This is a genomic window from Allobosea sp. P4_C6, from assembly GCF_056402015.1.
Window position 1 is genome coordinate 1 of sequence record NZ_JBFUIF010000017.1, and the last position, 56861, is coordinate 56861.

Genomic DNA, 56861 nt, shown 5'->3' on the forward strand with positions numbered 1-56861 from the left:
GACGAATCTCTCCGCGAGGGGCCGCCTGGCTCTTAGCTGCGATACCAGGCCGCGAGGTTCCAGGTATCGACGTCCCAGCCGGAATGGTCGTGGGAAAGGTTGTTCAGCGATGCGGCCACGCGGGTGCGGGACAGCAGCGGCAGGATGATGTTGGCCTCGCAGAAGATCTCGTTGACCTTGATCAGCAGCGCGGCGCGCTTGGCCGGGTCGAGCTCCTTCTGAGCGGCCTTGTAGGCCTCGTCGGCAGCCGGATCGGTGTAGCGCGAGACGTTGCGGCCGAGCCACTTGTTCTCCTTGGTCGCGACCTCCCAGGAGACGAACTGGTTGAGGAAGCGCTCCGGATCGGGCTGGGGCTGGGTCGTCGTGTACATCTCCATGTCGACATAGAGCTTGGTGTAGGTGTCGGGATTGGCGACGTCCGACGAGAAGAACACCGAGGCCGTGACCGACTTGAGCTCGAGATCGATGCCGGCGCGCTGGCAGGCCTGCTTGATGATGGCCTGGGTCTTCTGGCGCGGGGCGTTGATCGAGGTCTGGTAGACGTATTTGAGCTTCTTGCCGTCCTTCTCGCGGATGCCGTCGGCACCCTTCTTCCAGCCGGCGTCGTCGAGGATCTTGTTGGCCTTGTCGACGCTGAACTCGTATTTCAGCTTCTGCGACTTGAACTGCTTGGGCTCGTTGACGAAGCTCGCCGTCGCGATGCCGCCGCGGCCATAGATGAACTTCTGGATCGAGTCGCGATCGATCAGGAGGTTGATCGCCTCACGCACCTTCGGATCCGACAGCGTCGGGTGCTTGGTCTTGATGCTCGAGCGCTCGCCGTCGACTTCCGTCCACGGATCGGTCGGGTTCAGGATGATGAACTCGATGTCGCCCGAGGCGACCGCGCTGATCTTGCCGCGACCGCCGGTCTCCATGCGCTTGAGGACCTCGTCCTCGACCTGCAGGTTCCAGGCATAGTCATATTCGCCGGTCTGCAGCACGGCGCGCGCCGCCGAGACTGCGTCGCCGCCGCCCTTGACCTCGAGCGTGTCGAAGGCGGGCTGGTTCTTGATGTGATAGTCGACGAAACGCTCGCCGGTCAGGACGTCGCCGGGCTTGAACTCGACGAACTTGTAGGGGCCGGTGCCGATCGGCTTCAGGTTGTCCGGCGCCTCGCGCGACTTGGCGCCGACATAGTCGCCGAACCGGTGCTTGGGCAGGATCTGGCCGACGGTGCCGACGAAGGGGTCGGCCCAGAACGGCGTCGGCTGCTGGAAGATGACCTTGACGGTGAGGTCGTCGACCTTCTCGACCTTGATGTTGGTATAGGAGCCGGTGGTGTAGGCGGCCGTCGCCGGATCCTTGGCGTATTCCCAGGTGAAGACCACGTCGTCGGCGGTGAAGGGCTTGCCGTCATGCCACTTCACGCCGGGCTTCAGCTTCCAGGTCACGACCGTGCCGTCGGCCGAGAGCCCGCCATTGGCCTTCGTGGGCACCTCGGCGGCGAGGCAGGGGATGAGGTTGCCTTCCTTGTCCCAGCCGGCGAGCGGCTCGTAGAAGATGCGCGAGGCGATCTGGTCCTTGGTGCCGGAGGCGAAATGCGGGTTGAGCAGGGTCGCGGCCTGCCAGAGCAGGATCTTCAGCGGCCCGCCGCCACCGGCCTTGGTCGGCTTGTATTCGAGCGTGGCGTTCGCCATCGCGACATCGTTCCAGACGAGGATCTGGCTTGCTATCGGCGCGGCGATACCCACCGCCGCCATCTTTTGCATGAAGGAGCGTCGCGAAAGCGTGCCTTCCTTCACATCCGCGACGAGGCCGCGGATTTCCTGCTCTTTCATCGGATTGCCTCCACCTTTAAACAATAAATTATCCCCCGGCGCTTTCGCGCCGTGTTTTCGTTGATGGCCTCAGCAAGGCATGTGCCAACGAAAGCGTCAACTGTGCAGCGCGGGACTGGTATGTCCCTGTGACGGTCTCGGATGGCTGGAAGCGGGAGCGTATGCATGAATGTGCCTTGCGCCTGCATCTTGCTGCAATTTTATGCGGGTCAATCCGTAAAGACGACAGTTTTCTTTCCGTTGAGAATGATGCGGTCCTCAAGGTGATGGCGGACGGCGCGCGCCAGCACGCGCCGCTCGATGTCGCGCCCCCTGCGGACGAGATCGTCAGGCGTGTCCCGGTGCGAGATGCGCTCGACGTCCTGCTCAATGATCGGGCCTTCGTCGAGATCCGAGGTCACGTAATGGGCGGTGGCGCCGATCAGCTTCACGCCGCGCTCATGCGCCTGGTGATAGGGCTTGGCGCCTTTGAAGCCGGGCAGGAAGGAATGGTGAATATTGATGCAGCGCCCGGCGAGCTTGGCCGAAAGCCCGTCGGACAGGACCTGCATGTAGCGCGCGAGCACCACGAGATCGGTCCGGCTGTCCTGGATCCGCCGCCAGATCTCGGCCTCCTGCTCCATCTTGGTCTGGCGGGTGACCGGCAGGTGGTGGAAGGGCAGCTCGCCCAGATCGGTCGAGGCGAAATGCTCGCGCGCGTGATTCGAGACGATGCCGGTGATCTCCATCGGCAATTCGCCGATCCGCCAGCGATAGATCAGGTCGGCCAGGCAATGGTCGAATTTCGAGACCAGAAGCATGACGCGCTTGCGGCGGCTGGCCTCGTGCAGGCTGAGCTCCATGCCGAAGCGCCGGCCGAGCGCCGCGAGCGATTCCGCGATGGCCGCGTGCGGCTGGCTGCCGTCAAGCCGGTTGAAGACGACGCGCATGAAGAACCGGTCGGACTCGGTGTCGTCGAATTGCTGTGCGTCGAGGATGTTGCAGCCGGCCTCGAACAGCAGGGTGGAGACGGCGGCGACGATGCCGGGGCGGTTCGGGCAGGAGAGGGTCAGGTTCGAGCTGAGATCGAGCATGGCTGGCGCCGCCCGCCGGGGCGGCCCTTTCACGATAGAGATGAAGACATGAAGCGAGGAGCCGGCTGCGCGCGACGCGCTGCGGTCAACCTCGGCCGGCCGGGCGCCGGAAAGCTGCCGCCGGTGAGCGACGTTGCGGCCGGGAAAGGCGCTTCGGTCTCGCTGTCCTCATGATCGTCCGGGCTGTCCTGGCTCATTGGTCGGCTGGACCATGCCGGATCAAACACCGCCCCCGGCGGCTTTTGTCAACGCGTGCAGCCGGAGCGCCTTGACTTGTTCGTGCCGAGAATGGAATATTTATTCCAATAAGCGGGAAGCCTAAAAAATTCCTGCCGTTTTCCGGGAGGCAGCTTCCTTGCCGCAAGCCAGCGTGTTCAGCCGTGATCTCCACGGCAAGGTCGCCGTCGTCACCGGTGCCAGCCAGGGACTTGGCGAGGCGATCGCGCGCGAATTCGCCGCTCGCGGCCTGCAGGCCGTGCTGCTGACCGGGCGCAACGCGGCGCGCGGCGAGGCGGTGGCGGAGAGCCTGCGCACTGAGGGCTGCGACGCTCGTTTCCATCAGGTCGATCTCGCCGATCTCGACGCCGTCAGGCAGATCGTCCCGGCGGCGGAGAAGGCCTTCGGCCGCCTCGACATTCTCGTCAATGCCGCCGGAGATACCGATCGCGGCACGATCTTCGACACGTCGCCGGAGCTCTACGAGCGCATCATGGCGGTGAACCTGCGAGCGCCCTTCTTCCTGATCCAGGGCGCGGCCGAGCTGATGCAGCGGCAGGGCATCGCGGGCGCGATCGTCAACATCCAGTCGATGTCGGCCCATGGCGGTCAGCCTTTCCTCTCCGCCTACAGCGTTTCGAAGGGCGCGCTCGCGGTGCTGACCAAGAATGTCGCCTACGGCCTCATCAAGCACCGCATCCGCGTCAACGGCCTGAACATCGGCTGGATGGCGACCCCGGGTGAGGACGCCATCATGAAGCTGCGCCACGACGCCAGGGATGGCTGGCTCGACGAGGCCGCCGCCTCCCAGCCTTTCGGCCGGCTGATCGATCCGCGCGAGGTCGCCAAGGCCGTCGCCTATCTCGCTTCTGCCGAGTCGGGGCTGATGACCGGCGCCAACATCGATTTCGACCAGAACATTCTCGGCGCGCACGACTAGCGCGCTGAGCCCAATCGCGGCAGGACGGCCGCCGGACATGACCACGGGACTGAAGACGACCATGAAGATCGGATTGCTGGGCGCCGGCCGCATCGGGCGCATCCACGGGCTGAACGTCGCCGCGCGCGGCGATGCCGAGTTGGTCGCCGTCACCGACGCGATGCCGGAGGCCGCCGCCTCGCTCGCCGCCGCCACCGGCGCGAAGGCCGCGAGCACCGAGGCGATCCTCGCTGACACCGCCATCGACGCGGTGCTGATCTGCACCCCGACCGACACCCATGCCGATCTGATCGAGCAGGCAGTCTCCGCCGGCAAGGCCGTGTTCTGCGAGAAGCCGGTCGATCTCGACGCCGCCCGCATCCGCCGCTGCCTGGAGATCGTCGGCAAATCCGGCAAGCCGCTGATGATCGGCTTCAACCGCCGCTTCGATCCGAATTTCGCGGCGCTGGAGAAGCGGCTGCGCGCGGGTGAGGCCGGCGAGATCGAGATCGTCACGGTGATCTCGCGCGATCCTTCGCCGCCGCCGGTCGATTACGTCAAGCGCTCGGGCGGGCTCTTCCGCGACATGATGATCCATGATTTCGACATGGCGCGCTTCCTCTTGGCCGAGGAGCCGGTCGAGGTCTTCGCGCTCGGCTCCGCCCTCGTCGACAAGGCGATCGGCGAGGCCGGCGACGTCGATACCGCCGCCGTCGTCATGAAGACGGCCTCGGGCCGCATCGCCCAGATCTCGAATTCCCGCCGCGCGACCTATGGCTATGACCAGCGCATCGAGGTCCACGGCTCCAAGGGCATGCTGCGTGCCGGCAACATCCACGAGACGACCGTCGAGATCGCGACGGGGCAGGGCTTCCGCGCCGATCCCGTGCAGAACTTCTTCCTCGAGCGCTATGCGGCCGCCTATCGCGCCGAGCTCGACGCCTTCATCGCCGCCTGCAACGGGAAGGCTATGGCGTCGCCGACCGGCCTCGACGGGCTGAAGGCCCAGATTCTGGCCGATGCCGCGACGGAATCGGCACAGACCGGCAAGCCGGTCCGCGTCGATCTGGGAGCCAAGTGATGGCTGGTGGTGCGATGACCCCGGCGGAACGCGATCTGCGGTATTATGCGGCGCTCGGCCTCGCGGCCGAGGCAAGCCATCTGGCGCTGGGCTATTTCAACAAGCGCGAGTCGCTCGGCGTCACCATGAAGGGCGCACAGGACTGGCTGACCGTCGCCGACGGCAAGGTCGAGGACTTCCTGCGCCAGCGGCTTTCCACGCTGTTCCCGAACGATTCCGTCATCGGCGAGGAAGGCGGCGGCGAGGCCTCCGACGCCGTCTGGATTCTCGATCCGATCGACGGAACCGCCAACTTCGCCCATGGCGACCGCAACTGGTGCATCTCCATCGGCTTCCTCTCGCAGCGGCAGCCGGCGATCGGGGTTGTGGCCGCGCCTGCGCTCGGCGAGGTCTATGCCGCGCGGCGCGGCGTCGGCGCCACGCTGAATGGCGATCCGATCAAGGTTTCGGGGGCGGCCGACATAGCCCGCTCCTCCGTCGAGCTCGGCTGGTCGACCCGCATTCCCGCGCAGAACTACCTGAAGGTGATCGAGCGGGGCTATGCGGCGGGCGCGGCGATGAAGCGCGGCGGCTCCGGCACTCTCGGCCTTTGCCATGTCGCCGGCGGTTGCAGCGACGCCTATGCCGAACTTCACATCAACGCCTGGGACGTCGCGGCGGGCATCGTCATCGCCAGCGAGGCCGGCGCTCACATCAATGATTTTTTCGCCGGCGAAGGGATCGCCAAGGGCAATCCGATCCTATGCTGCACGCCGGAGCTGGCACCGGTGCTGAAGGAGATCACCGGAATCGTTTAGCCAGCACGATATTTGATTGATCTTTCGGAGAAGTCGTCTCAGCTTCGTCTCAAGCCACAAAAACAAGAGATCCGATCAGGGAGGTTACCATGCAGTCGAAATCCTGGCTCAAGGCGGGGCTCTTCGCCGCGCTCGCCACCGCGGCCTTCGCCGCCACGCCGGCCCGCGCTCAAGGGTCGCTCGTCATGTATTGCGGCGTCCAGGAGGAATGGTGCCGCGCCATGTCGACGGCCTTCGAGAAGGACACCGGCATCAAGGTCGCGATGACCCGCAAATCGGCGGGCGAGATCTATGCCCAGCTCAAGGCCGAATCCTCCAATCCGCGCGGCGACATCTGGTGGGGCGGCACCGGCGATCCGCATCTGCAGGCGGCGGAGGAGGGGCTGACCCTCGAATATGAATCGCCCAAGAACGCGGAGCTGAACAGCTGGGCGCTAGACCAGTGGAAGGCCGCCAAGCAGCGTTCCATCGGCATCTATGCCGGCGCGCTCGGCTTCGGCTTCAACACCGAGCAGATCAAGGCCAAGGGCATCCCCGAGCCGAAATGCTGGGCCGACCTGCTCAACGCCAAGCTCAAGGACGACGTCCAGGTCGCCGATCCCAACTCGTCCGGCACCGCCTACAACCTGCTCGCCACCGTCGTGCAGCTGATGGGCGAGGAGAAGGGCTTCGAGTATCTCAAGGCCCTGCACAAGAACATCAGCCAGTACACCAAGTCGGGCGCCGCTCCGGCCAAGGCGGCGAGCCTCGGCGAGACCGCCGTCGGCATCGTCTTCATCCATGACGCGGTGGTCTTCGCCGTGCAGGGCGACCCGATCAAGCCGGTCGCGCCCTGCGAGGGCACGGGCTACGAGATCGGCTCGATGTCGATCGTCAAGGGCGCGCGCAATCTCGACAACGCCAAGAAGTTCTACGACTGGGCCCTGACCCCGGCCGCCCAGGCGCTGGCCGCCCCGGCCAAGTCCTATCAGGTGCCGTCGAACAAGGCTTCGCCGGTGCCGGCGCAGTCGCCGAAGATGGATCAGATGAAGCTGATCAACTACGACTTCGTGAAATACGGCTCCTCGGCCGAGCGCAACCGCCTGCTCGCCAAGTGGGACAAGGAAGTGAAGGCGCTGCCGAAGTAATCGGCGCCGTCCTTCGGTGAGACGTCGGGAGGTTCACCTCCGAACCTCCGCCGTCATCCCGGGCTTGACCCGGGATCCATGCCAGAGCGCTTCCGCTTAACGTTCAGGCATGGATCCCGGATCTCCGCTCCGCTCCGTCCGGAATGACGGTTGCGGGGCTCCTACAGAATCGCATCAAGAACCGTGAAGGCCGGCGCGAACCGGCCCGGATCGCTTTCCACGAGGGGACAGGGCAACCATGGCGCCAGCGACGCGACTCGTGCTGCTGATCGGCTGGCTCGGCTATGCGCTGATGCCCTGGTATCTCGTCGAGGGCATGAGCCTGACGAGCTGGGGCTGGCTCGGCGAATACCCGTTCGGCAAGGCCGGCAGCGCGCTGGCGCTGGCTCTTTCGCGCCAGACGCCCTGGCTCCTGCCGGTCGGCATTGCGCTGGCAGCGGCGACGGCCTTTGTCGGTAGTCATGACCGGCAGCGCACGGCGCGCGTTCTGGTCTGGGCGGGCCTGCTCGGCATGGTCCTGTTCTTCGCCCAGGCCTTCTCCATCGTCCTGCAGGACCAGGGCATTCCATGGCTCGCGGCGCTGCTCGCCGGCGCCGGCGCCGCCCAGCGCGGCATCGGCGGCGGCGCCTTCGTGACGCTGCTGTCGCTGCTCTTCCTGCTCTGCCACGGCCTCGCCTATCGCGGCGTCTGCCGGGGCGACCTCTTCACCGTCTCGACGATCGGCCTCGTCGTCCTGCTGATCGGCATCTTCATCTTCTTCCCGGTGGCGATCATCCTGAAGAGCGCCCTGGTCGACCAGAGCGGCGCCTTCGCGCCCTCGGCCTTCATCGCGCGCTTCCTCGATTCCTCGATCTGGGGGTTGGGCTGCGTCACCAGCAACACCAATTGCGGCGTCGCCTGGAACACGCTGGTCCTCGCCGTGCTCTGCGGCGTCATCACCACGCTGCTCGGCCTTGCCTGCGCGCTTCTCATCCTGCGCACCGGCATGCCGGGCAAGCGCATCATGCGCGCGCTGACGGTGCTGCCGATCATCACGCCGCCCTTCGTCATCGGCCTGGCGCTGATCCTGCTCTTCGGCAGGGCGGGAGCCATCTCGACGATGCTCTACGAATGGTTCGCCATCCCGCGCTCGCGCTGGCTCTACGGCCTGCCGGGCGTGCTGCTGGCGCAGGTGCTCGCCTTCGCGCCGATCGCCTTCCTCGTGCTGATCGGCGTCGTCCAGGGCATCAGCCCAAGCCTGGAGGAAGCCTCGCAGACGCTCGGCGCCAAGCGCTGGCAGACCTTCCGCACCGTGACCTGGCCGCTGCTCAAGCCCGGCATCGCCAACGCCTTCCTGCTCGGTTTCGTCGAGAGCATGGCCGATTTCGGCAATCCGCTGGTGCTCGGCGGCAATTTCGAGGTGCTCTCCACCAAGATCTTCTTCGCGGTGGTCGGCGCTTCCTACAATCAGGGGCAGGCGGCGGTGCTCGCCATCGTGCTGCTCGCCTTCACGCTCGGCGCCTTCTGGGTGCAGCAGCGCTGGCTCGGCGGCAAATCCTATACGACCGTGACCGGCAAGGGCGATGCCGGCCTGCCGACGCCGCTGCCGCGCCGCATCACCTGGCTGTCGGCGGCCGTGATCGTGCCCTGGGTCGCGCTGACGCTGGTGATCTACGTCGTCATCCTGGTCGGCGGCTTCGTCCGCAACATGGGCCGGGATTTCACGCCGACCCTGCAGCATTACACGACCGGCTTCGCCATCGACTTCAGCAACGGCATCTATTTCCAGGGCTCGGCCTGGCCGTCCTTCTTCACCACCATCAAGGTCGCGGCGATCTCGGCGCCGCTGACGGCGATCATCGGCCTGCTGACCGCCTATCTGCTGACGCGCCAGCGCTTCCGCGGCCGCGGCGGGCTGGAATTCGCGACGATGCTCTCCTTCGCCATTCCCGGCACGGTGCTCGGCGTCGCCTATATCCTCGCCTTCAACGTGCCGCCGGTCGAGATCACCGGCACGGGGCTGATCCTCATCATCGCCTTCGTCTTCCGCAACATGCCGGTCGGCGTGCGCTCCGGCATCGCCGGCCTGTCGCAGATCGACAAGAGCCTGGACGAGGCCTCGACGACGCTGCGCGCCCGCAGCTTCACCACGCTCTGGCGCGTCGTGCTGCCGCTCTTGAAGCCCGCGCTGGTCTCGGCGCTGGTCTACAGCTTCGTGCGCTCGATGACGGCGGTCAGCGCGGTGATCTTCCTGGTCTCGGCCGAGTACAACCTTTCCACCGCCTATATTGTCGGCCGCGTGGAGGCCGGCGAGTTCGGCCTCGCCATCGCCTATTCCTCGGTGCTGATCGTCTTCATGGCGCTCGGCATCGGCCTCATCCAGTTCGGCGTCGGCGAGCGCAAGCTCGGCCGCCGCAAGGTCGTGGCACTATCCAGCTCGGTCTCCGACCCAATCACCCAGGGAGCAACAAGTTGACGAAGGCCGGTCCCGCTTCTGTCGAGTTCCGTAACGTCTCCATGCGCTACGGCGCGGTGACGGCGGTCGACAACGTCAATTTCACCATCGAAGCCGGCAAGCTCGTCACGCTGCTCGGGCCCTCAGGATGCGGCAAGACCACGACTTTGCGCATGATCGCCGGCCTCGAGATCGCCAGCGAGGGCCAGATTCTGATCGGCGGCAATGACGTGACCAAGCTGTCCGCTGCCGACCGCGACGTCTCCATGGTCTTCCAGTCCTATGCGCTCTTCCCGCATATGAGCGTGCTGGAGAACGCGGCCTACGGTCCCACAGTGAAAGGGCTCGGCAAGGAGCAGGCGAAGCAGATGGCGCTGGATAAGCTGGCGCTGGTCGGCCTCAAGGGCTTCGAGAGCCGCTACCCCTCCGAGCTCTCCGGCGGCCAGCAGCAGCGCGTCGCCGTGGCGCGCGCCCTCGTGCTGGAGCCGCAGGTGCTGCTCTTCGACGAGCCGCTCTCCAACCTCGACGCCAAGCTGCGCCGGAGGGTGCGGGAGGAAATCCGCGAATTGCAGCAGGATCTCAACCTGACCGTGGCCTACGTCACCCATGACCAGGAGGAGGCGCTGGCCGTCTCCGACCGCATCATCGTGATGTCGAATTCGCGGATCGCGCAGGAGGGCGCGCCGCGGGACCTCTACGAGCAGCCCTCCAACGCCTTCGTCGCCGACTTCATCGGCGATGCCAATTTGGTGGATGTCACCGTGAAGGCCGTGGCCGATGGCCGCGCCGATGTCGGCATCGGCTCGACCACCGTCTCGCTGCCGGCGCGCGGGCTCGGCCCCGGTCCGGCCAAGGTCGCGATCCGGCCTGAATCCCTGCTGCTCGGCGAGGCCGGCCTGGCTGGCTCGCTGCCCGGCACGATCCGCAAATGCGCCTATCTCGGCAACCATCTCGACATCATGGTCGAAACCGAGGTCGGCGAGCTCTTCGTGGTGCAATACGGCGCCCGCGATCTGCTGGAGCAGGGCGCGCCGGTCGCGGTTTCCTTTGCGAAATCGGGCGTGACGCTGATTCCGCCCAACTGAGCCGGGCGAAGATCGATAAAAATCAACGTTCGTATGCCATCCGAATGGGCGTTCTGCCGCATTCTCGGCACTTTCAGGCGTTATTTCTGTTGAGTTGGCTAATCAAAAAATGATAGATTCTGCTGACACATGATCACCCAAAACGGGGAAAGACCGCACTGAAATGGCCACGGGCGAAAGCGCTACCAACATCCTGCTCCACCTCGCCGGCGGCGTCGCGCTGCTGATCTGGGCGGTCAGGCTGGTCCGAACGGGCGCGATGCGCGCCTTCGGCTCCCAGCTCAGGCATGCGCTGCAGAGTTTCACCCGCAATCGTTTCGCCGCTTTCGGCAGCGGCATCGTCGTCACCATGGTGCTGCAGAGTTCCACGGCGACGACTCTGCTGGTCTCCTCCTTCGCCGGTCAGGCCTTGATCGGCTCGGCCATGGCGCTCGCGGTCCTGCTCGGTGCCAATCTCGGCACGGCGCTCGCCGCCTTCGTCATCTCGATGGATCTCGGCTGGCTCTGGGGCCTGTGCATCGCCATCGGCGTCGCGATGTATCTGTCGAGCGAGGCGATGGAGCGCCCGCGCAATATCGGCCGCGTCCTCGTCGGCATCGGCCTGATCCTGCTCTCGCTGATCGAACTGAATACGGCCGCCGCCCCGCTCGCCCAGTCGCCGACCTTCCGCGTCGTGCTCGGCGCCCTCGGCAGTGAGCCGCTGCTCGCCGTGCTCGTCGCCATCGCCGCGACCTGGATGGTGCATTCCAGCATCGCCATCATCCTGCTGGTCGCGACCTTCGCTTCCTCAGGCCTGTTCCCGCCGGCGACGGCTCTGACGCTGGTCATCGGCGCCAATCTCGGCAATGCGCTGATCCCGGTGCTCGACCAGCTTGGCGCGCCCGCCGCCCAGCGCCGCGCCGCCGTCGGCAACCTGCTGACCCGGCTCGTGCTGGCGATCGCCGTGCTGCCCTTCGTCGGCCCGCTCTCGGCCTGGCTGCTCAGCCTGCCCTCTGCCGATGCGCGCCTCGCGATCGAGTTCCACGTCGCGCTGAACTTTGTGGGTGCGCTCGTCTTCCTGCCTTTCGTCAAGCCGATCTCATCGCTGGTCGAGCGCTTCATGCCCGGCAAGAACGATAAGGCCGAGGCCGTGGCGCCGCGCTATCTCGACCCCAACGCGCTCGACAGCCCGACAGAGGCTCTGGCCGGCGCCATGCGCGAGGCGCTACGTCTCGGCGACCGCGTCGAGGTCATGCTGCGCGACACCATGACCCTGCTGGAGAAGGACGAGCTCAAGCTCTCCCGTGCCATCGCCCAGGCCGATGACGGCGTCGATACCATCCACGAATCGATCAAGCTCTATCTGGTCAAGGTCTCTCGCAACGAGCTGACCGAGGAGGAGAGCCGCCGCCTGTTCGAGATCATCACGCTGATCACCAATCTCGAGCATATCGGCGACATCATCGACAAGAATCTGCGCGAGCTCGCCGAGAAGAAGATCCGCAAGCGCTACACCTTCTCGCCGGAGGGGCTCGGCGAGATCCGCCAGTTCCATCAGCGCGTCGCCTCGGCGCTGGCGCTCGCCCTCAACGTCTTCGCCACCCGCGACCTCGTGCTCGCCCGCCAGCTCTTCGCCGACAAGGCGGCGATGCGCGAGGCCGAGCGCCACGCCGCCGACAGCCATTTCCAGCGCCTGCGCTCCGGCCGGCCGGAATCGATCGAGACCAGCGCGATCCATCTCGACATCATCCGCGACCTCAAGCGCATCCACGGCCACGTCGTCTCGATCGCCTATCCGATCCTCGAGAGCGCCCACGAGCTGCGCGAGAGCCGCCTGCGTGAGACCAAGGAAGCGGCCCGCAATCGCGAGACGCCGACCGTGCTCATTCCGTCGCCCCATTCGGGGGGGTAGAGCGCGCGCTCCACAACGGTGTCGTCATTCCGGGGCGGCCCACAGGGCCGAGCCCGGAACCCATGAACACGACGTCTCGGAAAAGAAGCAAGGCGCGGCAGCCGTCGTTCCGCTCCGGCACCTATGGTGTTCATGGGTTCCGGGCTCATTGCTGCGCAATGCCCCGGAATGACGGTGGAGCTTTGAGAGCCGGGTAAGCCGGCGCCGGGTCACCTCGGCGCCGCGAGGATGATCGCGGCTCCGGTGAGGCAGACGATCCCGCCGGTCAGGTCCCCGCGATCCGGCTCGCAGAGCGCGGCGCCGATATAGGCGGCGATGGCGGGCATGGGCGTTCGGGGCTTTGCGCGGCGGGTGCGCCAGTCTAAAGCCATGCCTTACAGAAACAACGCCGTCATCCCGGACAAGCGGCTTCAGCCGCACCGATCCGGGATCCATGCCAGATCGCTTCTTCCGAAGGTTCAGGCGTGGATCCCGGGTCTCCCTCTCGTCACCCGGGATGATTGATGAAGGTTTGACGCATGCCCGATATCGCCATCATCGGCGCCGGCCCGGCCGGCCTGATCGCCGCCGAGCGGCTGGCCGCGGCCGGGCACCGCGTCACGATCCACGAGCGCATGACCTCGCCTGCCCGCAAGTTCCTGCTGGCCGGGCGCGGCGGCCTGAACCTGACCCATTCCGAGCCGCTCGACGCCTTTCTCCGGCGCTATCGCGAAGCCAGCGGCTGGCTCGAACCGGCCCTGCACGCCTTCCCGCCGCAGGCCCTGCGCGACTGGGCCGACGAACTCGGCGCCGACACCTTCGTCGGCTCCAGCGGCCGGGTCTTCCCGCGCGCCATGAAAACCTCTCCGCTGCTGCGCGCCTGGCTCGGCCGGCTCGATGGGTTGGGCGTGCGTCTCGCGGCGGGCAGGAGCTGGACGGGCTGGGATGCAGCGGGCGCGCTGACCTTCCGCCTGGCGAGTGGTGAAACCGAAGCCATCCGCCCCGACGCGACGCTGCTCGCGCTCGGTGGCGCGAGCTGGCCGCGGCTCGGCTCCGATGGCGGCTGGGTGCCTCTATTGGCGGAGCGCGATGTCGTCGTTTCCCCGCTGAAGCCCGCCAATGGCGGTTTCACGGTTGCCTGGTCGCAACTGATGAAGGAGCGCTTCGCCGGCCAGCCGCTGAAGCGCGTCGTCGTCCGTTTCGCGGGTGAGCAGGCGGCCGGCGAGGCCATGATCGATGCCGAGGGCATCGAGGGCGGCGTGATCTACGCGCTCTCGGGCCCGATCCGCGAGGCGATCCTGCGCGACGGCGCGGCGGAGATCGAGGTCGATCTGCGTCCCGATCTCACGGCGGAAGCCCTCGCCACCCGCCTCGGCAAGCGCCGCAAGGGCGAGACGCTGAGCAACCATCTGCGCAAGGCAGCGGGCCTCTCGCCGGTCGCGGTCGCTCTGTTGCGCGAGGTCGCTGGAACCGCGCTTCATGATGAGCCGGAGCGCCTGGCTGTGCTGATCAAGGCGTTGCCGCTGCGTCTCGGCGCGGCCATGCCGATCGCCCGCGCCATCTCGACGGCCGGCGGTGTCGCGCGCGATGCGGTCGATGCCGGCTTTATGCTGAAGCGCCTGCCCGGAATCTTCGTCGCCGGCGAGATGCTCGACTGGGAGGCGCCGACGGGCGGCTATCTGCTGCAGGGCTGCTTCGCCACGGGCGTCGCCGCGGCCGCGGGAATCGAAAGCTGGTTGCGCGGGTCCGGCGATCGCGGCTGAACCTCGGCCCGCCCGCTGCGTTGCTTCAGCATCGCAGCAGGAGAGTCCGGGCATGACCGAGGCCTTGAAGCCGGGAACCGATGTCACATGGCGCTGGGGGCGCTCATCGCGCGCGCGGCCGGGTCGAGCAGGTCTTCACCCGGCCGGTGAGCCGCACGATCAAGGGCACGCGTGTCCGCCGCAATGCCACCGAGGCGAAACCGGCCTATCTCATGACGCAGGCCCATGGTGGCTACGCGCTCAAATCCCATACCGAGCTGGAGCGGCTGCAATGAAGCATGTCGATCTCACCCCGCCCGAGGCCGTCGCCAAGGCGGCCGCGAAAGGCCTCAGGCTGCGCCAGCAATTCAATCGCGGCGGCACGCAGATCGGCGTCGCGCGCGCCCGCGACCTCAGCCATCGACGGACATTGAGCGAGGACACCGTCCGGCGCATGGCGAGCTATTTCGCGCGTCACGCGGTCGATTGTCAGGCCAAGGGCTTCGGCGACAGGGATAACCCTTCGGCCGGCTGGATCGCCTGGCTGCTCTGGGGCGGCGACGAGGGCCGCGACTGGTGCGAGCGCAAGAAGGCCGAGCTGGAGCGGGCCGGCGACCGGGAGCAGAAGCGCGCCTGACGCCGCTGGCACGTTGTTCTATGCGGAACCACGCCGTCATTCCGGGGCGGGCTGCAGGCCCGAGCCTGGAACCCATGAACATGACAGCCCATCAAAGGAGCGCCGACCGGACGAATCTTCTCGTCCGTTCCCGTGTTCATGGGTTCCAGGCTCTTCGCCGACGCGAAGCCCCGGAATGACGGCGTGGTTCCGTCAGAACCCAGCAAGCTCCCAAGCCTCAGCCGGTGGCCATCAACCTGCGCACGAAGCTCACGCCACCATCCGTGGTCGAGATTTCGCCGACTCGTGTCAGCGACACCAGGATATCGCGCACCGCGCGCTCCACCTTGCGGCCCTGCCGGAAGCGGCCGGCGATCGCCGCCGCGTCGAGCGCCGCCGGGGCGGAGCCCAGCGCGGACAAGACGCTGGCCACCCGCTCCACCGGGTCGGTCGGGAAGACCGGACGCCCGGCATTGGCCGGAAGCGCCGCGACCAGCCCATCCGCCTCGATCTGCTCGCCGCCTTTGCCGGCACCGCCGAAGCGCGGGCGCTGGTAGTCCGGCCTGAGCCAGCGCACGGTGCCGCGCGCCTCCTCCTGCGTCCTGTGGCGGTTCAGGGCGACAAGCCGCGCCAGAACCTCCTCCTCGCCCAGATCGGCCGGCCAGCCATAGGCAGCTGCCACGGCCGCATCGATGGCGTCATGATATTCGTTCAGGATCAAAACCAGCCCACGGTCGCGAATATCGTCCTCAGCTGTGGTCAGCGCACGCCCCGCCAGGATCGCCTCGCGCACATTGTAGAGCTTGGTCAGGGTGAGATCGGGATGATCGGCCAGAACCTGCTTGCGCAAGCCATCCAGCGCCTCGGCCGGCCGGCGAATGGCCTCCTTCTGAAGATCGCTCGCATCGGGGAACGGGAAGGGATCGAAGCAGCGCGATTTCACGTAGACAGCATCGCGGGCGTAGACGCCGAGCTTGCCCGCGCTCGCGAGATACCAATTTTCGTGGATCGAGGACGATAATACCCCGAGCGCGTAAGCATCTGAAAGGCCAATGGCTATGAGTTTGTTGTCAGGCAGAATCGACGCGTCGAGGAACTGGAAAACGCGGTGCTTCGCCGTCTCCACCGTGGCGATGTAGCGTTGGAGGTGAGCGAGGGCGGGACGAATTTCATCGCGCGTCCGGCCGAATAGCCACCAGCGCGCTTTGATGTCGGCATCTCTGTTGCGATCGCGCTCTACTTTCACAGTTCGGAGCAGGTGCTGATAGACCTCGGGATAGCGCTCCCTGACCTCGTCCGGTTTGAGACCATAAAGGTCGACGACCATCACATCTCTAGGGCGAGCGGTCAGGTCGCGGCCGTTTCGATAGGCGCGAATGTGATGTTCCAATCCCGTCCGCCGCCCAAGTCCTAAAGTGCGCGCCTGTTGTGCGCTGACGATAAAACCGGCCCCGAACAGCATCACCCCGCGGGAACTGAGAGCGGCATTAGCCCGGAGACCTGCGGCTGTGCCGGCGTCCACTCCGATGGTCAAATCGGAATTGATCCGTCCTTCCCGTTCGCTCAGTTCGATCTGTGGCTGATCGGTGTCGAGGCCGGACTCCGACACGACCTCGAACAGCTTGCCCTGGCACCGTCCGGCTTGCGCCACCGTCATCGCGATGCGCACCGCGGCTGCGTCCTTGCCCACCTTGATCCAGGGATGATCCGCGATCGCCATGACGAGTGAGAGCGACCGCTTGCCGTTGAGGTGCCGCTCCACGGTCCGGCGCTGGAAAAGCTGGGTGATCGAGTTGGTGGTGACGAAGCCGAAACGCCTGAGCCTCGTGCCTGGCCGGGTCAGGACTTCGGCCGCCCGGTCCCACCAATACATCACGAAATCGGCGCTCTCGTTCATCTGCGGATGCGCCGCCCAAAGCGCCTCGGCATAGACGCTGCCGAGCCGGTTCCGCAGGTCCTTGCCGCCGATGAAGGGCGGATTGCCGACGATGAACTCGGCCTCCGGCCATTCCGGACGGCGCGGATTCGGCAAGGCCTCGCTGCCGTCGCGCCATTGCGGGACCGGCCAGCCGTCCCAGCACAGCACCGCGTCGCGCTTATGGATATGGTCGAGCTTCTCCAGGATCGGCTCGCGCGGTGCGAAGCCACGGGTCCGGAAATGCCATTGCAGATGGCCGATCCAGAGTACGAGATCGGCGATGGCGACGGCGCGACGGTTGGTTTCCATGCCGAGGAATTGATGCGGCCCGACATGGTGGGCGGCGAAGCCCGACAGCTCCTCGTTGCGGCCGAGCTCGCCCGCCGCATCCAGCACCTCGCCCTCCAGCTTCTTCATCAGCTCCTGCGCGACGTGCAGGAAGTTTCCCGTCCCGCAGGCCGGATCGAGCACCCGCGTGGTGCAAAGCGCCTCGTGGAACTGCTCGACCAGAGCCAGCGCCTTGCGCGCGTCGCCGCCGTCGCGTGCCTGCTGCGCCGCGCCGAGGACGGCCCGCCAATCCTCCCGCAGCGGGCCGATGACGGTCTCCACGACCAGCCGCTCGACATAGGCGCGCGGCGTGTAATGGGCGCCGAGCCGCGCGCGCTCCTCCGGGTCCAGCGCCTGTTCCAGCAGCGCGCCGAAGATCGCGGGCTCGACCTCCTTCCAGTCATGCTCGGCCGCGGCGAGCAACTCGCCGATCTCCTCGCGCCCGAGCGCGAACACCCTCGCATCCTCGTAGAGCTTGCCGTTGAAGCGCTTCATCCTCTCGCGCACGGAGGTCGAGTATTCGCCCTTGTCCATCGCCTGCCAGAGTTCCGCGACCAGCGGCAGGAAGGATGCGGGGTCGTCGCGGCACTCGCGCAGCAGCGCCTTGAAGGCGTCCTTGCGGATCAGCCCGACATCCTCGGCGAACATCGTGAACAGGCAGCGCATCAGGAAGAGCGCGACCTCCTCGGGGTCATGCGCGCGCTCCAGCGCCTTCGAGACCGCGGCCAGCCTTTCGGCGATGGCGCGGGTGACACGGGCGGCATGGCGGGCCGGGTCGAGCGCGAGCGGCTCGGTCCAGATCGCGGCGAGGCGCTTGCGCACGGCCTCATCCCGTAGATCGTCGAGGTAGACGCGGTAGCTCTGCCGATCCGGGAACTGGACGTAGTTCTTACCCTGGCCGGTGAAGTCGGCGTAGAATTCGAAGCAGTGCCCGACATCGCAGACGATCAGGAAGGGCGGCCAGCCATGCGGGGCCGGGAGCGCCTTGGCGTAATCCTCCGCCTGGCGCCTTGCATTCAGCATCAGCACGTCCCAGGCCCGGTCGGCGCCGCGTCGGCCGCGCGGGCCCGCCGGCTCCGCGAAGGGCAGGGCGCCCTGCGCCGGCAGGACCTCTTTCGCCTGCCCCTTCAGCCGGCTCTGCTTGGCCTCGAGGACGAAGGCTCCCTTCCGGTAGAGGTCGATCCGTCCCGTGGTGGAGCCGCCCTGCCCATCCGGGAAGCGCACGGGGTACTCGAAGCGATAGGTCACCGCGTCGGAATCGCTGGTCGGCGGCAGCGGCGCCTCGACGCCGATCAGCCGGCAGAGTTCGCTGAGGAACTGCGCATAGGCCGCGCGCTCCGCCCCTTCCGATACGCGCCAGCGGGCGATGAAGGCCTCGACCTCCGCCGCATCCGCCTCGGACCCGCCCCCCGACATGGCCCGTCTCCCCAGGTTGTATTATCGTCATATATGCAATCTAAGATTGCATAAGCCTCTCCTGTCAACTGCTGTCACCAATCGCGCCCGCGAGGCGTCGTGCCCCCTCGCATCCCCGGCCGTTCCGCCCCATATTGCGGCCATGCCGAAAAGCTCCGACACCACCGCGACCAAGCCGAAAGCCGTGAAGAAGCCGGCCAGCACCCGCACGCCGAACTCCAAGGCGTCGAAGCCGGAGCTGAAGCCGCTCGAGGGCTATCTCGCCGATCTGCTGAACCCCGCGATCAACCGCGGCACGGCGGTGCCGGGCGGGGCCTCCGGCTTCAAGGACACGCCGCAGGCCGGCTACGAGGCCGAGGCGCGCCCGGGCGACGGCGATGACAGGCCGAAGAAGAAGCTCTCGAAGAAGGCCGATTCCGCCTTCGCCGGCGCCGAGGGTGCGGCGGCCGCCACTGCGACCTCGCTGCAGGCGCTGCTGGAGACCGGCAGCCCCTTCATCGATCCGGGCAAGGCCTGGACGCCGCATCGCCCGCCGCGCCCCGAGAAATCGGAAGGCGGCATCCGCTTCCGCATGAATTCGGAGTTCGAGCCGGCCGGCGACCAGCCCACCGCGATCGCCGATCTCGTCGACGGCATCCGCCGGCAGGAGCGCGACCAGGTGCTGCTCGGCGTCACCGGCTCGGGCAAGACCTTCACCATGGCGCAGGTCATCGAGAAGACGCAGCGCCCGGCGCTGGTGCTGGCGCCGAACAAGACGCTGGCGGCGCAGCTCTACGGCGAGTTCAAGAGCTTCTTCCCCGACAACGCGGTCGAGTACTTCGTCTCCTATTACGACTACTACCAGCCGGAGGCCTACGTTCCGCGCTCGGACACCTATATCGAGAAGGAATCCTCGATCAACGAGCAGATCGACCGCATGCGCCACGCCGCGACGCGCTCTTTGCTCGAACGCGACGACGTGATCATCGTCGCCTCCGTCTCCTGCATCTACGGTATCGGCTCGGTCGAGACCTATACGGCGATGACCTTCTCGGTGAAGCTGGGCGAGCGCATCGAGCAGCGCCAGCTCATCGCCGATCTCGTCGCCCTGCAATACAAGCGCACCCTCGGCGATTTCGCCCGCGGCACCTTCCGCGTACGCGGCGACGTCATCGAGCTGTTCCCGGCGCACTATGAGGACCGCGCCTGGCGCATCGGCCTGTTCGGCGACGAGGTCGAGTCGATATCCGAGTTTGATCCCCTAACGGGACAAAAAACCGGCGAGCTCGAATTCATCAAGGTCTACGGCAATTCGCACTACACCACGCCGCGCCCGACGCTGACGCAGGCGGTGAAGTCGATCAAGGAGGAGCTGCGCGGCCGCCTCGACGAGCTCAATCGCATGGGCCGTTATCTGGAGGCGCAGCGTCTCGACCAGCGCTGCACCTTCGACATCGAGATGATCGAGGCCACCGGCTCCTGCAACGGCATCGAGAACTATTCGCGCTATCTCACCGGCCGCAAGCCGGGCGAGCCGCCGCCGACCTTGTTCGAATACCTGCCCGACAACGCGCTCGTATTCACCGACGAGAGCCACGTCACCGTGCCGCAGATCGGCGGCATGTATCGCGGCGACTTCCGCCGCAAGGCGACGCTGGCCGAATACGGCTTCCGCCTGCCCTCCTGCATGGACAACCGGCCGCTGCGCTTCGAGGAATGGGACGCGATGCGGCCCCAGTCGGTGCATGTCTCGGCCACGCCCGGCGGCTGGGAGATGAACCAGACCGGCGGCGTCTTCACCGAGCAGGTCATCCGGCCCACGGGGCTGATCGACCCGCCGGTCGAGATCCGCCCGGCCAAGCACCAGGTCGCGGACCTGCTCGACGAGATCAAGGAGGTCACCGAGAAGGGCTACCGCACCCTCGTTACCGTGCTGACCAAGCGCATGGCCGAGGACCTCACCGAATACCTGCATGAGAACGGCATTCGCGTCAGGTACATGCACTCCGACATCGACACGATCGAGCGCATCGAGATCCTGCGCGATCTGCGGCTCGGCGCCTTCGACGTGCTGGTCGGCATCAACCTGCTGCGCGAGGGCCTCGACATCCCCGAATGCGGCTTCGTCGCCATCCTCGACGCCGACAAGGAGGGCTTCCTGCGCTCCGAGACCTCGCTGATCCAGACCATCGGCCGCGCCGCGCGAAACGTGGACGGCAAGGTCATCCTCTATGCCGACCACATCACCGGCTCGATGGAGCGGGCGATGGCGGAGACCAACCGCCGCCGCGAGAAGCAGGTCGCCTATAACGAAGAGCACGGCATCACGCCGCAGACGATCAAGCGCGCCATCGGCGACATCCTCGGCTCGGTCTATGAGCGCGACCATGTCACGGTCGACAAGGGGCTGGTGGCGCCGGCCTCCGGCCACAACCTCAAGGCCGCGATCGCCGATCTCGAGAAGCGCATGCGCGAGGCCGCGGCCGACCTCGAATTCGAGACCGCCGCGCGCCTGCGCGACGAGATCAAGCGCCTGCAGGCGACGGAGCTGGCGATCTCGGACGACCCGCTCGCCCGCCAGAGCGATGTCGAGGCCAGCGCCGGCCGCTACAAGGGCGAGCGCAGCTACGGCTCCAGCGCCAACCTGCCGCCGACCCGCGCCCGCAAGCCCACGGATGAGGACATGGGTCCGCATAATCTCGGCGGCGGCGAGGGCCGGCCGAAGCGCGGCGCGGCCCCAGAGCCCCTGGCCTCACGCGCCCGCAAGCCGACGCTGGACGAGATGGGCCCGGTGCCGGAGTCGCGGCCGAAAGGGGCGGGGGAGCGAAGGCGGCGGAGGTAGGCGTAGCGCTGGAAGTGGGCTTTCCGACTCGTCTCAAGTGCCGCATAGTGCCTGAATGTCACTCGATGCGCCGCCTAAAAGATGAAAACGTTGAAAGAAACACAGCAACTAGGTTTTGATTTTACGTTCCCTAGTACTAGCGCCATTAGGCTCCTTTCTGTTGGGGATCTCTATGATCGGATGACGGATGCAATTGCTGCGTCCGCTGAAGAAGATCATAGAATAGAACGAAAAATTTGTGATTATCAGCCGAGGGCTTTGGGTGATTATTTCTCTATGAGGGCGAATACAGCTCCCGAAGGAGGACTGATTCTTCTCGGAGTTGACAATGATGGACAAATTTCCGGGTGCTCGACCGCCCCAGTGGAAAGAATTAATGAGTTACAGCGCGCGGGAGATATATATTGTCCCGACGCTCGTTACCAATGTAAAGTAGTTCCTCTAAAAAACAAGAATGGATCTGACGATTACATTATTGCGATAAATGTATTCTATCGAGAGGATCGTGTTGTCGAAACGACGAAGGGCGACGCCTCATAAGGCGCGGCTCGACAAAGAAGCAGTTAAATGAGGCTGAAAAAAGAGAATTGCAGATAGCTAAGGGGCAGCTTGAAATCGAAAGTGAGCCGTCCAGGCTCAATTACCCCGATGCATTTAACATCCAGCTGATAAATCAATTTGTCGGAAGTGTAAGGCATCAGCGTGGCCTTCCAGAGGATCTAACAACAGAACAGATTCTTGAATTGCGTCGATTGGGTCGGTTTAATTCTGGTAATTTTGTACCCAATTTGGCTTGTGTGTTGCTCTTCGCCCGCGATCCTCAATTGGTCGTCCCCGGATGCAAGATCCGCTTTCTGCGCTTTGAGGGTTCAGTCGAGAAGTAAATGCATGCGTGCATCGATCTTACAATTTAAAGAATATGCATGTCGTTATAAAGATGTTTGATGATAGATTAGAAGTGGAGAGCCCTGGTGGATTCTTGCCGCTGGTGACTCCAGAGAATATTTATGAGATGCATTCACCGCGCAATCATCACTTGATGGATGCGATGTTTTATCTGAAATTTGTCCTATGTGCGCACGAGGGGACGCGACGAATTCGAGATTCAATGAAAAAACTTGGATTGCCGGCCCCGGTCTTCCAAGAGACGACGTCTACTTCGGCCTTTGTGCGCGTAACTCTGCGCAACGATGTTGAGCATCGCAAGCAATTTGTGGATAGTGATGCCTATCGTGTCTTAGGAGAATCTCTATCAAGCAGTCTTGATGAGCTTGAGCGCAGAATCGTGAACCATATCGCCGAACATGGGACTATAAATGTAACGGAAGCGATGCGCCTCGGCGGAATAAGATGGCAGCGGGCAAAGAAGATTCTTTCAAAGCTCGCTGAAAGGAATATTCTAGACCACATTCACAGTAATACAGTTGAGCGAGATGCCAGCGCGTATTTCACACTAAAAAAGAGATTTATTGACAAGCTTCGCCTAAAAAGTCCGTAATACTGGAGCAATTTGCGAGCTGTAAAAAGCGCGGGGAACCCCTCTCCCGGATGGGAGAGGGGCAGGGGKGAGGGACTGCCGTTGATCATGAAGCGCAACGGCGCCGCAGCGCCTCCTGTGGAAAGCGCACACCCTCATCCGGCGCTCCGCGCCACCTTCTCCCATCCGGGAGAAGGGAAGGGCGTAGCGGTTCTTGCGCCTTATCCTCCCGCCATAGCCTCCGCCTTCGTCTACACCTCGCGCGATCTCTAACGACCTCGATGYGCGATGAATGAGGCGCGGGGAACCCCTCTCCCGCATCGAAGTCGGCTGTTGCCGACTTCGACACTCCGGGTGCTGATCTCGGGCATGCCCGAGATCAGTGAGAGGGGCAGGGGGGAGGGACCGCGGCCGATCATGAAGGCGCAACGGCGCCGCAGCCCCTTTTACGGAAAGCGCGCACCCTCATCCGGCGCTCCGCCAGCTTCTCCCTCCGGGAGAAGGGAAGAGGCGTTCCGGTTCCGGAACTCAGATGAGCAAGGCCTTGCGGATCGCGGCAACGACCGTGTCACGATCTCCGATCACTTCGCTATTCGCGAAGCGAATGACCGTGAAGCCATGCCGCTCGATCTCCTCGGTCCGCGCGGTGTCGTCGTCGCGCTCCCAGCCATGTTGGCGGCCGTCGAGCTCGACCACCAGCTTGCGGTCGATGCAGAGGAAATCGACGGTGTAGCCGAGCAGCGGCACTTGCCGCCGGAACTTCAGACCGTCGAGGCGGCGATTGCGGAGTAGGGACCACAGGATGTCCTCGGCTTCCGTCGCTCGGGTCCGGAGCTTTCGGGCGAAAAGGCGCTGTTCCGTGGTCATCGGAAAGGATGCTGTATCGGCATGCCCTTCCCGGCAAGGGCGGTCCCTCACCCCTCCCCGTCCGGGAGAGGGATTCCGCGTCCCGGTCCCTACGCAAGCCTTGAGCGGAAGACGCGGCTCCCGCTCGCCTCAGGGCGAGATCGCCTGCAGCGCCCAGGCGCGCGCTTCGAGCGGGATCGTGCCGTCGGCGGCGATCGGCAGGCTCTCGCGCAGCTTGAGCCGCAGCTGCTCGCGCGCCTCGGGCGGCAGGCTGGCGCAATAGCCGGGCGCCGGGCCGGCGCCGAGGGTGAAGGGCTGCCAGAGATCGTCGAAATCGCGGAACAGCGTCGGCACGGTGATCGCCTCGCAGGCGATGTCGACCAGCCCCGCGGCGCCGGCAAGCTCGGTCAGCCCCTCCTGCGTGCAGAAGGGAAAGCGCCTGTCCTCGGTGAGCTCGCGCGCATTGGGGTCGAGCGCCGCCGCGGCGGTCCAGAAGGCGCGCATGAACTGGATGCCGCCGCCCGGATAATCCCAGACATAGAAGGCGACGAGCCCGCCCGGCCGCAGGACGCGCCGCATCTCGGCCAGCGCCTTGCCCCGGTCCGGCACGAAGTTGAGCATCAGCGCCGAACCGGCGGCGTCGGCGCTGGCGTTCTCCAGCGGCAGCGCCTCGGCGCTGCCGAGCCCGAAGGTGACGCGGCGGTCGGTCACGCGCGCCTGCGCCTGCGCCAGAAAGCCTTCGGAAGGGTCGATCGCGACAATGCTGACCGGCACGGCCTCGCCCAGCAGCGCCTCGGTTAGCGCGCCGGTGCCGCAGCCGATGTCGAGCCAGTCGAAGCCGGGCAGGGGATTCAGCCAGTCGACAAAGCGCGGCGCGAGCTGGCGGCTCCAGCGCCCCATATAGCGATCATAGCTGTCGCCGGCCTGCCATGCGTCATGGCGCGTCTGGTCGGGCATCGCCTGGCCTTTGGCTCTACGATAACTAACCTTACGTCAACGCGGTAACCTGCACGAGCGAGGGATGTTCCATGTCGCGAAACCGGGGTGCAAAACTTATCCCCGCCCTCCCGCGTCGCCCCTATCCTCGGCCCACCTCATCCCCGAGGGGCAGCCATCCGGAGGCATGTCGTGTGGTGGGGTGGGGTCGGCGCCTGCGGCTGGCCTTGCACGCCAGACTCGGGAGGCTTCGGGGCACCGCTCTGGGGGTACTACGGCCCCTGCGCGAGGAGCTCGCTGGGAGGCTCGAAGGGGAAGGTCCTGCAACCCGAGACGCGACGAGGCCGGCATCGGGCCGAGAAGTGCAAACCACTTTTCGGGATCATCCGATGCACGAGACAAAGCGAAGCGCAGCGCGCTCCGTGCCGAACTGGCGTCGAGGCGAGCGGGACCGGAACCGGAGAGCCGTAGAAGCGCGGCCCGAAGTCTAGATGAGAACGCCGATAGGCGGAGCGCCACGGGGCGTGCGGAAGGTGGCTCAATCCTTCCGCGCCGCATCCTGGCTCAATGGAAGCGGCCCGATACCCCCGCGCCTCGCGGCGCTCCGCTGCCCCTCGATATTTCGAAACGCTCGCGCGGCAGCGCGGGCGAGCGAAAACACGCGCGTCATTCTCGGGCGACCGCAGGGAGGCCCGGGAATTACGGGCCGGACAAGGCTCCAAAGCCGCCTGGTCAGGAGATGCCCGGGCCAAGCCCGGGCATGACGCGGGAGCCGAGCCGGGCGTGACGCCGATGTGCGGTTGGAAAGGAGCGCCTTACGCCGCCAGGGCGGGCGTGTTTCCCAGCTTGCGGATGGCGGTGCTGAGCTCCGGCTCGTCGACCAGGTCGGCGGCGTCGGCAAGCTTGAACCAGTGCAGGTCGCGCTGGTGCTGCTCGGCGAAGTTGTCGAGCTGCTGCTCGACCTCGAGCAGATAGAGCTTCACCTCGCAGAGCGCGAAATGGTCGCTCATGCGCTTCCAGTAGGTGTAGCGCCCGGCCGGGTCGCGGCTGACGCGGCCGAGCACGCCGGCCTCCTCATAGGCCTCGCGCGCCGCGGCGTCGCGATCCTTCAGCCCCTTCATCGGCCAGCCCTTGGGCACGATCCAGCGCCGGGTCGTCCGCGATGTCACGAGCAGGATTTCGGTCGAGCCGTCGGCGGCACGGCGGATCGGCATGGCGGCGATCTGCGACCGCTTCTCCCCCGGTTTCCGCTTGGCCTTCTTCATCGACGCTGGAAGCCCCTTCTTGGCTGCACATTCGTCCGGCTCCGAATCATAATGTTCGCCGGAGCGAATAAATATTGCATCGCTGCGTAAAATTGGAAGAGGCATTCTGCCGAAAAAGTGAACGCGTCAGCCTTGCTTCCTGTGCATATCGTCGCTGGCGGAGAACCGCAGAAGCAGCCAGCCGCCGATGCCGGAGATGAGCGAGCCCGCGATCACGCCCATCTTGGTCTGGTTCTGAAGCATCTCCGAATCCGGGAAGGCGAGCAGGCCGATGAACAGGCTCATGGTGAAGCCGATGCCGCAGAGCAGGGCGATGCCGTAGAACTGCGCCCAGGAGGCTCTGGCCGGCAGATCGGCGAGCCCGGCCCGGATCGCCAGCCAGCCGAAGCCGAAGATGCCGATCTGCTTGCCGACGAACAGGCCGAGCAGGATGCCGAGCGGCAGCGGCTCCGCCAGCGTCGCGAGCCCGAGGCCGCTGAACGGAAGACCGGCATTGGCGAAGCCGAAGATCGGGATAATCAGAAAGGCGACATAAGGGTGGAGCCCGTGCTCCAGCCGGTGCAGCGGCGAGCCCGCGTCGTCGGGCCTGGCCGGGGAGGCCTTGAGCGGGATGGTCAGCGCCAGCGCGACACCGGCCAGCGTCGCATGCACGCCGGATTTCAGCGTGAAGATCCAGAGCGCGATGCCGAGCAGCAGATAGGGCGCGAGCCGCGTCACGCCGAGGCGGTTGAGGGCGGCAAGCGCAACGAGCGCCGCTGCCGCGAGGCCGAGATACAGCTCCGACAGCCCGGAGGTGTAGAACACGGCGATGATGATCACCGCGCCGAGATCGTCGAGGATGGCGAGCGCGGTCAGGAAGACCTTGAGCGAGGCCGGCACGCGCGGCCCCAGCAGCGAGAGCACGCCGAGCGCGAAGGCGATGTCGGTGGCTGTCGGGATCGCCCAGCCGCGCAGGCTCTCGGGCGCGCCGCGGTTGAGGGCGACATAGATCAGCGCCGGCGCGACCATGCCGCCGAGCGCGGCGAAGCCGGGCAGCGCCCGTCGCCCCCAGCTCGAGAGCTGCCCGTCCAGCATCTCGCGCTTGATCTCGAGCCCGACGAGCAGGAAGAACACCGCCATCAGCGCGTCGTTGATCCAGTGCAGCACCGAAAGGCCGAGCACATAGCTCTTCAGCGCGGCGAAATAGAACGGCGCCGCCGGCGAGTTGGCGATGACGACGGCGAGCGCCGCAACCGCCATCAGCACGATGCCGCCGGAGGCCTCGCTGTGCAGGAATTCCCGCAACGCGGAAAGGGGTCTCGTCCGTGCAGCGGGGCCGGCCATCATGATCTCCTCTGTGGATCGAGCAGAAGGAGATACGACAGGCCTATCGATATGACCAAATCTGCAGATGCCGCAGTGGAATTCAGAGCTTCTTGCCGTCCTTGTCGAACTGCTTGAGGAAGGCGATCAGGTCGTTGATCTCCTTCTCGCCCTTGATGCCGGCGAAGATCATCTTGGTGCCCGGGATCTTGGCCCTGGGGTCCTTGATGTAGTCGGTGAAGGTAGTTTCGTCCCAGGTCAGGCCGGAGTTCTTGTTGGCGGCGGAATAGCTGTAGGCCTCGACCGCGCCCGAATGCCGGCCGATCAGGCCGTTGAGCTCGGGGCCGACGAGGTTGCGCGCGCCCTCGCCGATCTGGTGGCAGGCGCGGCATTTGTTGAAGGATCGTTCGCCCGCCGCGGCGTCCTGCGCGGCGGCTGATTGACTGAGGAACGGCAGGATAAGGAGGAGGCTCGGGAGAATGGCTCGCATGGTCAGGTCTTTTCGACTTGGAGGCATTCTTACATAACCCGAAGCCGCGCGGCGGCGGCATGGGTCCTTTCGCCGCGCACCTCAGAGCTCGCCGATCCACTCCGCGACGGTGGCGGTGAAGGCGTCCGGGCGCGAGACCGGGAAGAGATGTCCGCCGGTCTCCATGATGGTGCGCCGGCAGCCGGGCAGGGCGGCGGCAAGCGCTTCCTGATGGTAGACGGGCACGACGATGTCGTCGCGCGTGCCTAGCACCAGCACCGGCATCATCAGCGAGCCGATATCGGCCGAGCCGTCGAAGGCGAGCAGGGCATCGATGCGCTCATGCGTCACAATCCTCGCCTGCTCGCTGACGGGCGCCGATGCCAGCGCATCGTCGTAGATATGCCAGTTCTGCTCGATCCAGCGCGGCTGATAGCCGCTGAGCACGGAGATCGCGGCGTAGGCGTAGGGGTCCGCATCGAGGATCGCGCGGCGCGCCCCGAACAAGGCGCTCAGGAACCGGCCGGGCGAGAGCCAGCTTGCGCTCAGGATCAGGCCGTCGAGGCGCCCCGGAGCGAGCTTGGCGATCCGCTGGGCAATGCAGCCGCCCGTGGAATGGCCGAGCACGACCGCGCGCTCGATGCCGGCGGCGTCGAGGACCGCCAGGCTGTCGCGGGCCAGAAGCTCGATATCGCAGGGCGCTTCGCCGCGCGTGCTGGAGCCGATGCCGCGCTGGTCGAAGCGGATCACCTGGAAGGAGCGCGACAGCGTCGCGGCGATCTCCGTCCAGAACGTTGCCGTGCCGCTCAGCCCGCTGACGAGCAGCAGCGGCTGGCCATGGCCCTCCTTGAAGGCGTGGAGCACCGCGCCGTCGGGCGTCTCGACCTTGAAGTCGATGATCTCGGTCGTGGCTGTCATGCGTCACCTCGCGGAAGGGGACGTGAGGTTCTGCGCCCGGCGCACATGGTCTCGAACATGGCCCCGTTCTCCCTGAAACGTGAGGTCGCCCGCCCTCCGGTCATTCCGGCCTTGATCTGGCCGATTGGACCGGTTCGTGTCAGGATGGCGCATCAGGGCCGCCCCTGCCATGGCGTGAGTGCAGGGGGCGGAATGTTCTCGGCGCAGAGCAAATAGACCAAAGACTAATTGGCCTGCGTCTGGTGCATAGCTTTGCGCTGTGTCTGCCGGAGAGCCGCGAGGCGAGGCGTGTTCGCTACGATTTCCGTCGGCTGCGCCTGTTTGCAGCGCCGGGATCGGTGCGCCAGGTCTCGACCGGCAGAGTGGGTAGGTCGAAATAGTCGCGCGTCGTCGCATAGCCCTGGCCGCCCATGCGTCCGACGGCGTCGAGCGCGACGGGATCGACATAGAGCTTCTGCCGATCGATCGTATCGGCGCGGAAATGCGCGTAGACGACCTCGCCGAGGATGATCTCGCGCGAATTGCCGATGCCGAGCGTGGTGTGATGCCGACATTCGAAGGCCGCCGGCGCCTGGCCGATCCAGGGGCAGGGCACCTTGACGCCGGGCATCGCGGTCAGTCCGGCTTCCGCCAGCTCGTCGGCACCCGGCTCGAAAGGCACCGCGCAGACATTCATGCCTTCGACCAGCGCGTCGGAGACGATGTTCACGGTGAAGGCCAGGGTCTGGCGGACATTGCGGCCGGTGTCCTTCTGCGCGCCGCTGGGCCGGTACTCGACGCCGAGAGCCAGGATTGCGGGATCGGCCGAGAGGCAGTTGAAGAAGGAGAACGGCGCGGCATTCACCGTGCCGTGCTCGTCGACCGTGGTCACCAGCGCGATCGGACGCGGCACGACCGCGCCGATCAGGAGCTTGTAGCGCTCGCGCGGGGTCAGTGCCGCGAAGTCGAAGGTGACGATGCCGGGGGCGGTTTCGGCGCGCGGCTGTCCGGTGGGGTGGGCGGTCACGATGGGGTCAATCCTTCGCTGCGGGCGTAGGGGGCGAGCACGTCGCGGATGTCCCGCTCGACGCGCGGGGTCAGCAAGGCGCGGGTCACGACGGCGCGCAGATGGTGGTCCATCAAATCGGCGGCGCGGGCGGCGTCGCCCGAGCGCAGCGCCTCGATGAGCTGGCGATGCTCGGAGACCGCGCATTCGCTGGAATGGGGACGCCCATAGATCGCCAGGATCAGCGAGCAGCGCGACGACGCTTCCTGGACATAGCGCAGCAGCAGCGCGTTGCCGGTCATCATCGCGAGCTTGATGTGGAACTCGCCGGAAAGGCGGATCGATTCCGGCCCGTCCTGCTCATGCGCCTTCTCTTCCTGCTCGACATGGGCTTCGAGCTCGGCCGCCTGGGCCGCCGTCAGGCGCCCGGCGAGGTTCTCCGCCACGAGCCGCTCCAGCCCGCGCCGGACCTCGAAGACGTCGCGCGCTTCCTCCAGAGTCGGATAGGCGACGGAGGCGCCGCGATTGGGCTTCAGCTCGACCAGCCCTTCGACGGCAAGGCGCCCGAAGGCTTCGCGCACCAGCGTGCGGCTGACGCCGAGCTGCTCGCCGATCGAATCCTCCGGCAGCTTGATGCCCGGCTTCAACGCTTGCTCGATGATGGCGCGCCGGAGCGCCCTGTATACGGATTCGGCCCGCAGAACCGGCGTGCGACGCTCGCCCATATCGGCCTTCCCTCGTCCTGATCTGACAGTTTGCGGGAGCGTCAATGTCACGATCGCGGGCTCCGATCCAGTTTCCGCTTGTGCTCAATAATCGCATACAATACGATCTTCATATCGTATGCAAGTTTGATTACTAATCGCACACGAGATGGCGATCAAAACGCCACGGTGCCTAAAGAGGCGGCAGATGACGATCGAGGTCCGGCCGCGTGCTGCGGCGGGCCGTCAACAAAAAGGGGAGAGTTGGATGAAGAAGGCCTGGTTGCTGGCGGCCGTTGCCGCCTTTGCCCTGGTGGGTTCCGCCGAGGCGAAGACGCTCAAATGGGGCGCGGCGCGCGAGATCGCCTCGCTCGACCCCTATTCCTTCGGCGAGACCTTCACCCTGTCGGTGCTGAACCACGTCTATGAGGGGCTGGTGCGCTATACCGGCGACCTCAAGATCGAGCCGGCGCTGGCGGAATCATGGGAGACGGTGTCGCCGACCGTCTGGCGCTTCAAACTGCGCCAGGGCGTCAAGTTCCACAACGGCAACCCGTTCACCGCCGATGACGTGATCGCCTCGCTGGCCCGCGTCACCCATGCGGACTCGCCGCTCAAGGGCAACCTGCCGGCCTATAAATCCTCGAAGAAGATCGACGACTATACCGTCGAGATCGAGGTCAACGGCCCCTATCCGCTGCTGCTCAACGACCTCACCAACATCTTCATCTTCGACAAGGAGTGGATGGAGGCCAACAACTCGCTGCTCCCCACCGATTCCGGCAAGGGCGTGAAGGGCTACGCCACCGACAACGCCAACGGCACCGGGCCGTTCTTCGTCGAAAGCCGCCGCGCCGATTCCAAGACCGTCTTCGCCAAGAACCCGAGCTGGTGGGACAAGCCGCAGCACAACATCGACAAGATCGAATTCACGCCGATCACCTCGTCCTCGACGCGGGTCGCGGCGCTGCTTTCCGGCGAGATCGACTTCACCAACGTCGCCCCGCTGCAGGACCTGCCGCGCCTCTCCGCCTCGCCGGACGTCAAGGTGCTGCAGACCAACGAACTGCGCTCGGTCTTCTTCGCCTTCAACCTGACCGACAAGCTCTTCGAGAGCGACATGAAGGACAAGAACCCCTTCAAGGACATCAAGGTGCGCGAAGCACTCTATCGCGCCATCGACATCGACGCGGTCCAGAAGCGGGCGATGCGCGGCCTCTCGCGCAACACCGGCGCGCTCGTCGCTCCCGCCATCCCCGGCTATGAGCTCTCGCAGGACGACCGGCTGCCCTTCGACCTGAACGGCGCCAAGAAGCTCCTGGCCGATGCCGGCTACCCCAACGGCTTCTCCTTCCAGATGAACTGCCAGAGCGACTCCCTCGTCAACGAGGAGGAGTTCTGCCAGGCGGTCGCCTCGATGTGGTCGCGCGCCGGCCTCAAGCCCAATCTCAGCATGGCGCCGCGCAGCCAGCAGGCGCCCAAGCGCGTGAAGGGCGAGTTCGACGTGATCTCCTTCGGCTGGGCGAACGAGCCGATGATCGACGCCTATTCGCTGCTCGTGCAGGTGATGCGCTCGAAGAGCGGCACCGGCGGCGTCTTCAACTGGGGCAACTGGGGCGATCCGCGCATCGACGCGCTGATCGACAAGGCCGGCGTCGAGCTCGACGACGCCAAGCGCATCCCGATGATGAAGGAGGCGCTCAAGATCGCCAAGGCCGAGCATCTCTTCATCCCGTTGCACCAGCAGCCGATGGCCTGGGCGATGCGCTCCACCGTCGCCTCGACCGTGCAGGCCTCGGACAACAAGCCGCGGCTTTGGCTGACCATGATGAAGTGAGGCGGCGGCGACGTCATGGCTGGGCTTGACCCGGCCATCTCGGAAACCAGCGCCCTCTCGTCCTGAGATTCCCGGGTCTTCGCTTTGCGAAGCCCGGGAATGACGGCAGGGGAACAGGAGCCCACCCGATGCCGGCCTTCCTCTTCAAGCGACTGCTCAACGCCGCCGGCGTCATGCTGGCGGTGGCCTTCCTCGCCTTCCTGATCTTCCGCTTCGTCGGCGATCCCGTCGAGCTGATGCTGAACGAGCAGGCGAGCCAGCAGCAGCGCGACGAGCTGCGGACCCGGCTCGGGCTCGACAAAGGCTTCGTGATGCAGTTCGCGACCTTCGTCGGCAACGCGGCGCGGGGCGATTTCGGCATTTCCTACCGCAACCAGCAGGACGTCTTCACGCTGATCTCGGAACGCTTCCCGGCGACCTTCGAGCTCGTGCTGGTCGCGACCTTCCTCTCGCTCGCCATCGGCATCCCGCTCGGCGTCTACACCGCGATCCGACGCGACAGCTGGCTTGCCAAGGCACTGCAGTTCATCTCGGTGCTCGGCGTCTCCTTGCCGAGCTTCGCGCTCGGCATCCTCTTCATCCTCGTCTTCTCGGTCTCGCTGCAATGGCTACCCGCCTTCGGGCGCGGCGAGGTCGTCCAACTCGGCTGGTGGAGCACCGGCTTCCTCACATCGTCCGGTCGCAAGGCGCTGGTCCTGCCCGGCATCACGCTCTCGCTCTTCCAGATCACGCTGGTGATGCGCCTCGTGCGCGCCGAGATGCTGGAGACGATGCGCACCGATTTCATCCGCTTCGCCCGCGCCCGTGGCCTGCCGTCCCGCGCCGTCCATTTCGGCCACGCGCTGCGCAACTGCCTGATGCCGGTCATCACCGTCACCGGCCTTCAGATCGGCAACCTCATCGCCTTCGCGCTGGTGACCGAGACCGTGTTCCAGTGGCCGGGCATGGGCATGCTCTTCGTCCAGGCCGTGACCTTCGTCGATATCCCGGTGATGGCGGCCTATCTGATCGTCGTCTCCTTCATCTTCGTCACGCTCAACACGCTGGTCGACCTGACCTATGCCTGGGTCGATCCGCGCCTGCGCGAGGACGCGCTCACGGGAGGCGTCAATGCTCGTTGAGAAGACCCGGCCCGCTGACATCGTCAAGAAACCCGGCCGCCTGCGCCGTTTCCTCGACAGCGACATCGGCTGGAGCTTCTGCCACACCCCGGTCGCCTGGCTCTCGGCGCTGGTGCTGGCGCTGCTGGTGCTGAGCGCGCTCTTCGCACCGCTGATCGCGCCGCAGAATCCCTACGACCTCACGCAGATCTTCATCGATAAGGCCGAAATCCCGCCGATCTGGCAGGAGGGCGGCGAGTGGCCCTTCCTGCTCGGCACCGATCCGCAGGGCCGCGACGTGCTCTCCGCCATCCTCTACGGCTCGCGCATCTCGCTGATCATCGGCTTCTCCGCCGTCGTCGTGTCGATGCTGGTCGGCGTCTCGATCGGGCTTTGCGCCGGCTTCTATGGCGGGCGCGTCGACAACCTGCTGATGCGCCTCGGCGACACCGTGCTCTCGATCCCGACGCTGCTGATGGCGATCCTGGTCTCCGCGATCTTCCGCGAGATGCTGCCGCCGGCCCTGCGCGAGCCCTTCGCCGCCGTGGTGCTCGTGCTCTCGATCGCGCTGACGAGCTGGGTGCAGTACGCCCGCACCGTGCGCGCGCTCACCATGGTCGAGCGCCGCAAGGAATATGTGCTGGCCGCCCGGATCATCCGCGTGCCCGCCACCCGCATCATGGGCCGCCACATCCTCCCCAACACGATGACGCCGGTGCTGGTCTCGGCCACGCTCAATCTCGGCCTCGCCATCCTCTCTGAGGCGACGCTGTCCTTCCTCGGCGTCGGCATGCCGATCACCCAGCCTTCGCTGGGCACGCTGATCCGCATCGGCAACCAGTACCTGTTCTCCGGCTCCTGGTGGCTCGTCGTCTTCCCCTCGCTGCAGCTCGGGCTGATCGTGCTCTCGGTCAACCTGCTCGGAGACTGGCTGCGCGACGCGCTGAACCCGAAGCTGCGGTGATGATGCCCGCTCTCGAACCACGCCGTCATTCCGGGGCAGGCCGCAGGCCTGAGCCCGGAACCCATGAACACCGGAGTTGCTCAAAGAGGCGCGCGAATCGTCGTGCCCCAACAAAGGCCACCTGTGTTCATGGGTTCCGGGCTCGCTGCTGCGCAGCGCCCCGGAATGACGGCGTGTGCCCACAGCCAAAGAACGAGATCACGAGGAAACGCCTGCGATGACCGCCTCCCTGCTGCTGCGCAATGTCCGTCCCCATGCCGGCCCCGCCACCGATATGCTGATCGAAAACGGCAAGATCGCTCGGGTCGGAGCAAACCTGACAGCCCCCGCCGGCGTCGCGGTGGAGGACGGACGCGGCGAGATCGTCATCCCCGGCCTCGTCGAGGCGCATACCCATCTCGACAAGAGCCTCTGGGGCCAGCCCTGGTACGTCAATGAGGTCGGCCCGAAGCTGCTCGACAAGATCGACAACGAGCGCCTGAACAAGAAGCGCCTCGACATCGATCCGACCCGCCAGTCGGCGCGCCAGACCATCCAATCCTCCCTGATGGGCACGACCCATATCCGCAGCCATGTCGATGTCGATACCGATCTCGGGCTCTGGGGCGTCGAGGGCGTGATGCAGACCCGCGATGCCTACCGAGACATCGTCGACATCGAGCTGGTCGCCTTCCCGCAATCCGGCCTGCTGCGCCGCCCCGGCACGCTGGAGCTGATGGACCAGGCGATGAAGGCGGGCTGCGAGATCGTCGGCGGGCTCGACCCTTGCGGCATCGACCGCGACCCGAAGGGCCATCTCGATGCGGTCTTCGCGCTCTGCCAGAGCTACGGCAAGCCGCTCGACATCCACCTGCACGAGCCCGGCGAGATGGGCGCCTTCTCGATGGACCTGATCATCGAGCGCACCCGCGCGCTCGGCATGAACGGCAAGGTCACGATCAGCCACGCCTTCTGCCTGGGATCGCCCGATGCGGCGCTGGTCGACCCGCTGATCGCGCAACTCGCCGAACTCGACATCGCGATCATGACGACGGCTCCGTCGCGCAGCGCGGCGCCCCCGGTCAAGAAGCTGCTGGAGGCCGGCGTGCGCGTCTGCTCGGGTTCCGATGGCATCCGCGACACCTGGGGCCCCTACGGCAATGCCGACATGGTCGAGCGCGCCATGTTTATCGGCCTGCGCAACAATTTCCGCCGCGATGACGAGCTCAAGCTCGGCCTGGACGTCTGCACCACCGAAGGCGCCAAGGTGATGGAGATCGCCGATTATGGGCTCGCCGAAGGCAAGGCGGCTGATTTCGTTGTCATGCCGGGCGAGACGCTGGCGGAGCTGATCGTCACCCGCTCGCCCAAGCGCCGCGTGGTCAAGCGCGGCCGGATCGTCGCACGCGACGGCGTCTCGGTGAGGACCGCTCCGTGAGCCTGCAGGCAGCCAGGCGGCCCGAGGGCCGCATCCTGATGACCGCGCGCTGGGTCGTCGGTCACAAGGACGGCCGCCACCGGCTTTACGAAGACGGCGAGGTCGTCTTCGAGAACGGTGAGATCGTCTTCGTAGGCCACGGCTTCCCGGGCGAGGTCGCCATACGCATCGACTACGGCAATGCGCTGATCGGGCCGGGCTTCGTCGATTGCGACGCGCTCTCCGACCTCGACACCACCATCCTCGCCTATGACAACCAGCCGGCCTGGAAGAAGGGCCGCGTCTGGCCGCGCAGCTATCTCGATGCCGGTCCCTACGAGATGTATTCCCGCGAGGAGCTGGCCTTCCAGAAGCGCTACGCTTTCTCTCAGCTGATCCGCAACGGCATCACCACGGCGCTGCCGATCGCCTCGCTGTTCTACCGCGCCTGGGGCGAGACGGTGCAGGAATTCGAGGATGCGGCGGAGGCTGCTGCCGATCTCGGCCTGCGCGCCTATCTCGGCCCGGCCTATCGCGCCGGAAACCAGCTCGTCGAGGCCGATGGTCGCGTCGTTACCTATTACGACGAGGCGCGCGGCCTCGCGGAGCTCGACGCCGCCATCGACTTCGCCAAGCGCCATGAGGGCGTGGCCGGCGGACTGATCCGCGCGATGTTCGCGCCGGATCGCATCGAGACCTCGACGGCCGAGCTGCTGCGCCGGACGGCGGCGGCCTCGCGCGAGCTCGACGTTCCCGTTCGGCTGCATTGCTGCCAGTCGAAGATCGAATACGACCTTGTCCTCGCCCAGCACGGCATGAGCCCGCCGGAATGGCTGGAGAGCCTCGGCTTCCTCAACGAGCGCTGCCTGTTGCCACACGGCACTGTCGTCTCCGGTAGCCGGCTGATCGACCGGCCAGGCCGCGACCTCGATATCATCCGCGATTCCGGCGCGAGCATCGTCCATTGCCCGCTGGTCTCCGGGCGGCACGGCAATGCCATCGATCATTTCGGCCGCTACCGCGCCATGGGGCTCAATATCGCCATGGGCACGGATACGAGCCCGCCCGACATGGTGATGAACCTGCAGACCGGCATGATCCTCGCCCGCACCATGGCCGGCAATGTCGCCGCCGTCCGCTCCGAGGATTATTACGACGCCGCGACCACCGGCGGCGCCGACGCGTTGCAGAGGCCCGATCTCGGCCGCCTCCAGCCCGGCGCGCGCGCCGACATCACTGTCTTCGATCTCGACCGGCCGCATAGCGGGCAGGTCATCGATCCCATCCAGACGATGATGCTGACCGGCCATGGCCGCGACTTCTCCACGGTGGTGATCGATGGGCGCTTCGTCATGGAAAACCGGACCATCCCGGCGCAGGACGAGGCGGCCGACAACGCCCGTGCCCAGAAGCAGTTCGAGGGCGTGATGGCGCGCTATCCCGAGCGCACCCTGGGCCACCCGCCGATGAGCGAAATCTTCTCGTCGAGCTACGCGATCGAACGCAGCGAGGTCCTTGCATGACCGCTCCCGCCGCAGCGCCTCTTCTGTCGGTGCGTGATCTGCGCATCGTCTTCGACGGCCGCCACGGCGCGTTGACGGCGCTGGACGGCGTCTCCTTCGACATCGCGCCGGGCGAGATCCTCGGCGTGGTCGGCGAGTCCGGCGCCGGCAAGTCGCTGACCGGCACGGCAGTGATCGGCCTGCTCGATCCGCCGGGCCGCATTGCCGGCGGCGAGATCCACCTCTCCGGACAACGCATCGACAACCTGCCGGCCGAGGCGATGCGCAGGCTGCGCGGCCGGCGCATCGGCGCGATCTTCCAGGACCCGCTGACCTCTCTGCATCCGCTGCTCAAGGTCGGCGACCAGATCGTCGAGACGATCCTGACCCATCTGCCGGTGAGCAGGGCGGAGGCGCGCAAGCGTGCGCTCGACCTGTTGAAGGAGGTCGGCATCCCCGCGGCCGAGTCGCGCATCGACAGCTACCCGCATCAGTTCTCGGGCGGCATGCGCCAGCGCGTCGTCATAGCGCTCGCGCTCTGCGCCGAGCCCTCGCTGATCATCGCCGACGAGCCCACGACCGCGCTCGACGTCTCCATTCAGGCGCAGATCACCACCTTGCTGAAGCGGCTCTGCCGCGAGCACGGCACGGCGATCATGCTGGTCACGCACGACATGGGCGTCATCGCGGAGACGGCCGATCGCGTCGCGGTGATGTATGCCGGCCGCGTCGTCGAGATCGGCCCGGTCGAAGAAGTGACGCGCCGGCCGCACCATCCCTACACCGCCGGGCTGATGGCCTCGATCCCGAGCGTCCACGTCCGCCACGAGCACCTCAACCAGATCGACGGCGCCATGCCGCGCCTCAACGCGATCCCCTCCGGCTGCGCCTTCAATCCGCGCTGCGGCCGGGTCGAGCCGTTCTGTCGGGATCACAAGCCCGGGCTGCCGGTGTCGAGCCACGCCGCCGCCTGCCATTTCCCGCTGAAGGAGGCCGTGCATGCGTGATACCGTGACGACGCTCACGCAGGGTGAGGCCATGCCGCAGCCGGCCATGATCGATACGGCGCCCGGCGGCGACATCATCCTCGATGTCGCCTCCGCCTCCTGCCGCTTCGACGTTTCGGCGCCGGCGCTGTCACGCCTGTTCTCCAAGGAGCCCCGCCGCATCCTGCGCGCGGTCGAGAATGTCTCCTTCACGGTCAAGCGCGGCACCACCTTCAGCATCGTCGGCGAATCCGGCTGCGGGAAATCGACTTTGGCGCGCATGGTCGTGGGCCTGCAGCGGCCGACCCAGGGCATGCTCGATTTCCGCGACATCCGCCGCGCCGATGGGTCGTTCGGCCCGCCGCGCGTGCAGATGATCTTCCAGGACCCCTATGCCTCGCTCAATCCGCGCTGGCGCGTCGGCGACATCATCGCCGAGCCGATCCGCGAATTGAAGCTGCGGTCGGACACCGAGAGCACGCAGCAGCGCGTCGGAGACCTTCTGGAGGTCGTCGGCCTCTCGCGCACCGATGCGAGCCGATACCCGCACGCCTTCTCCGGCGGCCAGCGCCAGCGCATCTCGATCGCGCGAGCGCTCGCGACCGAGGCCGACTTCCTCGTCTGCGACGAGCCGACCTCGGCGCTGGACGTCTCCGTGCAGGCCCAGATTCTCAACCTGATGGTCCGGCTCCAGAAGGAATTCGGGCTGACCTATCTCTTCATCAGCCACAACCTCTCGGTCGTCCGCCACATGTCGGACGATCTCGCCATCATGTATCTCGGGCGTTTCGTCGAGGCGGGGCCGGCCGAGGAGGTCTTCACCCGGCCGCGCCACCCCTATACGCGGCTGCTGCTCGACACGATTCCCGATGTCGAGCGGCCGAACCGGGAGCGTCGGCCGATGTCCGGCGAAGTGCCCAGCCCGATCAACCCGCCGCCGGGCTGCAGCTTCAACCCGCGCTGCTCGCTCGCCGCCGATCGCTGCCGCATCGAGCCGCCGGAACTGCGGCCGATCGGCGGTGTCGAGGTGTCCTGCCACTTCGCCTGAGGCGTGAGGCGACATTCTGGGGACATTGCGCAGCAATGAGCCAGGGAGCCCATGAACACGACATTCCCGTCATGGTCGGGCTTGTCCCGACCATCCACGTCTTCATTCGACGAGGACGGTGTTCAAGACGTGGATGCTCGCCACAAGGGCGAGCATGACGTGGTGGTTCGCGAGCTTTAGCCCACCAGCGTCGCTTCGAGCGTGATCGGCGCCTTGAACAGCTTCGAGACCGGGCAGCCGGCCTTGGCCTTGTCGGCCAGCGACTGGAAGGTCGCCTGATCGGTGCCGGGCACCTTGGCCTTCAGCGTTAGATGGATCGCGGTGATGGCATAGCCGTCATCGAGCTTGTCGAGCGTCACCCGCGCCGTGGTGTCGAGCGCGTCGGCCTTGAGATTGGCCTCGCCCAGGATCAGCGAGAGCGCCATGGTGAAGCAGGCGGCATGTGCAGCGCCGATCAGCTCCTCGGGGTTGCTGCCGGGCTTGCCCTCGAAGCGGCTGGAAAAGCCGTAAGGATAGGCGCTGAGCGCGCCGGTCTCGGTCGAGATCGAGCCCTTGCCATCCTTGATGCCACCTTCCCAATGGGCCGAGCCTGTCTTGTTGATCGCCATGACGCCGTCTCCTGTTCTGGTTCGGATGGGTATGCTGCGCTTGGAACGCTACCCTTTCACAACGGCCCAAGGCGAGTCGGGTTCACCGGTGCCCGCTAGTCAGGAGGACAAGCAGGCTGGATTGCCGTAAGGTCATGGTCCCGAACGCTGGAGGCTGCCATGACCGCATTCAATGCCGTTCGCTTCAAGGTAAAGCCGGGGATGGAGACCGCCTTTCTCGATGCTCATCGCAATGTCGCCGCGGACTGGCCGGGCCTGCGGCATGCGAACATCATTGGGGCCGGAGATGGGCGCTACTGCATTATCGCCGAATGGGAGAGCGTCGAGGCGCTGGCGGAGGCCCGTCCGCAGATGATCGCCACGCTCAACAGCTTCCGTCAGACGCTCGATGATTTGGGAGGCGGCCTCGGCGTCACCGACCCGATCGCCGGATCGGTAGCCTTGTCGCTGAAATAGGCGCGGTCTCCCCAAGGCCGAACGCTTTGCGGCCATGGAGAAAGCCCGCACCGATCGCTCGATGCGGGCCCCAGTATAGATTGGAGCGTGCTGATTTTTCTCGGAACCACGTCGTCATMCCGGGCTTCCCCCGGGATGACGACGGGCCGCGGAGCTCTACGATGGATCCCGGATCAGCGCCGCTGCGCGGATTGTCCGGGATGACGCGGGGGGGTCGTGTAAAATCAACACGGTCCAGTGTCGCTGTGCTCAGCGGAACAGCGCCAGCGACTTCGACAGCGTGATCCAGACGCCCCAGGCGATCGGCAGGCCGACCACCGCCCAGGCGAGCAGGGCGCCGCCGTTGAGCCCGCCCTTGCCGATGCCGTGCGAACCGTAATGGGTCGTCGCGCTGGCATTGGCCGACCGCGCCTGCAGGGCGGCGACCTCGGCATCCTTCATGAACCACTTCGTGGCGACCGGCCGGACCAGCAGGTTGCAGAGGAAGCCCAGCACCAGCATGCCCGCGAGGATGTACATGGTGCGGTCATAGACCTGCGCGCGCGGCACGCCGGCATTGATCTGCGCCTCGCGGATGTAGTTCACCACGACAGGGCCGATGATGCCGGCGGTCGACCACGCGGTCAGCAGGCGGCCATGGATGGCGCCGACGAACTGCGTGCCGAACATGTCGGCGAGATAGGCCGGCACGGTCGCAAAGCCGCCACCATACATCGACAGGATGATGCAGAAGAAGCCGACGAACAGCGCCAGCGACCCGGCATGCGCCGCCCAGGGCGAGAGCGCGTAGAGCAGGATGCCGAGCCCGAAGAAGGTCGCGTAGGTCAGCTTGCGGCCGAGCTTGTCCGACAGCGAGGCCCAGAAGAAGCGGCCGACGATGTTGAACAGCGAGAGCAGGCCGACGAAGGCCGCCGCGATGGTGGCGATCTGCGTCTTCTGCCCGGCGTCGAGGGCGGAGAAACCGATCTCGGGCTTGCCGATCAGGGAGCCCGCGAAGATCTCCTGCAGCATCGGCGAGGCCATGCCGAGCACGCCGATGCCGGCGGAGACGTTGAGGCAGAGCACCGCCCAGATCAGCCAGAACTGCTTGGTCTTGTGCGCGTTCTGGAGATGGACATGGCCCGACGTGATCATGGCGTTCTGGGTCGCCGGCGGGGTCCAGCCGTCGGGGCGCCAGTTGGCCGGCGGCACGCGGTAGCCGAAGGTGCCGGCCATCATGAAGACGAAGTAGATCGCGGCCATGGCGACGAAGGTCTGCCAGACGCCGACGGAGGCCGGGGTCTTGAAGGTGTTCATCAGCATGTCGGCGAGCGGGGAGCCGATCATCGCGCCGCCGCCGAAGCCCATGATCGCCATGCCCGTGGCCATGCCGCGACGGTCCGGGAACCACTTCACCAGCGTCGAGACCGGCGAGATGTAGCCCAGCCCGAGTCCGATGCCGCCGATCACGCCGGAGCCCAGCCACATCAGCCAGAGCTGGTGCCAGTAGACGCCGAGCGCCGAGATCAGCAGGCCGCCGCACCAGCACAAAGTCGAGACGAAGGCCGCCTTGCGCGGGCCGACGCGCTCGAGCCAGCCACCCCAGATCGCCGCGGAGGAGCCGAGGAAGACGAAGAACAGCGTGTACATCCAGCCGAGATCGGCGACCTTCCAGTCGCAGGCCGTGGTGAACAGCGAGCCGATCAGGCCGACATCCGCCGCGCAGGCCACCGGCTTGGTGATGCCGATCGCCTGGCTCAGCGGCAGCCAGAACACCGAGAAGCCATAGGCCATGCCGATGCACAGATGGATGCACAAGGCCGCCGGCGGCACGAGCCAGCGGTTGAAGCCCGGTTTGGCGATGGTCCGTTCACGGTCGAGCAGGCCGACGCCGCCCCCGACCTGACCGATATCCTGTGCGATGCTCATTCCCCGTTTCCTTTCCCCAAAGCTTCGCTGTCGGGCCGGGTAGGTTCCCGGCTCGTTGCAATCTCCGCGCCGCCCTAAGGCGGCGCCTGGCCTGCTAACCGCCGCGCCCCGGCTTGATCCGCGGCAGCACGCGCCGCAGAAGGGGCGGGAGGTCCTCCGGACGTGCGGCGAAGGCGGCGAGGAAATCCCCGCGCATCCGCGCCGTCCAGAACTGGTTGATGTGATCGGCGACGGAGGCGGCAGCCTCCTCCTCCGGATAGACCTTGAAGAAATCGGCGATCTGCCCGGCCATGCGCTGGAGCTTCGCGACGTTGTCCTCGTGATGATCGGCCGCGTCGTGCCCGTCGGTCAGCGTAGCCTCCGTCATCGGGCGATGGTCTCCGGCTCGGGCGCGAGCGCGCCGGCGAAGACGATGCAGCCGTCGCGCCGCGCCACGGCGGCGAGCGTCAGGCCGAGATGCTTCGCCCGCTCGATCGCGAGCGAGGTCGGCGCCGAGATCGCGACCAGCGTGCCGGCGCCGAAGATCGCCGCCTTCTCGACCATCTCGAAGGAGGCGCGGCTGGTGACGAGCAGGAAGCCGTCGTTGGCATCAACTCCGGCGCGCAGCCGCGCACCGATCAGCTTGTCGAGCGCATTGTGCCGGCCGACATCCTCGCGCACCGCGAGGACGGTGCCGGCTGCATCGCACCAGGCGGCGGCATGGACGGCGCGGGTGAGTTGGTTGAGCGGCTGATGCTTGTCGAGCGCGGCAAGCGCCGTTTCGATCGCCGAGGCGGCAACGGCACGGGAAGCCCGCGTGGCGGCATCGGCGAGCGGGATCTCTTCGATCGTCTCGACGCCGCAGAGCCCGCAGGAGGTCCGGCCCGACAGATTGCGCCGGCGCGCCAGATGCTCGCGGAAGCGGCCGGGCGCGAGCGTGACGGTGACGATGACGCCCTCGTCCTTCGGCTCGACGGCAATAGTGCGGATTTCGTCGGCGCCGCGCACGATGCCTTCGGTCAGGCTGAAGCCGGTGACGAAGTCCTCCAGGTCGGACGGGCTCGCCATCATCACCGCATAGGGCATGTTGCCGTAGACGATGTTGACCGGCGTTTCGACCGCGACCTCGATCTCGCGGCCGCCCTCGCGCGCCGCGCCGAAGCGCAGCGGCTGTGCCGCGACGGCGGCCGAGGCCGGCGGCTGGGCGGGCGCGTTATTCCGCGGCATCGGGCAGGCGCTCCGCGATCCGCCGCAGGGTCACGTCTTCCTCGAAATTCTTCTCCTGCCAGGCGGACCAGGCATTGGTGCGCCGGACCTCGACGGCGGTGACCTTGTATTCCGGGCAGTTTGTCGCCCAGTCCGAGAAGTCGGTGGTGATGACGTTGGCGCCGGTCTTGGCGTGGTGGAAGGTGGTGTAGACGACACCCGGCTGCATGCGCTCGGAGATCACGGCCCTGAGCGCGATGTCGCCCGAGCGGCTGGCAAGCGCGACGAGATCGCCGTCGCGGATGCCGCGGCTTTCGGCGTCGAAGGCGTGGATCTCCAGCACGTCCTCGTCATGCCAGGCGCCGTTCTCGGTGCGCCGCGTCTGCGCGCCGACGTTGTATTGCGACAGGATGCGGCCGGTGGTGAGCAGCAGCGGGAAACGCGGCCCGGTCCGTTCCTCTGTCGGCACGAACTCGGTGATCATGAACTTGCCCTTGCCGCGCACGAAGCGGTCGACATGCATCAGGGGCGTGCCGGTCGGCGCCTTTTCGTTGCAGGGCCACTGCACCGAGCCGAGCTTCTCCAGCTTGTCGTAGGAGACGCCGGCGAAGCTCGGTGTGAGCCGCGCGATCTCGTCCATGATCTCGCCGGGATGGGCGTAGGACATCTCGTAGCCGAGAGCCCGCGCCAGATCGATCGTGACCTGCCACTCGTCCTTGCCGGGGAGCGGCGCCATCACCTGCCGGACGCGGTTGATGCGCCGCTCGGCATTGGTGAAGGTGCCGTCCTTCTCCAGGAAGGAGGCGCCCGGCAGGAAGACATGGGCGTATTTCGCCGTCTCGTTCAGGAAGATGTCCTGGATGACGACGCATTCCATCGCGGCCAGCCCCGCCGTGACGTGCTTGGTGTTGGGGTCGGACTGGGCGATGTCCTCGCCCTGGACATAGAGGCCCTTGAACGTGCCCTCGACCGCCTCGTCCAGCATGTTGGGGATGCGCAGGCCCTGCTCGGCATCGAGCGGCACGCCCCACATCATTTCGAAGACCTGCCTTGTGGCGTCGTCCGAGACGTGGCGGTAGCCCGAGAACTCGTGCGGGAAGGAACCCATGTCGCAGGAGCCCTGCACATTGTTCTGCCCGCGCAGCGGATTGATGCCGACGCCGTCGCGGCCGATATTGCCGGTCGCCATGGCGAGGTTGGCCATCGCCATCACGGTGGTCGAGCCCTGGCTGTGCTCGGTGACGCCGAGCCCGTAATAGATCGCGCCGTTGCCGCCCGTCGCATAGAGCCGCGCCGCGGCGCGGACATCGCCCGCCGGCACGCCGGTGTACTGCTCGCTCGCCTCGGGCGAGTTCTCCTCGCGGGCCACGAAGCGGGCCCAGTGCTCGAAATCGCCGAGATCGCAGCGCTCGCGGACATAGGCCTCGTCGATCAGCCCTTCGGTGACCACGACATGGCTGAGCGCGTTGAGCAGCGCGACGTTCGTGCCGGGCTTCAGCGGCAGATGATAGTCCGCCTTGACGTGCGGCGACTGCACCATGTCGATCCGGCGCGGATCGGCCACGATCAGCCTTGCGCCCTGGCGGATGCGCTTCTTCATCCGCGAGGCGAAGACCGGGTGGCCGTCGGTCGGGTTGGCGCCGATGACGAGGATGACGTCGGATTTGGCGACCGACTTGAAATCCTGCGTGCCGGCCGAGGTGCCGAGCGTCGTCCTCAGGCCATAGCCGGTCGGCGAATGGCAGACGCGGGCGCAGGTATCGACATTGTTGTTGCGGAAGGCGGCGCGCACCAGCTTCTGGACGAGGAAGACCTCCTCGTTGGTGCAGCGCGACGAGGTGATGGCGCCGACCGATTCACGGCCGTATCTCGCCTGGATGCGCTTGAACTCGGAGGCGGCGTAGTTGATCGCCTCCTCCCACGAGACCTCGCGCCAGGGATCCGTGATCTTCGCCCGGATCATCGGCTTGGTCATGCGGTCGGTATGGGTGGCGTAGCCCCAGGCGAAGCGGCCCTTGACGCAGCTATGGCCCTCATTCGCCTTGCCGTCCTTGTAGGGCACCATGCGGATGACGCGGTCGCCCTGCATCTCGGCCTTGAACGAGCAGCCGACGCCGCAATAGGCGCAGGTCGTGACCACGGAATGCTCGGGCTGGCCGTATTCGATGACCTTGTTCTCCATCAGCGTCGCAGTCGGGCAGGCCTGCACGCAGGCGCCGCAGGAGACGCATTCGGAGCCGAGGAAATCGGTCGGGCCCGCGGCGACGCGCGAGTCGAAGCCGCGGCCGGTGATCGTCAGTGCGAAGGTGCCCTGCACCTCCTCGCAGGCCCGCACGCAGCGATTGCAGACGATGCATTTCGACGGATCATAGGTGAAGTAGGGGTTGGAGGTGTCCTTCGCGAGCCAGTTCTCGTTGACCGCACCGTCCTTACCCTCTGCGAAAACATGGTTCTCGCCCTCATAGCCGTAGCGTACTTCGCGCAAGCCGACAGCGCCGGCCATGTCCTGCAATTCGCAATCGCCATTGGCGGAGCAGGTCAGGCAGTCCAGCGGGTGGTCGGAGATGTAGAGCTCCATCACGCCCTTACGCAGGCCCGACAGGTTCTCCGACTGGGTGCGCACGATCATTCCGTCTTCGGCCGGCGTCGTGCAGGAGGCGGGCGTGCCGCGCCTTCCCTCGATCTCGACAAGGCAGAGCCTGCAGGAGCCGAAGGCTTCGAGCGAGTCGGTGGCGCAGAGCTTCGGGATCTTGGTACCCAGGCTCATCGCCGCCGCCATCACCGAGGTGCCGGCCGGCACCGTGACGCTCTGGCCGTCGATGGTCAGCGTCACCGTCTTCTCGGAAAGCCGGATCGGCGTGCCGTAGTCGATTTCCTTGATCAGGCTCATCGCTGCCTCCTCACTCGGCCGCCATCGCAATTTCTTGCAGTGGGCTGGGAGGACGGTCGAAATCCTCGGGGAAATGGTTGAGCGCGCTCATCACCGGCATCGGCGTCAGCCCGCCCATCGCGCAGAGCGAGGCGTCGGTCATCAGCTTCGAGAGATCGCGCAGCACGGCAATGTTCTTCGGCACTTCGGCACCCGCGATGATGCGGTCCATCACCTCGACGCCGCGCGTCGCGCCGATGCGGCAGGGCGTGCACTTGCCGCAGCTCTCCTTGGCGCAGAATTCGAAGGCGAAGCGCGCCTGTTTGGCCATGTCGACGCTGTCGTCGAAGACGACGATGCCGCCATGGCCGAGCATGGCGCGCATCGCGGCGAGCGCCTCGTAGTCCATCTGCACGTCGAGCTGCCCGGCGGTCAGGTAGGCGCCGAGCGGCCCGCCGACCTGCACGGCCCGGATCGGCCGGCCTGAGAGCGTGCCGCCGCCCATATCCTCGATGATCTCGCGCAGCGAGATGCCGAAGGCGAGTTCGATCAGCCCGCCGCGCCTGACGTTGCCGCCGAGCTGGATCGGCAGCGTGCCGCGCGAGCGGCCCATGCCGTAATCCGCATAGGCCTGCGCGCCATGGTCGAGAATCCACGGCACGGCGGCGAAGGAGAGCACGTTGTTGACGATCGTCGGCTTGCCGAACAGGCCCTGCAAGGCGGGCAGCGGCGGCTTGGCGCGGACGATGGCGCGCTTGCCTTCCAGGCTTTCGAGCAGCGAGGTCTCCTCGCCGCAGATATAGGCGCCGGCGCCGAGCCGGACCTCGAGATGGAAGGCGTGCCCGCTGCCGAGAACGGAGGCGCCGATCATGCCGGCCGCTTCCGCCTTGAGGATCGCGCGCTGCAGCGTGCGGAACGCGTGCGGATATTCCGAGCGCAGATAGATGTAGCCGCGCGTCGCACCGACTGCGATGGCCGCGATCGCCATGCCCTCGATCACGAGGTAGGGGTCGCCCTCGAACAGCATGCGGTCGGCGAAAGTGCCGCTATCGCCCTCGTCGGCGTTGCAGACGATGTATTTCTGATCGGCCCTGGCATCGTGGACCGTCTGCCATTTGATGCCGGTCGGGAAGCCGGCGCCGCCGCGCCCGCGCAGGCCGGAGGCCTTGACGGTCTGCACGATGTCCTGGCCGGTGAGCGAAAACGCCTTTTGCAGGCCCGCAAAGCCGCCATGGGCGCGATAATCGGCGATCGAGAGTGGGTCGATGACGCCGACGCGCTCGAAAGTCAGCCGCTGCTGGCGCTTCATCCAGTCGAGTTCCTCGGTCTTGCCGAGGCGCAGCGGATGGGCGCCGCCTGTCGCAAGCCCGGCATCGAACAGCGCCGCCACGTCCTTTGCCGCGACCGGCCCGTAGGCGATGCGGCCTTCCGCTGTCTCGACCTCGACCAGCGGCTCCAGCCAGAGCATGCCGCGCGAGCCGTTGCGGACGATCTCGGCGGAGAGGCCGCGCGCCGTCGCTTCGCGGGTGACCGCCTGTGCTACGGCTTCCGCGCCGACCGACAGGGCTGCGGCGTCGATGGGTATGAAGATGCGAACCGGGGCGGCGCTCATGATTGCGCCCTTCCGTGCTGGCAGAGCCCGGCGATGCGGGCGGCGTCGACGCGCCCGATCAGTTCGCCATCGACCAGGGCTGCTGGCCCGAGCGCGCAATTGCCCAGACAATACACCGTTTCGACCACGGCGTCGTCGGCAGGCCCGCCATCGACGGCGATGCCGTGCTCATGGGCGAGCTCTTCGACCAGCGCCTCGCAGCCGAGCGCCTGGCAGGCCTCGGCCCGGCAGAGCTTGATCACCCGCTGCGGCGGCGGGGCGGCCCTGAAATCATGATAGAACGAGATCGCGCCATGGATTTCGGCGCGGGAGAGGTTCAGCGCCTCGGCGATCAGCGGCACCGCCTGCGCGTCGACATGACCGAACTCCTCCTGCAGGGCGTGCAGGATCGGCAGGGTCGCGCCTTCCAGATGCGCGAGGCCCGCGATGATCGAGCGCGCGCTCTCCTGATTCCAGGCGGGGTATCCGGCCATCTTTCCTCCATCCGGCCCGGTTCACCGGGCACATCTTGAGGAAAAGGTGGTCTATCCTGGAATGATTTCAAATCGTTTGTTTCAACTGCATGATAGTCTGGGCCTATCAAACTCGCTTGCAAGCGGAGTGGGATGGCCGCCTGCGCCGGAGAGGCAGTCCGAAAGTTTCGCGGCGGAGCCGTTTTGCGCTGCACAATTCGATGCGGGCTCTAAGACGATAGGTTGAGACTATCGCACGATCGTTCGTCGCGGCAGCCGCGCATCCGTCACCGGCTTCGTCATCATCAGCAGGTTGCGGGCGAGCGGCGCGACGGGCTGCCGGTCGGCGACGATCAGGCCGATCGTCCGTTGCGCCTCGGGCTCGACCAGCGACAGTGCTTTCGTTCCGAGCGGCACGCCGAAGAATTCGAGCAACTGCAGCGAGACGATGCTGGCGACGCCCTGGATGCCGGCATGAGAGCAGAGATTGAAGATCGAGTTGGTCTCGATCATCGGCCGCGGCGCGGTGCCGACCGAGCGGAAAATGCCGTCGATGATGCGCCGGTTCTGCATGTCGCCGGTGAGCAGGCAGAGCTTGTGCTCGGCCGCCTCGGCCCAGCTGATGGTGTCGCGCGGGCCGAGCGGGCCGTCCTCGCGGGTCAGCAGCACATAGGATTCCTGGTAGATCGGCTTCGAGATCACCCGGTCGAGCGGCTCGTTGTCGAGATAGGTCAGCCCGACATCGAGCTCGAAATTGTCGATGCCCTCCTGGATCTCCTGCGAGGTCAGCGACAGCACGGTCAGCGAAACCGCCGGATAGCGCTCCGAGAATGGCGCGGTGATGTGCGCGATCATCGGCAGCGCGGTCGGGATCGCGCCGAGCCGGATGCGCCCGGACACGCCCTCGCGCAGCTCGGCGATGGAGTCCTTCATGATCTCGGCTTCGGCCAGGATGCGGCGCGCATGGGCGAGCACGACCTCGCCTTCCTTGGTGAAGCCCTGGAAGCGCCGGCCGCGCTCGACGATCATCACGCCGAGCTCCTCCTCGAGCTGCACGATCGCCGCCGAGAGCGTCGGCTGCGAAACATGGCAGGCCTCGGCCGCGCGGCGGAAATGCTTCTCGCGGGCGAGCGCGTCGAGATAGACAAGCTGGCGGATGATCATGGCGTCGTTTCGGATGCGGCTGATGTCGCCGCGGCCTCCGAGCATCGGCATAGCCGGCGCCGCTTGCAAGCGCTGCGGTTGCAGCCGTGCAAACAGGCTGTTGCTGCAGCGGCAACACCCGGAGAATTGCGCCCGGGCAATGGCGCTCCTAACTGCGTCTGGCCGGGATGGCCGGCAAGCAACGGGCCTTGGCAGGCCTGGGGATGATCATGGCGCAGGAACTGGAATTCGGGCTCGACACCTTCGGCGACGTCACCCATGGGGCGGACGGCAAGCCGTTGCCGCATGCGCAGGTGATCCGCAACCTCGTCGAGGAAGCCGTGCTGGCAGACAGCGTCGGCATCGACTTCATCGGCGTCGGCGAGCATCACCGCGCCGATTTCGCCGTGTCGTCGCCCGAGACCGTGCTGGCCGCGATGGCCGCGCGCACCAGCCGCATCAAGCTGGGCTCCGCGGTCACCGTGCTGAGTTCGGACGATCCGATCCGCGTCTTCCAGCGCTTCTCGACGGTGGACGCGCTCTCGAACGGGCGTGCGGAGGTCATTCTCGGGCGCGGCTCCTTCACCGAATCCTTCCCGCTCTTCGGCTTCGACCTGCGCGACTATGAAAAGCTCTTCGAGGAGAAGCTCGATCTCTTCGCCGCGCTGCTGCCGCAGGAGCCGGTGACCTGGCAGGGTTCGATCCGCCCGCCGCTGAAGGACCAGCTGGTCTACCCGCCGGTCGAGCACGGGCCGCTCAAGACCTGGATCGGCGTCGGCGGCAGCCCGGAATCGGTGGTGCGGGCGGCGCGCTACGATCTCCCGATGATGCTCGCCATCATCGGCGGCGATCCGCTGCGCTTCAAACCCTTCGTCGATCTCTACCATCGCGCCTATGCGCAGCTTGGCAAGCGGGCGAAGCCGGTCGGCGTGCATTCGCCGGGCTATGTCGCGGCCACCGACGAGCAGGCCAGGGAGGAGTTCTTCCCGGCCTACAAGCAGATGCGGGACCGCATCGGCGCCGAGCGCGGCTGGCCGCCGATGGGCCGAGACGAGTTCGAGCAGGAGGTCGCGCGCGGCTCGCTCTATCTCGGCTCGCCCGAGACGGTGGCGCGCAAGATCGCCGCGACCGCCAAGGGACTGGGCATCGCCCACTTCCAGCTGAAGTACAGCGCCGGCCCCCTGGCGCATGAACGGATGATGGAATGCATCAGGCTCTATGGCGAGAAGGTCGTGCCACTGGTGCGGGAGATGTTGGCGTAGAGCGTTCGCAAAGGCCGTCATTCTCGGGCGAAGCGAAGCGGAGACCCGAGAATCTCAGGCAGGATGAGGCTCAAGGAGCCTCTTTCGGCAGGAGATGCTCGGGTCAGGCCCGAGCATGACGGCTGTTCTCCCGACCATCCTGCGATTTCACCCCACCACCTTCAGCGGATCGACAGAAAGCGTCCGCTTCAGCGCCCTCAGCCCGAAGGTCGTGCGCGTCTGGCGTACGCCCGGGATGCGGTAGATCGTCTCGCGCAGGAAGCGCTCGTAGTGGTCGGTGCCGCTGACCACGACCTTGGCGAGATAGTCGTATTCGCCGGTGACCAGATGGGCCTCGACCACCTCCGGCGCCCGGACCAGCGCCTCGCCGAACTGGTCGAGCACCTTGTCGTCATGCTTGTCGAGCGTGATCTCGACGAAGACGACATTGTTGTAGCCGAGCGCCTTGTGGTCGAGCAGCGCGACGTATTTCTCGATTGTGCCGGATTCCTCCAGCCGCTTCACCCGCGTCCAGCAGGGAGAGGGAGAGAGGCCGACCTTTTCGGCCAGCGCCTGCGTCGTCAATCGCCCATCCTCCCGCAACGCAGCGAGAATCTTGCGATCGATCAGATCGAGAGCAGGACCATTCTGGCTCTTTTTATTCATCGGGCGATAATTCCGCAATCTTCGACAAAGGCAGCAGTATCTTCTGCCTCATGTCGAGGACGTCCGCAAATTCGGAAGGAACCTCCGCCCGCGCAGCGTTAGCGTTGGTTGCAAGGGGAACGATCGCGGGCCGGCTGCGGTTGCTGTGCATGGCGGCGCCGACGAGAGGCGCCTTGCCGGATGCACGCGAAGGCGGAATGCTGGTGGCGACAGGGATGGAGACGCTCATGAGCAGCGACAAGGCCGACGGCACGTCGGCGACGGTCCAGCCGCTGAAGTTCCATGTCCCGAAGCCGGCGAGCCGGCCTGGCGAGAAGCCCGACTTCTCCCATGTCGTGATCCCGAAGGCGGGCTCGGTCGCGCGGCCGCCTGTCGACGTCGACCCCAAGGATATCCGCGATCTCGCCTATTCGATCATCCGCGTGTTGAACCGCGAGGGCGAGGCGGTCGGCCCCTGGGCGCCCGATCTCGGCAGGGACGATCTCGTCCGCGGCCTGCGCCACATGATGACGCTGCGGACCTTCGATGCGCGCATGCAGATGGCCCAGCGCCAGGGCAAGACCTCCTTCTACATGCAGCACACGGGCGAGGAGGCGGTGAGCTGCGCCTTCCGCATCGCACTCCAGCCCGGCGACATGAACTTCCCGACCTATCGCCAGGCCGGGCTCCTGATCGCGAACGACTATCCGCTCGTCGACATGATGTGCCAGATCTACTCGAACGAGCGCGATCCGCTGCGCGGCCGGCAATTGCCGATCATGTACTCGTCGAAGGATCACGGCTTCTTCTCGATCTCCGGCAATCTCGCGACGCAGTTCGTCCAGGCCGTCGGCTGGGCGATGGCCTCGGCGATCAAGAACGACACCCGCATCGCCGCGGCCTGGATCGGCGACGGCTCGACGGCGGAATCGGATTTCCACGCCGCGCTGGTCTTCGCCTCGACCTACAAGGCCCCGGTCGTCCTCAACGTCGTCAACAACCAGTGGGCGATCTCGACATTCCAGGGCATCGCGCGCGGCGGCTCCGGCACCTTCGCGGCGCGGGGACTCGGCTTCGGCATCCCGGCCCTGCGCGTCGACGGCAACGACTACCTCGCCACCTATGCCGTGGCGCAATGGGCGATCGAGCGGGCCCGCCGCAATCTCGGGCCGACGCTGGTCGAATACGTCACCTACCGCGCGGGCGCGCATTCCACCTCGGACGACCCTTCCGCCTACCGCCCCAAGCATGAATCCGACGACTGGCCGCTCGGAGACCCGCTGATCCGGCTGAAGCAGCATCTGATCGCGGTCGGCGCCTGGACGGAGGAGCGCCACAAGCAGGCGGAGGCCGAGATCCTCGCAACCGTCATCGCCGCGCAGAAGGAGGCCGAGAGCTTTGGCACGCTGCATTCCGGCGGCAAGCCCTCGGCACGCGACATCTTCGAGGATGTCTATGCCGAGCTGCCGCCGCATCTGCGCCGCCAGCGCCAGCAGATCGGAGTCTGACGCGATGGCCAAGATGACGATGATCGAGGCGATCCGCTCCGCCATGGATGTCTCCATGGGCCGCGACGACAATGTCGTGGTCTTCGGCGAGGATGTCGGCTTCTTCGGCGGCGTCTTCCGCTGCACGCATGGGCTCCAGCAGAAATACGGCGTCTCGCGCTGCTTCGATGCACCGATCAACGAACTGGGCATCGTCGGCACCGCGGTCGGCATGGCCGCCTATGGCCTCCGCCCCTGCGTCGAGATCCAGTTCGCCGACTACATGTATCCGGCCTATGACCAGATCGTCTCGGAAGCAGCGCGCCTGCGCTACCGTTCGGCCGGGGATTTCACCTGCCCGATGGTGATCCGCATGCCGACCGGCGGCGGCATCTTCGGCGGCCAGACCCATAGCCAGAGTCCGGAAGCCCTCTTTACCCATGTCTCCGGCCTGAAGACCGTCGTCCCGTCCAACCCCTACGACGCCAAAGGCCTGCTGATCGCCGCTATCGAGGACCCGGACCCGGTGATCTTCCTCGAGCCGAAGCGGCTCTATAACGGCCCCTTCGACGGCCATCACGACAGACCCGTAACGGCCTGGTCGAAGCACGAGCTCTCCGAGGTGCCGGACGGCCATTACACCGTGCCGCTGGGCAAGGCGGTGACGCGGCGCGAGGGTAGTGCCGTGACCATCATCGCCTACGGCACCATGGTGCATGTCGCGCTCGCGGCCGCCGAGGATACCGGCATCGACGCCGAGGTGATCGATCTGCGCACGCTGGTCCCGCTCGATCTGGAGGCGATCATCGCCTCGGTCGAGAAGACCGGCCGCTGCATCGTGCTGCACGAGGCCACGCTGACCTCCGGCTTCGGCGGCGAGCTGGCCTCGCTGGTGCAGGAGCACTGCTTCTACCATCTGGAGGCGCCGGTGATGCGCGTCACCGGTTGGGACACGCCCTATCCGCATGCGCAGGAATGGGACTACTTCCCCGGTCCCGCCCGCCTCGGACAGGCGCTGCGCGACATCATGGAGGCACGCTGATGGCCGAGCGCATCATCAAGCTGCCGGATGTCGGCGAGGGCATCGCCGAGGCGGAGCTCGTCGAATGGCACGTCAAGGTCGGCGACATCGTCCGCGAGGACGATCTGCTCGCCGCGGTGATGACCGACAAGGCGACGGTCGAAATTCCCTCGCCCGTCGAGGGCGAGGTCACCTGGGTCGGCGCCGAGGTCGGCGACACCGTCGCGATCGGCTCACCGATCGTGAAGCTCAAGATTGCGGGTGCGGATGGCGCGGAGAGCGACGATGTCGCAGGGAGCCAGTCCGTCAATCCGGGGCAGGCCGAAGGCCTGAGCCCGGAACCCAGAGCCGATGCGTCTCCTCGCAAGGGCGCCGGTGGCGGGGCGACAACCTCCGACAACCCAGCGGTTCTGGGTTCCGGGCCCTTCGCTGACGCGAAGTTCCGCAATGACGGCGGTGGTTCCGTTGCTAAACCGGCTGCCCCGCCGCCGCCGAAGCCGGCGCGCGCCGGTACCACACCCGCCCAGCGCCGCGCGCCGGGCGAGAAGCCTCTTGCTTCGCCGGCCGTGCGCCTCAAGGCGCGTGAGGCCGGCGTCGATCTGCGGCAGGTTAAGGGCACCGGACCGGCCGGCCGCATCAGCCATGAGGATATCGACGCCTTCCTGCTGCGCGGCCCCGAGCCGGCACGCGGCGGCGGGCTGGTCGAGCAGAATGCGGTTACCGACATCAAGGTCGTCGGCCTGCGCCGGCGCATCGCCGAGAAGATGGCGCTGTCGAAGTCGCGTATCCCGCACATCACCATCGTCGAGGAGATCAACGTCTCGCCGCTGGAAGACCTGCGCGCGACGCTGAACAAGAAGCCGACGCCGGAGCGGCCGAAGCTGACGATGCTGCCCTTCCTGATGCGCGCCATGGTCAAGGCGCTCGGCGAGCAGCCGGCGCTCAACGCGCTCTACGAAGACGATGCCGGGGTCGTGCACCAGCATGCCGCGATCAATATCGGCATCGCCACGCAGACGCCGTCCGGCCTCGTCGTGCCGGTGGTGAAGCATGCCGAGGCGCGCGACCTCTGGGGCTGCGGCATCGAGCTCAACCGCCTCGCCGAGCGCGCGCGTGACGGCACCGCGACGCGCGACGAGCTCACCGGCTCGACCATCACCATCACCTCGCTCGGCGCGCTCGGCGGCATCGCCACGACGCCGGTGATCAACTACCCGGAAGTCGCCATCGTCGGCGTCAACAAGATGGTCGTGCGCCCGGTCTGGGACGGCACGACTTTCGTGCCGCGCAAGATGATGAACCTCTCCTCCAGCTTCGACCACCGCGTCATCGACGGCTGGGACGCCGCCGTCTTCGTGCAGCGGCTGAAGGAACTGCTGGAGAACCCGGCCACGCTCTTCGTGGATCTGTGACGTGATGGGGCGAGGAAACACCACGTCATCCCGGACAAGCCGCGTCAGCGGCGCAGCTCCGGGATCCATCGTAGAACGCGGTGCTCTACGATGGATCCCGGCATTCCGCTTCGCTCCAGCCGGGATGACGGCGAGGTTCCACCGCATGATTGCGACCCGTTGTGGTGAGGACCGCGCATGACCGAAATCACCTGCAAGCTCCTCGTCATCGGCGCCGGCCCCGGCGGCTATGTCTGCGCCATCCGCGCCGGCCAGCTCGGCATCGACACCGTCATCGTCGAGAGCACCAAGCTCGGCGGCAGCTGCCTCAATGTCGGCTGCATCCCCTCCAAGGCGATGATCCATGTCGCCGAGGAGTTCGAGAAGGCGGCTGACGCCGCCGCCGGCAAGACGCCCTTCGGCCTGACCGCGGCGGAGCCTAAGCTCGACCTGAAGCAGGCCGTCGCCTGGAAGGACGGCATCGTCCAGCGCCTCAACAACGGCGTCGCCGCGCTGCTGCGCAAGGCCAAGGTCAAGATCGTCCACGGCAAGGCGCGTTTCCGCGACGGCAAGACCGTCGTGGTCGAGACCGAGACCGGCCCGCGCACGATCAGGGCGGAGGCCATCGTCATCGCGACCGGCTCCGCGCCGGTGGAACTGCCCTTCCTGCCCTTCGGTGGAAACACCATCTCGTCGACCGGCGCGCTGGCGCTGACCGAATTGCCGAAGCGCCTCGTCGTGGTCGGCGGCGGCTATATCGGGCTCGAACTCGGCACCGCCTTCGCCAAGCTCGGCAGCAAGGTCACGGTGGTGGAGGCGCAGGAGCGCATCCTGCCGCTCTACGACACCGAACTGACGGGCCCGGTCTCGAAGCGCCTGACTGCGCTCGGCGTCGAGGTGCTCACGGGCGCCAAGGCGCTTGGGGCAACGCCGAAGGGCGACGGGCTGCGCATCGAGACGGCCGATGGCACCGAGCGTGCGCTGCCGGCCGACAAGATCCTAGTCACGGTCGGCCGCAAGCCGGTCACCGACGATCTCGGGCTTGAGAACCTCGTTCTCGACAGGGACGGCCGCTTCATCCGTATCGGCGAGCGCTGCGAGACCGCGATGCGCGGCATCTACGCCATCGGCGACGTGACCGGAGAGCCGATGCTGGCGCATCGCGCCATGGCGCAGGGCGAGATGGTGGCGGAGATCGTTGCCGGCCTGCCGCGGGCCTGGGACAAGCGCGGCATCGCGGCGATCTGCTTCACCGATCCCGAGATCGTCTCGGTCGGCCTTTCCCCTGACGAGGCGAAGCGCGCCGGCCATGAGCTCAAGATCGGCCAGTTCCCCTTCGCCGCCAATGGCCGCGCCATGACCCGCCATGCCGAGGCGGGCTTCGTCCGCGTCGTCGCGCAGGCCGGCAGCGAATTGGTGCTCGGCATCCAGGCGGTCGGGCAGGGCGTTTCGGAACTCTCGGCCGCCTTCGGCCTCGCCATTGAGATGGGGGCGACGCTGCAGGACATCGCCGGCACGATCCACGCCCATCCGACCCTCGGCGAGGCCTTCCCGGAGGCCGCGATGAAAGCGCTGGGACACGCGCTGCACATCTGAAAACGCCCCGCGACCGATCCGCGCAGGCAGCCAGCTAAGATGCATACAATATTGACATTGTCTGTATCGAGGCTGATCTGAGGGGCGACGCCGATCGAACGGCGCCGTCCCGAGGAGACATTCCATGTCCGGCGAGCACTGGCCGCCACTCTCTCCGCTCCAGACCGGCCTGCGCGGCCGCTGCCCGCGTTGCGGGCAGGGCAAGATGTTCGAGAGCTTCCTGAAGCTGAAGCCGAAATGCGAGGTCTGC

At 66.4% G+C, this 56861-nt stretch carries 48 protein-coding genes (1 of these 48 running past the window's edge); 27 read left to right on the top strand and 21 right to left on the bottom strand.

Annotated features, from left to right (window positions below; translation table 11 throughout):
* Nucleotides 1-32: 32 nt before the first annotated feature.
* Complete coding sequence (locus tag AC1DVA_RS13905; RefSeq protein WP_265051610.1) at nucleotides 33-1820, bottom strand: peptide ABC transporter substrate-binding protein; 1788 nt, start codon at nucleotides 1818-1820, stop codon at nucleotides 33-35.
* A 209-nt stretch (nucleotides 1821-2029) separates the two neighbouring features.
* On the bottom strand, nucleotides 2030-2893 hold the full coding sequence (gene purU, locus AC1DVA_RS13910; RefSeq protein WP_476806230.1) for a formyltetrahydrofolate deformylase: 864 nt from the start codon (nucleotides 2891-2893) through the stop codon (nucleotides 2030-2032).
* A 355-nt stretch (nucleotides 2894-3248) separates the two neighbouring features.
* Here purU and AC1DVA_RS13915 point away from each other — a divergent pair, with 355 nt between their 5' ends.
* The 10 genes from AC1DVA_RS13915 to AC1DVA_RS13960 all read left to right on the top strand — a co-directional run bounded on the left by AC1DVA_RS13915 (nucleotide 3249) and on the right by AC1DVA_RS13960 (nucleotide 14801).
* Complete coding sequence (locus tag AC1DVA_RS13915) at nucleotides 3249-4049, top strand: SDR family oxidoreductase (protein ID WP_265051612.1); 801 nt, start codon at nucleotides 3249-3251, stop codon at nucleotides 4047-4049.
* Nucleotides 4050-4086: 37 nt separating this feature from the next.
* A complete protein-coding gene (gene iolG / locus AC1DVA_RS13920) occupies nucleotides 4087-5109 on the top strand; it encodes an inositol 2-dehydrogenase (RefSeq protein ID WP_265051613.1) in 1023 nt (340 codons plus the stop codon).
* Nucleotides 5109-5906, top strand: coding sequence for an inositol monophosphatase family protein (locus AC1DVA_RS13925; RefSeq protein ID WP_476806231.1), 798 nt, complete (start codon nucleotides 5109-5111; stop codon nucleotides 5904-5906). Before iolG ends, AC1DVA_RS13925 begins: the two co-directional genes overlap by 1 nt.
* An 89-nt stretch (nucleotides 5907-5995) precedes the next feature.
* A complete protein-coding gene (locus tag AC1DVA_RS13930) occupies nucleotides 5996-7033 on the top strand; it encodes an ABC transporter substrate-binding protein (RefSeq protein ID WP_442864882.1) in 1038 nt (345 codons plus the stop codon).
* A gap of 238 nt (nucleotides 7034-7271) precedes the next feature.
* Nucleotides 7272-9488: an ABC transporter permease gene (locus AC1DVA_RS13935; RefSeq protein ID WP_476806232.1), complete on the top strand. Its 2217-nt coding sequence runs from the start codon at nucleotides 7272-7274 to the stop codon at nucleotides 9486-9488.
* Nucleotides 9485-10552, top strand: a complete 1068-nt coding sequence (locus AC1DVA_RS13940) for an ABC transporter ATP-binding protein (RefSeq protein ID WP_265051616.1) — start codon at nucleotides 9485-9487, stop codon at nucleotides 10550-10552. The genes AC1DVA_RS13935 and AC1DVA_RS13940 overlap by 4 nt, the downstream gene beginning before the upstream one ends.
* Before the next feature lie 163 nt (nucleotides 10553-10715).
* The gene (locus AC1DVA_RS13945) at nucleotides 10716-12443 is read left to right on the top strand and encodes a Na/Pi cotransporter family protein (RefSeq protein ID WP_265051617.1); all 1728 of its coding nucleotides are present in this window, start codon (nucleotides 10716-10718) and stop codon (nucleotides 12441-12443) included.
* A 518-nt stretch (nucleotides 12444-12961) separates the two neighbouring features.
* Complete coding sequence (locus AC1DVA_RS13950) at nucleotides 12962-14185, top strand: TIGR03862 family flavoprotein (RefSeq protein WP_476806233.1); 1224 nt, start codon at nucleotides 12962-12964, stop codon at nucleotides 14183-14185.
* A gap of 80 nt (nucleotides 14186-14265) precedes the next feature.
* Nucleotides 14266-14460: an HVA1 family protein gene (locus tag AC1DVA_RS13955; protein WP_476806234.1), complete on the top strand. Its 195-nt coding sequence runs from the start codon at nucleotides 14266-14268 to the stop codon at nucleotides 14458-14460.
* A complete protein-coding gene (locus AC1DVA_RS13960) occupies nucleotides 14457-14801 on the top strand; it encodes a hypothetical protein (protein WP_476806235.1) in 345 nt (114 codons plus the stop codon). Before AC1DVA_RS13955 ends, AC1DVA_RS13960 begins: the two co-directional genes overlap by 4 nt.
* 217 nt (nucleotides 14802-15018) lie before the next feature.
* Here AC1DVA_RS13960 and AC1DVA_RS13965 read toward each other — a convergent pair whose 3' ends face one another.
* Nucleotides 15019-18441, bottom strand: a complete 3423-nt coding sequence (locus AC1DVA_RS13965) for a class I SAM-dependent DNA methyltransferase (RefSeq protein WP_476806236.1) — start codon at nucleotides 18439-18441, stop codon at nucleotides 15019-15021.
* Between the two features lie 142 nt (nucleotides 18442-18583).
* Between AC1DVA_RS13965 and uvrB the strand changes: the two genes are divergently transcribed.
* The 3 genes from uvrB to AC1DVA_RS13980 all read left to right on the top strand — a co-directional run bounded on the left by uvrB (nucleotide 18584) and on the right by AC1DVA_RS13980 (nucleotide 22760).
* Complete coding sequence (gene uvrB / locus AC1DVA_RS13970) at nucleotides 18584-21262, top strand: excinuclease ABC subunit UvrB (protein ID WP_476806237.1); 2679 nt, start codon at nucleotides 18584-18586, stop codon at nucleotides 21260-21262.
* Between the two features lie 90 nt (nucleotides 21263-21352).
* Nucleotides 21353-21802, top strand: coding sequence for an AlbA family DNA-binding domain-containing protein (locus tag AC1DVA_RS13975; protein ID WP_476806238.1), 450 nt, complete (start codon nucleotides 21353-21355; stop codon nucleotides 21800-21802).
* A 379-nt stretch (nucleotides 21803-22181) separates the two neighbouring features.
* On the top strand, nucleotides 22182-22760 hold the full coding sequence (locus tag AC1DVA_RS13980; protein WP_476806321.1) for an ATP-binding protein: 579 nt from the start codon (nucleotides 22182-22184) through the stop codon (nucleotides 22758-22760).
* Nucleotides 22761-23267: 507 nt separating this feature from the next.
* Here the strand turns inward: AC1DVA_RS13980 and AC1DVA_RS13985 are convergent.
* The 8 genes from AC1DVA_RS13985 to AC1DVA_RS14020 all read right to left on the bottom strand — a co-directional run bounded on the left by AC1DVA_RS13985 (nucleotide 23268) and on the right by AC1DVA_RS14020 (nucleotide 30185).
* A complete protein-coding gene (locus tag AC1DVA_RS13985) occupies nucleotides 23268-23606 on the bottom strand; it encodes an endonuclease domain-containing protein (RefSeq protein ID WP_476806239.1) in 339 nt (112 codons plus the stop codon).
* Nucleotides 23607-23735: 129 nt separating this feature from the next.
* On the bottom strand, nucleotides 23736-24542 hold the full coding sequence (locus AC1DVA_RS13990; protein ID WP_265051632.1) for a class I SAM-dependent methyltransferase: 807 nt from the start codon (nucleotides 24540-24542) through the stop codon (nucleotides 23736-23738).
* Nucleotides 24543-25336: 794 nt separating this feature from the next.
* Nucleotides 25337-25786 (bottom strand): NUDIX hydrolase, encoded by a 450-nt coding sequence (locus AC1DVA_RS13995; RefSeq protein WP_265051633.1) that lies wholly within the window; start codon nucleotides 25784-25786, stop codon nucleotides 25337-25339.
* A gap of 126 nt (nucleotides 25787-25912) precedes the next feature.
* Nucleotides 25913-27109 (bottom strand): Na+/H+ antiporter NhaA, encoded by a 1197-nt coding sequence (gene nhaA / locus AC1DVA_RS14000; RefSeq protein WP_476806240.1) that lies wholly within the window; start codon nucleotides 27107-27109, stop codon nucleotides 25913-25915.
* A gap of 82 nt (nucleotides 27110-27191) precedes the next feature.
* Complete coding sequence (locus AC1DVA_RS14005) at nucleotides 27192-27578, bottom strand: c-type cytochrome (RefSeq protein ID WP_265051635.1); 387 nt, start codon at nucleotides 27576-27578, stop codon at nucleotides 27192-27194.
* An 81-nt stretch (nucleotides 27579-27659) separates the two neighbouring features.
* On the bottom strand, nucleotides 27660-28475 hold the full coding sequence (locus tag AC1DVA_RS14010) for an alpha/beta fold hydrolase (protein WP_265051636.1): 816 nt from the start codon (nucleotides 28473-28475) through the stop codon (nucleotides 27660-27662).
* Nucleotides 28476-28770: 295 nt separating this feature from the next.
* Nucleotides 28771-29481 (bottom strand): flavin reductase family protein, encoded by a 711-nt coding sequence (locus tag AC1DVA_RS14015; protein WP_476806241.1) that lies wholly within the window; start codon nucleotides 29479-29481, stop codon nucleotides 28771-28773.
* Nucleotides 29478-30185, bottom strand: coding sequence for a GntR family transcriptional regulator (locus tag AC1DVA_RS14020; protein WP_265051638.1), 708 nt, complete (start codon nucleotides 30183-30185; stop codon nucleotides 29478-29480). Before AC1DVA_RS14020 ends, AC1DVA_RS14015 begins: the two co-directional genes overlap by 4 nt.
* A gap of 247 nt (nucleotides 30186-30432) precedes the next feature.
* Between AC1DVA_RS14020 and AC1DVA_RS14025 the strand changes: the two genes are divergently transcribed.
* From AC1DVA_RS14025 to AC1DVA_RS14055, 7 genes are all read left to right on the top strand, one after another.
* Nucleotides 30433-32001 (top strand): ABC transporter substrate-binding protein, encoded by a 1569-nt coding sequence (locus AC1DVA_RS14025; RefSeq protein WP_265051639.1) that lies wholly within the window; start codon nucleotides 30433-30435, stop codon nucleotides 31999-32001.
* Nucleotides 32002-32129: 128 nt separating this feature from the next.
* Entirely contained in the window at nucleotides 32130-33122 is a 993-nt protein-coding gene (locus tag AC1DVA_RS14030; protein WP_265051640.1) for an ABC transporter permease, read from the top strand.
* Nucleotides 33112-34065 (top strand): ABC transporter permease, encoded by a 954-nt coding sequence (locus AC1DVA_RS14035; protein ID WP_265051641.1) that lies wholly within the window; start codon nucleotides 33112-33114, stop codon nucleotides 34063-34065. The genes AC1DVA_RS14030 and AC1DVA_RS14035 overlap by 11 nt, the downstream gene beginning before the upstream one ends.
* Nucleotides 34066-34282: 217 nt before the next feature.
* Entirely contained in the window at nucleotides 34283-35482 is a 1200-nt protein-coding gene (locus AC1DVA_RS14040; RefSeq protein ID WP_476806242.1) for an amidohydrolase family protein, read from the top strand.
* Between the two features lie 38 nt (nucleotides 35483-35520).
* Nucleotides 35521-36984, top strand: coding sequence for an amidohydrolase family protein (locus AC1DVA_RS14045; RefSeq protein ID WP_476806322.1), 1464 nt, complete (start codon nucleotides 35521-35523; stop codon nucleotides 36982-36984).
* Complete coding sequence (locus tag AC1DVA_RS14050) at nucleotides 36981-37970, top strand: ABC transporter ATP-binding protein (RefSeq protein ID WP_265051643.1); 990 nt, start codon at nucleotides 36981-36983, stop codon at nucleotides 37968-37970. Before AC1DVA_RS14045 ends, AC1DVA_RS14050 begins: the two co-directional genes overlap by 4 nt.
* Before the next feature lie 46 nt (nucleotides 37971-38016).
* Nucleotides 38017-38997 carry an ABC transporter ATP-binding protein gene (locus AC1DVA_RS14055; RefSeq protein ID WP_476806323.1) on the top strand — a complete coding sequence of 327 codons (981 nt, stop codon included), beginning with the start codon at nucleotides 38017-38019 and terminating at the stop codon, nucleotides 38995-38997.
* 176 nt (nucleotides 38998-39173) lie between these two features.
* On the opposite strand, the gene AC1DVA_RS14060 is transcribed toward AC1DVA_RS14055, so the two are convergent.
* A complete protein-coding gene (locus AC1DVA_RS14060) occupies nucleotides 39174-39605 on the bottom strand; it encodes an OsmC family protein (protein ID WP_265051644.1) in 432 nt (143 codons plus the stop codon).
* Between the two features lie 159 nt (nucleotides 39606-39764).
* Between AC1DVA_RS14060 and AC1DVA_RS14065 the strand changes: the two genes are divergently transcribed.
* The gene (locus AC1DVA_RS14065) at nucleotides 39765-40061 is read left to right on the top strand and encodes an antibiotic biosynthesis monooxygenase family protein (protein ID WP_265051645.1); all 297 of its coding nucleotides are present in this window, start codon (nucleotides 39765-39767) and stop codon (nucleotides 40059-40061) included.
* Between the two features lie 249 nt (nucleotides 40062-40310).
* Here the strand turns inward: AC1DVA_RS14065 and AC1DVA_RS14070 are convergent, their stop codons facing one another.
* From AC1DVA_RS14070 to AC1DVA_RS14100, 7 genes are all read right to left on the bottom strand, one after another.
* On the bottom strand, nucleotides 40311-41969 hold the full coding sequence (locus AC1DVA_RS14070) for an OFA family MFS transporter (protein WP_476806243.1): 1659 nt from the start codon (nucleotides 41967-41969) through the stop codon (nucleotides 40311-40313).
* A gap of 94 nt (nucleotides 41970-42063) precedes the next feature.
* Entirely contained in the window at nucleotides 42064-42336 is a 273-nt protein-coding gene (locus tag AC1DVA_RS14075; protein WP_476806244.1) for a formate dehydrogenase subunit delta, read from the bottom strand.
* A complete protein-coding gene (gene fdhD, locus AC1DVA_RS14080; RefSeq protein WP_476806245.1) occupies nucleotides 42333-43175 on the bottom strand; it encodes a formate dehydrogenase accessory sulfurtransferase FdhD in 843 nt (280 codons plus the stop codon). The genes AC1DVA_RS14075 and fdhD overlap by 4 nt, the downstream gene beginning before the upstream one ends.
* A complete protein-coding gene (fdhF, locus tag AC1DVA_RS14085; RefSeq protein ID WP_476806246.1) occupies nucleotides 43162-46044 on the bottom strand; it encodes a formate dehydrogenase subunit alpha in 2883 nt (960 codons plus the stop codon). Before fdhF ends, fdhD begins: the two co-directional genes overlap by 14 nt.
* Before the next feature lie 10 nt (nucleotides 46045-46054).
* A complete protein-coding gene (locus tag AC1DVA_RS14090; RefSeq protein ID WP_476806247.1) occupies nucleotides 46055-47635 on the bottom strand; it encodes a formate dehydrogenase beta subunit in 1581 nt (526 codons plus the stop codon).
* Complete coding sequence (locus AC1DVA_RS14095) at nucleotides 47632-48108, bottom strand: NAD(P)H-dependent oxidoreductase subunit E (protein ID WP_476806248.1); 477 nt, start codon at nucleotides 48106-48108, stop codon at nucleotides 47632-47634. Before AC1DVA_RS14095 ends, AC1DVA_RS14090 begins: the two co-directional genes overlap by 4 nt.
* A 228-nt stretch (nucleotides 48109-48336) precedes the next feature.
* On the bottom strand, nucleotides 48337-49302 hold the full coding sequence (locus AC1DVA_RS14100) for a LysR family transcriptional regulator (protein ID WP_265051652.1): 966 nt from the start codon (nucleotides 49300-49302) through the stop codon (nucleotides 48337-48339).
* A 158-nt stretch (nucleotides 49303-49460) separates the two neighbouring features.
* On the opposite strand from AC1DVA_RS14100, the gene AC1DVA_RS14105 reads away from it, so the two are divergent.
* Nucleotides 49461-50492 (top strand): LLM class flavin-dependent oxidoreductase, encoded by a 1032-nt coding sequence (locus AC1DVA_RS14105; RefSeq protein ID WP_476806249.1) that lies wholly within the window; start codon nucleotides 49461-49463, stop codon nucleotides 50490-50492.
* A gap of 147 nt (nucleotides 50493-50639) precedes the next feature.
* Here AC1DVA_RS14105 and AC1DVA_RS14110 read toward each other — a convergent pair whose 3' ends face one another.
* Both AC1DVA_RS14110 and AC1DVA_RS14115 read right to left on the bottom strand, forming a co-directional pair.
* Nucleotides 50640-51137 (bottom strand): Lrp/AsnC family transcriptional regulator, encoded by a 498-nt coding sequence (locus AC1DVA_RS14110; protein ID WP_265051654.1) that lies wholly within the window; start codon nucleotides 51135-51137, stop codon nucleotides 50640-50642.
* A complete protein-coding gene (locus tag AC1DVA_RS14115; protein WP_265051655.1) occupies nucleotides 51130-51366 on the bottom strand; it encodes a hypothetical protein in 237 nt (78 codons plus the stop codon). Before AC1DVA_RS14115 ends, AC1DVA_RS14110 begins: the two co-directional genes overlap by 8 nt.
* Here AC1DVA_RS14115 and AC1DVA_RS14120 point away from each other — a divergent pair.
* From AC1DVA_RS14120 to AC1DVA_RS14140, 5 genes are all read left to right on the top strand, one after another.
* Nucleotides 51365-52624, top strand: coding sequence for a thiamine pyrophosphate-dependent enzyme (locus AC1DVA_RS14120; RefSeq protein ID WP_476806250.1), 1260 nt, complete (start codon nucleotides 51365-51367; stop codon nucleotides 52622-52624). The genes AC1DVA_RS14115 and AC1DVA_RS14120 overlap by 2 nt on opposite strands.
* Before the next feature lie 4 nt (nucleotides 52625-52628).
* The gene (locus AC1DVA_RS14125) at nucleotides 52629-53645 is read left to right on the top strand and encodes an alpha-ketoacid dehydrogenase subunit beta (protein WP_265051657.1); all 1017 of its coding nucleotides are present in this window, start codon (nucleotides 52629-52631) and stop codon (nucleotides 53643-53645) included.
* On the top strand, nucleotides 53645-55036 hold the full coding sequence (locus AC1DVA_RS14130; RefSeq protein ID WP_476806251.1) for a dihydrolipoamide acetyltransferase family protein: 1392 nt from the start codon (nucleotides 53645-53647) through the stop codon (nucleotides 55034-55036). The genes AC1DVA_RS14125 and AC1DVA_RS14130 overlap by 1 nt, the downstream gene beginning before the upstream one ends.
* A gap of 177 nt (nucleotides 55037-55213) precedes the next feature.
* Complete coding sequence (lpdA, locus tag AC1DVA_RS14135; RefSeq protein WP_476806252.1) at nucleotides 55214-56611, top strand: dihydrolipoyl dehydrogenase; 1398 nt, start codon at nucleotides 55214-55216, stop codon at nucleotides 56609-56611.
* 124 nt (nucleotides 56612-56735) lie between these two features.
* On the top strand, nucleotides 56736-56861 hold the start of the coding sequence (locus tag AC1DVA_RS14140; protein WP_265051660.1) for a DUF983 domain-containing protein. It continues 276 nt past the right edge of the window; the window shows 126 of its 402 coding nt (coding positions 1-126); the start codon lies at nucleotides 56736-56738; the stop codon falls past the right edge of the window.

What these genes read in the sequence shown, in the direction of transcription:
- AC1DVA_RS13905 (WP_265051610.1), bottom strand. Translation starts at nt 1,820, where the DNA reads ATGAAAGAGCAGGAAATCCGCGGCCTCGTCGCGGATGTGAAGGAAGGC.
- purU (WP_476806230.1), bottom strand. Translation starts at nt 2,893, where the DNA reads ATGCTCGATCTCAGCTCGAACCTGACCCTCTCCTGCCCGAACCGCCCC.
- iolG (WP_265051613.1), top strand. Translation starts at nt 4,087, where the DNA reads ATGACCACGGGACTGAAGACGACCATGAAGATCGGATTGCTGGGCGCC.
- AC1DVA_RS13925 (WP_476806231.1), top strand. Translation starts at nt 5,109, where the DNA reads ATGGCTGGTGGTGCGATGACCCCGGCGGAACGCGATCTGCGGTATTAT.
- AC1DVA_RS13930 (WP_442864882.1), top strand. Translation starts at nt 5,996, where the DNA reads ATGCAGTCGAAATCCTGGCTCAAGGCGGGGCTCTTCGCCGCGCTCGCC.
- AC1DVA_RS13935 (WP_476806232.1), top strand. Translation starts at nt 7,272, where the DNA reads ATGGCGCCAGCGACGCGACTCGTGCTGCTGATCGGCTGGCTCGGCTAT.
- AC1DVA_RS13945 (WP_265051617.1), top strand. Translation starts at nt 10,716, where the DNA reads ATGGCCACGGGCGAAAGCGCTACCAACATCCTGCTCCACCTCGCCGGC.
- AC1DVA_RS13950 (WP_476806233.1), top strand. Translation starts at nt 12,962, where the DNA reads ATGCCCGATATCGCCATCATCGGCGCCGGCCCGGCCGGCCTGATCGCC.
- AC1DVA_RS13955 (WP_476806234.1), top strand. Translation starts at nt 14,266, where the DNA reads ATGTCACATGGCGCTGGGGGCGCTCATCGCGCGCGCGGCCGGGTCGAG.
- AC1DVA_RS13960 (WP_476806235.1), top strand. Translation starts at nt 14,457, where the DNA reads ATGAAGCATGTCGATCTCACCCCGCCCGAGGCCGTCGCCAAGGCGGCC.
- AC1DVA_RS13965 (WP_476806236.1), bottom strand. Translation starts at nt 18,441, where the DNA reads ATGTCGGGGGGCGGGTCCGAGGCGGATGCGGCGGAGGTCGAGGCCTTC.
- uvrB (WP_476806237.1), top strand. Translation starts at nt 18,584, where the DNA reads ATGCCGAAAAGCTCCGACACCACCGCGACCAAGCCGAAAGCCGTGAAG.
- AC1DVA_RS13980 (WP_476806321.1), top strand. Translation starts at nt 22,182, where the DNA reads ATGCATGTCGTTATAAAGATGTTTGATGATAGATTAGAAGTGGAGAGC.
- AC1DVA_RS13985 (WP_476806239.1), bottom strand. Translation starts at nt 23,606, where the DNA reads ATGACCACGGAACAGCGCCTTTTCGCCCGAAAGCTCCGGACCCGAGCG.
- AC1DVA_RS13990 (WP_265051632.1), bottom strand. Translation starts at nt 24,542, where the DNA reads ATGCCCGACCAGACGCGCCATGACGCATGGCAGGCCGGCGACAGCTAT.
- AC1DVA_RS13995 (WP_265051633.1), bottom strand. Translation starts at nt 25,786, where the DNA reads ATGAAGAAGGCCAAGCGGAAACCGGGGGAGAAGCGGTCGCAGATCGCC.
- nhaA (WP_476806240.1), bottom strand. Translation starts at nt 27,109, where the DNA reads ATGGCCGGCCCCGCTGCACGGACGAGACCCCTTTCCGCGTTGCGGGAA.
- AC1DVA_RS14005 (WP_265051635.1), bottom strand. Translation starts at nt 27,578, where the DNA reads ATGCGAGCCATTCTCCCGAGCCTCCTCCTTATCCTGCCGTTCCTCAGT.
- AC1DVA_RS14010 (WP_265051636.1), bottom strand. Translation starts at nt 28,475, where the DNA reads ATGACAGCCACGACCGAGATCATCGACTTCAAGGTCGAGACGCCCGAC.
- AC1DVA_RS14020 (WP_265051638.1), bottom strand. Translation starts at nt 30,185, where the DNA reads ATGGGCGAGCGTCGCACGCCGGTTCTGCGGGCCGAATCCGTATACAGG.
- AC1DVA_RS14025 (WP_265051639.1), top strand. Translation starts at nt 30,433, where the DNA reads ATGAAGAAGGCCTGGTTGCTGGCGGCCGTTGCCGCCTTTGCCCTGGTG.
- AC1DVA_RS14030 (WP_265051640.1), top strand. Translation starts at nt 32,130, where the DNA reads ATGCCGGCCTTCCTCTTCAAGCGACTGCTCAACGCCGCCGGCGTCATG.
- AC1DVA_RS14035 (WP_265051641.1), top strand. Translation starts at nt 33,112, where the DNA reads ATGCTCGTTGAGAAGACCCGGCCCGCTGACATCGTCAAGAAACCCGGC.
- AC1DVA_RS14040 (WP_476806242.1), top strand. Translation starts at nt 34,283, where the DNA reads ATGACCGCCTCCCTGCTGCTGCGCAATGTCCGTCCCCATGCCGGCCCC.
- AC1DVA_RS14045 (WP_476806322.1), top strand. Translation starts at nt 35,521, where the DNA reads ATGACCGCGCGCTGGGTCGTCGGTCACAAGGACGGCCGCCACCGGCTT.
- AC1DVA_RS14050 (WP_265051643.1), top strand. Translation starts at nt 36,981, where the DNA reads ATGACCGCTCCCGCCGCAGCGCCTCTTCTGTCGGTGCGTGATCTGCGC.
- AC1DVA_RS14055 (WP_476806323.1), top strand. Translation starts at nt 38,017, where the DNA reads ATGATCGATACGGCGCCCGGCGGCGACATCATCCTCGATGTCGCCTCC.
- AC1DVA_RS14060 (WP_265051644.1), bottom strand. Translation starts at nt 39,605, where the DNA reads ATGGCGATCAACAAGACAGGCTCGGCCCATTGGGAAGGTGGCATCAAG.
- AC1DVA_RS14065 (WP_265051645.1), top strand. Translation starts at nt 39,765, where the DNA reads ATGACCGCATTCAATGCCGTTCGCTTCAAGGTAAAGCCGGGGATGGAG.
- AC1DVA_RS14070 (WP_476806243.1), bottom strand. Translation starts at nt 41,969, where the DNA reads ATGAGCATCGCACAGGATATCGGTCAGGTCGGGGGCGGCGTCGGCCTG.
- AC1DVA_RS14075 (WP_476806244.1), bottom strand. Translation starts at nt 42,336, where the DNA reads ATGACGGAGGCTACGCTGACCGACGGGCACGACGCGGCCGATCATCAC.
- fdhD (WP_476806245.1), bottom strand. Translation starts at nt 43,175, where the DNA reads ATGCCGCGGAATAACGCGCCCGCCCAGCCGCCGGCCTCGGCCGCCGTC.
- fdhF (WP_476806246.1), bottom strand. Translation starts at nt 46,044, where the DNA reads ATGAGCCTGATCAAGGAAATCGACTACGGCACGCCGATCCGGCTTTCC.
- AC1DVA_RS14090 (WP_476806247.1), bottom strand. Translation starts at nt 47,635, where the DNA reads ATGAGCGCCGCCCCGGTTCGCATCTTCATACCCATCGACGCCGCAGCC.
- AC1DVA_RS14095 (WP_476806248.1), bottom strand. Translation starts at nt 48,108, where the DNA reads ATGGCCGGATACCCCGCCTGGAATCAGGAGAGCGCGCGCTCGATCATC.
- AC1DVA_RS14100 (WP_265051652.1), bottom strand. Translation starts at nt 49,302, where the DNA reads ATGCCGATGCTCGGAGGCCGCGGCGACATCAGCCGCATCCGAAACGAC.
- AC1DVA_RS14105 (WP_476806249.1), top strand. Translation starts at nt 49,461, where the DNA reads ATGGCGCAGGAACTGGAATTCGGGCTCGACACCTTCGGCGACGTCACC.
- AC1DVA_RS14110 (WP_265051654.1), bottom strand. Translation starts at nt 51,137, where the DNA reads ATGAATAAAAAGAGCCAGAATGGTCCTGCTCTCGATCTGATCGATCGC.
- AC1DVA_RS14120 (WP_476806250.1), top strand. Translation starts at nt 51,365, where the DNA reads ATGAGCAGCGACAAGGCCGACGGCACGTCGGCGACGGTCCAGCCGCTG.
- AC1DVA_RS14115 (WP_265051655.1), bottom strand. Translation starts at nt 51,366, where the DNA reads ATGAGCGTCTCCATCCCTGTCGCCACCAGCATTCCGCCTTCGCGTGCA.
- AC1DVA_RS14125 (WP_265051657.1), top strand. Translation starts at nt 52,629, where the DNA reads ATGGCCAAGATGACGATGATCGAGGCGATCCGCTCCGCCATGGATGTC.
- AC1DVA_RS14130 (WP_476806251.1), top strand. Translation starts at nt 53,645, where the DNA reads ATGGCCGAGCGCATCATCAAGCTGCCGGATGTCGGCGAGGGCATCGCC.
- lpdA (WP_476806252.1), top strand. Translation starts at nt 55,214, where the DNA reads ATGACCGAAATCACCTGCAAGCTCCTCGTCATCGGCGCCGGCCCCGGC.